General features: G+C 57.8%; 53 protein-coding genes (2 of these 53 cut by a window edge). 37 read left to right on the top strand and 16 right to left on the bottom strand.

Annotation, left to right across the window (positions count from 1 at the left end; translation table 11 throughout):
- The 4 genes from PKC29_02395 to PKC29_02380 form a co-directional block, all read right to left on the bottom strand.
- On the bottom strand, nucleotides 1-1,124 hold the 5' portion of the coding sequence (locus PKC29_02395; GenBank protein ID HML94260.1) for a glycosyltransferase family 39 protein. The gene continues 85 nt to the left of window position 1, outside the view; the window shows 1,124 of its 1,209 coding nt (coding positions 1-1,124); it begins with the start codon at nucleotides 1,122-1,124; the stop codon falls past the left edge of the window.
- 114 nt (nucleotides 1,125-1,238) lie between these two features.
- A complete protein-coding gene (locus PKC29_02390) occupies nucleotides 1,239-2,162 on the bottom strand; it encodes a hypothetical protein (GenBank protein ID HML94259.1) in 924 nt (307 codons plus the stop codon).
- 105 nt (nucleotides 2,163-2,267) lie between these two features.
- Nucleotides 2,268-2,981 carry an SDR family NAD(P)-dependent oxidoreductase gene (locus tag PKC29_02385; GenBank protein ID HML94258.1) on the bottom strand — a complete coding sequence of 238 codons (714 nt, stop codon included), beginning with the start codon at nucleotides 2,979-2,981 and terminating at the stop codon, nucleotides 2,268-2,270.
- A 78-nt stretch (nucleotides 2,982-3,059) separates the two neighbouring features.
- Nucleotides 3,060-4,043: a TerC family protein gene (locus tag PKC29_02380; GenBank protein ID HML94257.1), complete on the bottom strand. Its 984-nt coding sequence runs from the start codon at nucleotides 4,041-4,043 to the stop codon at nucleotides 3,060-3,062.
- Between the two features lie 257 nt (nucleotides 4,044-4,300).
- Between PKC29_02380 and PKC29_02375 the strand changes: the two genes are divergently transcribed.
- From PKC29_02375 to PKC29_02355, 5 genes are all read left to right on the top strand, one after another.
- Nucleotides 4,301-5,569 (top strand): DNA repair exonuclease, encoded by a 1,269-nt coding sequence (locus tag PKC29_02375; protein HML94256.1) that lies wholly within the window; start codon nucleotides 4,301-4,303, stop codon nucleotides 5,567-5,569.
- Nucleotides 5,570-5,572: 3 nt separating this feature from the next.
- On the top strand, nucleotides 5,573-9,097 hold the full coding sequence (locus tag PKC29_02370; protein ID HML94255.1) for an AAA family ATPase: 3,525 nt from the start codon (nucleotides 5,573-5,575) through the stop codon (nucleotides 9,095-9,097).
- A gap of 504 nt (nucleotides 9,098-9,601) precedes the next feature.
- Nucleotides 9,602-9,964: a zinc ribbon domain-containing protein gene (locus PKC29_02365; GenBank protein HML94254.1), complete on the top strand. Its 363-nt coding sequence runs from the start codon at nucleotides 9,602-9,604 to the stop codon at nucleotides 9,962-9,964.
- Nucleotides 9,965-10,052: 88 nt separating this feature from the next.
- Nucleotides 10,053-10,844 carry an SDR family oxidoreductase gene (locus PKC29_02360; GenBank protein ID HML94253.1) on the top strand — a complete coding sequence of 264 codons (792 nt, stop codon included), beginning with the start codon at nucleotides 10,053-10,055 and terminating at the stop codon, nucleotides 10,842-10,844.
- A gap of 17 nt (nucleotides 10,845-10,861) precedes the next feature.
- On the top strand, nucleotides 10,862-11,386 hold the full coding sequence (locus PKC29_02355; protein HML94252.1) for a helix-hairpin-helix domain-containing protein: 525 nt from the start codon (nucleotides 10,862-10,864) through the stop codon (nucleotides 11,384-11,386).
- On the opposite strand, the gene PKC29_02350 is transcribed toward PKC29_02355, so the two are convergent.
- Nucleotides 11,383-14,112, bottom strand: a complete 2,730-nt coding sequence (locus PKC29_02350; GenBank protein HML94251.1) for a PBP1A family penicillin-binding protein — start codon at nucleotides 14,110-14,112, stop codon at nucleotides 11,383-11,385. The two genes, PKC29_02355 and PKC29_02350, sit on opposite strands and share 4 nt — an antisense overlap.
- 130 nt (nucleotides 14,113-14,242) lie before the next feature.
- On the opposite strand from PKC29_02350, the gene PKC29_02345 reads away from it, so the two are divergent.
- The 8 genes from PKC29_02345 (at nucleotide 14,243) to PKC29_02310 (ending at nucleotide 22,515) form a co-directional block, all read left to right on the top strand.
- A complete protein-coding gene (locus PKC29_02345; protein HML94250.1) occupies nucleotides 14,243-14,431 on the top strand; it encodes a hypothetical protein in 189 nt (62 codons plus the stop codon).
- 13 nt (nucleotides 14,432-14,444) lie between these two features.
- Nucleotides 14,445-15,440 (top strand): cysteine synthase A, encoded by a 996-nt coding sequence (gene cysK / locus PKC29_02340; protein HML94249.1) that lies wholly within the window; start codon nucleotides 14,445-14,447, stop codon nucleotides 15,438-15,440.
- Between the two features lie 131 nt (nucleotides 15,441-15,571).
- Complete coding sequence (ftsH, locus tag PKC29_02335) at nucleotides 15,572-17,464, top strand: ATP-dependent zinc metalloprotease FtsH (GenBank protein ID HML94248.1); 1,893 nt, start codon at nucleotides 15,572-15,574, stop codon at nucleotides 17,462-17,464.
- 256 nt (nucleotides 17,465-17,720) lie between these two features.
- Entirely contained in the window at nucleotides 17,721-18,503 is a 783-nt protein-coding gene (gene folP, locus PKC29_02330) for a dihydropteroate synthase (GenBank protein ID HML94247.1), read from the top strand.
- Between the two features lie 61 nt (nucleotides 18,504-18,564).
- Nucleotides 18,565-19,395 carry a diadenylate cyclase CdaA gene (gene cdaA / locus PKC29_02325; GenBank protein ID HML94246.1) on the top strand — a complete coding sequence of 277 codons (831 nt, stop codon included), beginning with the start codon at nucleotides 18,565-18,567 and terminating at the stop codon, nucleotides 19,393-19,395.
- 7 nt (nucleotides 19,396-19,402) lie between these two features.
- Entirely contained in the window at nucleotides 19,403-20,380 is a 978-nt protein-coding gene (locus PKC29_02320) for a CdaR family protein (protein HML94245.1), read from the top strand.
- 42 nt (nucleotides 20,381-20,422) lie between these two features.
- Nucleotides 20,423-21,793 (top strand): phosphoglucosamine mutase, encoded by a 1,371-nt coding sequence (gene glmM, locus PKC29_02315; GenBank protein ID HML94244.1) that lies wholly within the window; start codon nucleotides 20,423-20,425, stop codon nucleotides 21,791-21,793.
- A complete protein-coding gene (locus tag PKC29_02310) occupies nucleotides 21,790-22,515 on the top strand; it encodes a pyridoxine 5'-phosphate synthase (GenBank protein ID HML94243.1) in 726 nt (241 codons plus the stop codon). The genes glmM and PKC29_02310 overlap by 4 nt, the downstream gene beginning before the upstream one ends.
- Before the next feature lie 57 nt (nucleotides 22,516-22,572).
- Here PKC29_02310 and PKC29_02305 read toward each other — a convergent pair whose 3' ends face one another.
- The gene (locus PKC29_02305) at nucleotides 22,573-23,019 is read right to left on the bottom strand and encodes a transcriptional repressor (GenBank protein ID HML94242.1); all 447 of its coding nucleotides are present in this window, start codon (nucleotides 23,017-23,019) and stop codon (nucleotides 22,573-22,575) included.
- 185 nt (nucleotides 23,020-23,204) lie between these two features.
- On the opposite strand from PKC29_02305, the gene PKC29_02300 reads away from it, so the two are divergent.
- Together PKC29_02300 and PKC29_02295 are read left to right on the top strand one after the other, a co-directional pair.
- Nucleotides 23,205-24,485 (top strand): folylpolyglutamate synthase/dihydrofolate synthase family protein, encoded by a 1,281-nt coding sequence (locus tag PKC29_02300; protein ID HML94241.1) that lies wholly within the window; start codon nucleotides 23,205-23,207, stop codon nucleotides 24,483-24,485.
- Between the two features lie 54 nt (nucleotides 24,486-24,539).
- Entirely contained in the window at nucleotides 24,540-25,574 is a 1,035-nt protein-coding gene (locus PKC29_02295) for a histone deacetylase (protein HML94240.1), read from the top strand.
- Between the two features lie 5 nt (nucleotides 25,575-25,579).
- Here PKC29_02295 and PKC29_02290 read toward each other — a convergent pair whose 3' ends face one another.
- The 3 genes from PKC29_02290 to rpe form a co-directional block, all read right to left on the bottom strand.
- A complete protein-coding gene (locus PKC29_02290) occupies nucleotides 25,580-26,410 on the bottom strand; it encodes an ATP-binding protein (GenBank protein HML94239.1) in 831 nt (276 codons plus the stop codon).
- A gap of 7 nt (nucleotides 26,411-26,417) precedes the next feature.
- Nucleotides 26,418-27,032 carry a hypothetical protein gene (locus PKC29_02285; GenBank protein ID HML94238.1) on the bottom strand — a complete coding sequence of 205 codons (615 nt, stop codon included), beginning with the start codon at nucleotides 27,030-27,032 and terminating at the stop codon, nucleotides 26,418-26,420.
- A gap of 98 nt (nucleotides 27,033-27,130) precedes the next feature.
- A complete protein-coding gene (gene rpe, locus PKC29_02280; GenBank protein HML94237.1) occupies nucleotides 27,131-27,802 on the bottom strand; it encodes a ribulose-phosphate 3-epimerase in 672 nt (223 codons plus the stop codon).
- A 225-nt stretch (nucleotides 27,803-28,027) separates the two neighbouring features.
- Between rpe and metK the strand changes: the two genes are divergently transcribed.
- The 8 genes from metK (at nucleotide 28,028) to der (ending at nucleotide 35,747) form a co-directional block, all read left to right on the top strand.
- Nucleotides 28,028-29,188 carry a methionine adenosyltransferase gene (gene metK, locus PKC29_02275; protein ID HML94236.1) on the top strand — a complete coding sequence of 387 codons (1,161 nt, stop codon included), beginning with the start codon at nucleotides 28,028-28,030 and terminating at the stop codon, nucleotides 29,186-29,188.
- A 43-nt stretch (nucleotides 29,189-29,231) separates the two neighbouring features.
- Complete coding sequence (gene ahcY / locus PKC29_02270; protein ID HML94235.1) at nucleotides 29,232-30,488, top strand: adenosylhomocysteinase; 1,257 nt, start codon at nucleotides 29,232-29,234, stop codon at nucleotides 30,486-30,488.
- Nucleotides 30,489-30,507: 19 nt separating this feature from the next.
- A complete protein-coding gene (xerD, locus tag PKC29_02265) occupies nucleotides 30,508-31,395 on the top strand; it encodes a site-specific tyrosine recombinase XerD (protein ID HML94234.1) in 888 nt (295 codons plus the stop codon).
- A gap of 52 nt (nucleotides 31,396-31,447) precedes the next feature.
- Nucleotides 31,448-32,134: a site-2 protease family protein gene (locus PKC29_02260; GenBank protein HML94233.1), complete on the top strand. Its 687-nt coding sequence runs from the start codon at nucleotides 31,448-31,450 to the stop codon at nucleotides 32,132-32,134.
- 29 nt (nucleotides 32,135-32,163) lie between these two features.
- Nucleotides 32,164-32,910: a segregation/condensation protein A gene (locus tag PKC29_02255; protein ID HML94232.1), complete on the top strand. Its 747-nt coding sequence runs from the start codon at nucleotides 32,164-32,166 to the stop codon at nucleotides 32,908-32,910.
- Nucleotides 32,897-33,472, top strand: coding sequence for an SMC-Scp complex subunit ScpB (gene scpB / locus PKC29_02250; GenBank protein HML94231.1), 576 nt, complete (start codon nucleotides 32,897-32,899; stop codon nucleotides 33,470-33,472). Before PKC29_02255 ends, scpB begins: the two co-directional genes overlap by 14 nt.
- Before the next feature lie 26 nt (nucleotides 33,473-33,498).
- Complete coding sequence (locus PKC29_02245) at nucleotides 33,499-34,281, top strand: hypothetical protein (GenBank protein ID HML94230.1); 783 nt, start codon at nucleotides 33,499-33,501, stop codon at nucleotides 34,279-34,281.
- 104 nt (nucleotides 34,282-34,385) lie between these two features.
- A complete protein-coding gene (gene der / locus PKC29_02240) occupies nucleotides 34,386-35,747 on the top strand; it encodes a ribosome biogenesis GTPase Der (protein ID HML94229.1) in 1,362 nt (453 codons plus the stop codon).
- A 21-nt stretch (nucleotides 35,748-35,768) separates the two neighbouring features.
- Here the strand turns inward: der and PKC29_02235 are convergent, their stop codons facing one another.
- Nucleotides 35,769-36,992 (bottom strand): glycosyltransferase family 4 protein, encoded by a 1,224-nt coding sequence (locus PKC29_02235; GenBank protein ID HML94228.1) that lies wholly within the window; start codon nucleotides 36,990-36,992, stop codon nucleotides 35,769-35,771.
- Between the two features lie 143 nt (nucleotides 36,993-37,135).
- Between PKC29_02235 and PKC29_02230 the strand changes: the two genes are divergently transcribed.
- The gene (locus tag PKC29_02230) at nucleotides 37,136-37,813 is read left to right on the top strand and encodes a hypothetical protein (GenBank protein HML94227.1); all 678 of its coding nucleotides are present in this window, start codon (nucleotides 37,136-37,138) and stop codon (nucleotides 37,811-37,813) included.
- A gap of 70 nt (nucleotides 37,814-37,883) precedes the next feature.
- On the opposite strand, the gene PKC29_02225 is transcribed toward PKC29_02230, so the two are convergent.
- Nucleotides 37,884-38,477, bottom strand: a complete 594-nt coding sequence (locus PKC29_02225) for a polyhydroxyalkanoate synthesis regulator DNA-binding domain-containing protein (GenBank protein ID HML94226.1) — start codon at nucleotides 38,475-38,477, stop codon at nucleotides 37,884-37,886.
- Nucleotides 38,478-38,611: 134 nt separating this feature from the next.
- On the opposite strand from PKC29_02225, the gene PKC29_02220 reads away from it, so the two are divergent.
- Both PKC29_02220 and PKC29_02215 read left to right on the top strand, forming a co-directional pair.
- Nucleotides 38,612-39,568: a branched-chain amino acid transaminase gene (locus PKC29_02220; GenBank protein ID HML94225.1), complete on the top strand. Its 957-nt coding sequence runs from the start codon at nucleotides 38,612-38,614 to the stop codon at nucleotides 39,566-39,568.
- Nucleotides 39,569-39,860: 292 nt separating this feature from the next.
- Nucleotides 39,861-40,940, top strand: coding sequence for an IPTL-CTERM sorting domain-containing protein (locus PKC29_02215; protein HML94224.1), 1,080 nt, complete (start codon nucleotides 39,861-39,863; stop codon nucleotides 40,938-40,940).
- Between the two features lie 106 nt (nucleotides 40,941-41,046).
- Here PKC29_02215 and sppA read toward each other — a convergent pair whose 3' ends face one another.
- Nucleotides 41,047-42,684, bottom strand: a complete 1,638-nt coding sequence (gene sppA / locus PKC29_02210) for a signal peptide peptidase SppA (GenBank protein ID HML94223.1) — start codon at nucleotides 42,682-42,684, stop codon at nucleotides 41,047-41,049.
- Between the two features lie 59 nt (nucleotides 42,685-42,743).
- Nucleotides 42,744-44,216 carry a leucyl aminopeptidase gene (locus tag PKC29_02205; GenBank protein ID HML94222.1) on the bottom strand — a complete coding sequence of 491 codons (1,473 nt, stop codon included), beginning with the start codon at nucleotides 44,214-44,216 and terminating at the stop codon, nucleotides 42,744-42,746.
- Nucleotides 44,217-44,490: 274 nt separating this feature from the next.
- On the opposite strand from PKC29_02205, the gene PKC29_02200 reads away from it, so the two are divergent.
- The 8 genes from PKC29_02200 to PKC29_02165 all read left to right on the top strand — a co-directional run bounded on the left by PKC29_02200 (nucleotide 44,491) and on the right by PKC29_02165 (nucleotide 50,811).
- Nucleotides 44,491-44,769, top strand: a complete 279-nt coding sequence (locus PKC29_02200) for a metalloregulator ArsR/SmtB family transcription factor (protein ID HML94221.1) — start codon at nucleotides 44,491-44,493, stop codon at nucleotides 44,767-44,769.
- 176 nt (nucleotides 44,770-44,945) lie between these two features.
- The gene (locus tag PKC29_02195) at nucleotides 44,946-46,010 is read left to right on the top strand and encodes a type III polyketide synthase (GenBank protein HML94220.1); all 1,065 of its coding nucleotides are present in this window, start codon (nucleotides 44,946-44,948) and stop codon (nucleotides 46,008-46,010) included.
- Nucleotides 46,007-46,522: an isoprenylcysteine carboxylmethyltransferase family protein gene (locus PKC29_02190; protein ID HML94219.1), complete on the top strand. Its 516-nt coding sequence runs from the start codon at nucleotides 46,007-46,009 to the stop codon at nucleotides 46,520-46,522. Before PKC29_02195 ends, PKC29_02190 begins: the two co-directional genes overlap by 4 nt.
- An 808-nt stretch (nucleotides 46,523-47,330) precedes the next feature.
- The gene (locus PKC29_02185) at nucleotides 47,331-47,771 is read left to right on the top strand and encodes a DoxX family protein (GenBank protein HML94218.1); all 441 of its coding nucleotides are present in this window, start codon (nucleotides 47,331-47,333) and stop codon (nucleotides 47,769-47,771) included.
- A gap of 206 nt (nucleotides 47,772-47,977) precedes the next feature.
- The gene (locus tag PKC29_02180; protein ID HML94217.1) at nucleotides 47,978-48,217 is read left to right on the top strand and encodes a metalloregulator ArsR/SmtB family transcription factor; all 240 of its coding nucleotides are present in this window, start codon (nucleotides 47,978-47,980) and stop codon (nucleotides 48,215-48,217) included.
- A gap of 209 nt (nucleotides 48,218-48,426) precedes the next feature.
- Complete coding sequence (locus tag PKC29_02175; protein ID HML94216.1) at nucleotides 48,427-49,596, top strand: M20/M25/M40 family metallo-hydrolase; 1,170 nt, start codon at nucleotides 48,427-48,429, stop codon at nucleotides 49,594-49,596.
- A 51-nt stretch (nucleotides 49,597-49,647) separates the two neighbouring features.
- Nucleotides 49,648-50,016, top strand: a complete 369-nt coding sequence (locus PKC29_02170; GenBank protein HML94215.1) for a CbiX/SirB N-terminal domain-containing protein — start codon at nucleotides 49,648-49,650, stop codon at nucleotides 50,014-50,016.
- A gap of 39 nt (nucleotides 50,017-50,055) precedes the next feature.
- A complete protein-coding gene (locus PKC29_02165; GenBank protein HML94214.1) occupies nucleotides 50,056-50,811 on the top strand; it encodes an HAD family hydrolase in 756 nt (251 codons plus the stop codon).
- A 325-nt stretch (nucleotides 50,812-51,136) separates the two neighbouring features.
- Here the strand turns inward: PKC29_02165 and PKC29_02160 are convergent, their stop codons facing one another.
- Nucleotides 51,137-52,585 carry a VWA domain-containing protein gene (locus PKC29_02160; GenBank protein HML94213.1) on the bottom strand — a complete coding sequence of 483 codons (1,449 nt, stop codon included), beginning with the start codon at nucleotides 52,583-52,585 and terminating at the stop codon, nucleotides 51,137-51,139.
- Between the two features lie 288 nt (nucleotides 52,586-52,873).
- On the opposite strand from PKC29_02160, the gene PKC29_02155 reads away from it, so the two are divergent.
- The 3 genes from PKC29_02155 (at nucleotide 52,874) to PKC29_02145 (ending at nucleotide 56,872) form a co-directional block, all read left to right on the top strand.
- Complete coding sequence (locus tag PKC29_02155) at nucleotides 52,874-53,200, top strand: DMT family protein (GenBank protein ID HML94212.1); 327 nt, start codon at nucleotides 52,874-52,876, stop codon at nucleotides 53,198-53,200.
- Between the two features lie 16 nt (nucleotides 53,201-53,216).
- On the top strand, nucleotides 53,217-54,902 hold the full coding sequence (locus tag PKC29_02150; GenBank protein HML94211.1) for an AMP-binding protein: 1,686 nt from the start codon (nucleotides 53,217-53,219) through the stop codon (nucleotides 54,900-54,902).
- A gap of 194 nt (nucleotides 54,903-55,096) precedes the next feature.
- Nucleotides 55,097-56,872 carry a L,D-transpeptidase family protein gene (locus PKC29_02145; protein ID HML94210.1) on the top strand — a complete coding sequence of 592 codons (1,776 nt, stop codon included), beginning with the start codon at nucleotides 55,097-55,099 and terminating at the stop codon, nucleotides 56,870-56,872.
- 27 nt (nucleotides 56,873-56,899) lie between these two features.
- Here the strand turns inward: PKC29_02145 and PKC29_02140 are convergent, their stop codons facing one another.
- Both PKC29_02140 and PKC29_02135 read right to left on the bottom strand, forming a co-directional pair.
- The gene (locus PKC29_02140) at nucleotides 56,900-57,103 is read right to left on the bottom strand and encodes a hypothetical protein (protein ID HML94209.1); all 204 of its coding nucleotides are present in this window, start codon (nucleotides 57,101-57,103) and stop codon (nucleotides 56,900-56,902) included.
- Nucleotides 57,104-57,235: 132 nt separating this feature from the next.
- Nucleotides 57,236-57,671, bottom strand: the final stretch of a protein-coding gene (locus PKC29_02135; GenBank protein HML94208.1) for a nitrite/sulfite reductase. 1,736 nt of this gene lie beyond the right edge of the window; only the last 436 of its 2,172 coding nucleotides appear in the window; its start codon lies off the right edge, out of view; it ends in the stop codon at nucleotides 57,236-57,238.

Raw genomic sequence — 57,671 nt, 5'->3', positions numbered from 1 at the left:
AACAAGGCCAGCGACGCCAGAGACGAGACGACTATCAAGGCGGCGAGGGCCGTGGGGTATGCGGGCCGCCCGGTCCTGCGGGCGAGCGTCGCGACGAGGCCGCCCGCACCCAGGCCGCCCAGGATGCACAAGAGCGGCGCGCCCGTGAGCGACCTCGTCGCGTGCGGAACGCCGTCGTTCGTCAGCGCCGCGGCCAGGGGAAACACCGCTATCCAGAAGAGGATAAAGGCGACGCTCTTTCTATCGAAGCCGGATTTGAAGAGATACACGAGCCCGGCGAGCATAAGCGGCAGCATGACCCGGTAAACAGTCCCCGTGCCCGCTCCGTGCCTCAAGTTGGAATCACCATGCTCAAAGAGGAAGGAGGGCTTATAATGGCTTACGTAGTTCTCGAAAAAAGTGCCGATCGATTCCGGCGTCACCCCTTCGGAAAAAGTGAAGATCCTTTCCGCCCGGGAATGCATCATATCTTCGTTCAAAACGGTCGAAATATGCGGGATTACGAGAATCCCCGCAAGAAAACAGCCCGCCGCGAACACCTTCCATTCGCGGAGAAAGTACCTCCGGTAAATGATCACGAGAGCCGCCAGAAATAAAAATGCGTACAGCGGCGCCGCCTGATACGTATAAACCGTGACCGAGAACATCCCGAAGGATAAAACCGTTATCCATTTCTTTCCGCGTCCAATACCGTACACCATCGTGTAAACCGCCAGGAGGAGCAGCGGGAGGAATGCTGCGGGCTCCCATCCGACGCGGGAGTAGTGGATCGACCACGGGATTACAGCCATGAAGAATGCGGCGAAGAGGGGGGCCCTCTCGCCCCCGAAGAGCTCGCGTGTGACCAGGTAGACGAGAACGATGCAGACGAGGCCGAAGAAGATTGCGGGGGCCCTTATGCAGATGGGACCGTCGCCGAATATCATGGATGAGACGTAAGCGGAATACCCGTAGACCGGCGGACGCGGCTCGGTCCTATCGGAAAAGTAGAGTGCGAGATTCCCGTGAAGGTCGCGCCCCTTTTCGGCGACGCTCCGTGCGGAGACGAAGTTTATGAGCTCGTCCGAAAAGAGCTCGGGCGGGTTTTCGGAGATATTTACGGCTCTGAGAAAAAACCCCAGCACAAGGATAAGCCCAAGGGCCAGGGCGGGGATAAACGATCTTTTATATACAGTCCGGTCCAGAATCGACGCCTCCTGTCATCCCGCCGGGAAGGGACGTCCCGCCGCCGCATCTCCTTACTCCACTATCGGCTCACAACTGACGTCGTAAAGATTCCCTTCAATATCGATCAAACCTTCAGGCGTATGCGCACCACCGACGGTGAGATCGATAAACGTTCCGGGAACGCTCACTATGCGGTTATCCTTTCTAACATCTATCCCCGAACATTCGATGGAAGTGCAGCTCAGCACGCTGCAGTCCTTACTTTCCGGGGATTTCCATCCAATGTCGAACTGGCAGGTATACGTCTCACAAACATTCTTGAGCGACTCGGCGAGACATCCAGAGCTCGACAGGTTGTAGAGCGAATTGCATATCGACTCGACCCGCACGACCTCCACGGGTTTTCCCGTTTTTTCGACCCGCACTATGTGCGACGGATATCCCGGCCCGGATGAGGGCACGTCGCTGACCGTATCGGCCGTTACGACCACGATAGACGAATCGAATTCCAGGACGGAAACTATTTTTGTCCCGAACCCCGAATAATCCTGGTAGGAAACGATAACGGTATTCTCGCTTAAATCCACGGAAGGGAAATTAACGAAGCTGTTGTTTTCGAAATAACAGTTATTTGTGAAACGGCTCCAGTCCTCGCGGGTATTTATGATTATCACGCTCTCATCCCACCGGCATGCAGGATCGAGATGGGGGAGAAAATAGGAATAGTTTAAGGTTATCAATATCTCCTTTACGTCCAGCTCGCGCAGGAACCCTGGGGAATTTTCGAGATTCGAGATGACTTCGTCCGGGGTCTCGCCGCTGACGCGCGACGTATCCACGACGGCGCTCTCTTCGAAGCAGGGATTCGCGGACTCGGCGGAGAAGCAGATATTAGGCGATTCCTCGATTATGACCTCGCCGTCGCCCCCTCCTCCGCCGCCGTCACAGGAACCAAAAATAAGCAGGAAAAAAGGCAGAAAAAGTACCCTTCTCATCACAGTCCACCCCCTGAAGCGTTTATAAATACTTTACCGGCATCTTAAACGGATACAAATATAATTAATCAGAGTGGAATTAGATAGAGCGGCAGCGCAGGAAACTTAACCGGCCTTTATCCAGTCCCGCGCGTTAAATTCCTTTCCGTTATCGCCCGCCGATTCGTCCGAGGCGAGGTAAACGAACACGGGCGAGATATCTTCGGGGGTAGGGATGGTTTCGGGGTCTTCGTCGGGATATGCGTCGGCCCTCATGTCCGTCCGCGTGCCGCCGGGATTGACCGAGTTTACGCGTATCCCAACTTCGGCAAGCTCGTCGGCGAGGACTTGCGTCAGCCCTTCGAGGCCGAATTTCGAGGCCGCGTACGCACCCCATTCGCGCTTTCCCTTCCTGCCGACGCTGGAGCTCACGTTTATTATCGAGCCCCCCGGCAAAAGGAGCGGGATCATGGCTTTCGTAACGTAGAACTGCGCGTTCAGGTTTATCTGCACAACCTCGTCCCAGACGTCTTCCGGGTACTCGGCGACGGGCGCTCTCACGCCGAGAACGCTGGCGTTGTTGACGAGGATGTCGAGGGCCCTCCACCTTTCCGCGACGGCGGCGGCCAGATGCCTGACTTCATCCCTGACCGCGATATCCGTGACGACGTAGTCGATGTCGCCCGCGCCCGAAAGCTCGTTACAGGCGGATTTCAGGTTTATCTCGTTACGCCCGCATATGAGTACGGACGCGCCTTCCTTCAAATACGCCCTGGTTATGCCGCGCCCTATCCCCCTGGCCCCGCCCGTAATCAGCGCCTTTTTACCCCTGAGCTTCATGGTACTCAATTCTACCTGTTATGCCACCGCGGTCGAATCATTTCTTTATACCGCGAGACGAAGGCCCGCGAGGGGACCCTACGGACCCGCTTCGACGGGCTTCGTCTTAAGGAGCGACACTACCACGCCTCCCGCGAGGAGGACGAGCGTCACGGTCAGCGACACGAGCGGATCGACCTTGCCGACGAAGTGGCTCCAGAAGATCTTCCCCCCGATGAAGATCAGCACCGCCGACAGGGCGTACTTCAGGTAAATAAACCTGCTCACCATAGCCGCGAGGGCGAAATAAAGCGCCCTGAGCCCGAGTATGGCGAATATATTGCTTGTATATACTATATATGTATCGGTCGTTATCGCGAAGATGGCCGGTATCGAATCGACGGCGAAGACTATGTCCGCCCCCTCCACCATTATCAGCGCCAGGAACAGCGGCGTCGCGAGCCTCGCCGTTTTGCCGGTGACAGGATTTTTTTCGGTCACGAAGAACTTCTCGCCGTGGAGCCTGTCGGTAACGGCTATGTGATTCCTGAGGAATTTGAGGAATGCGTTGTCCGTCATGTCCGGATCGTGGTCGGCCGAAAACAGCATCTTTATTCCGGTGAGCACGAGAAAGCCGCCGAATATGAAGAGTATCCACTCGAATCTCTCGACCAGTGTCGCACCGACGCCGATCATTATAGCGCGGAGTATAATCACCCCCAGAATACCCCAGAAAAGCACCCTGTGCTGGTAGAGGCGCGGTATCCCGAAGTACGAGAAAATAAGCGATATGACGAAGATATTATCCATCGAGAGGCTCTTCTCGACGAAATATCCCGTAAGGTAATTTATCCCCGACACCTTGCCCATGGACCACCAGACCCACGCGCCGAAAATGAGCGCTATCACAATATACCCCGCGCTCAGGATGAGGCTCTCCTTTATCGAAATCTCGCGCCTCTCCTTGTGAAGCACCCCCAGATCGAGCGCAAGAAGCGTCAGCACAAGGGCCAGGAAGAGCATCCACATCCAGAGGTCTTTGCCCATTACATCGACCCTTAAAGCTCCTGCCAGAAGTTCCATCCGTGTATCGTCTCCGTTTATCGATTATTGCCCGCGCCGGGCCTGCAACATGGCCGCTCGAACTCACGGGCTCGTTTTCGGGGGCACGCGCAAAGCGGCGCATGCCCGGGCAAGGGGTATGCGTCAAAAAACCGGTAAATATGATACATGTTTCCGGATACAAAGTAACCACAAATTTAAGCGTGAAGATGCACCCGGTCGCCGTGTCATGCTATAATCTTTTCACGAACTTCTGAACCTGCGGAGACGTAAGCCACTTGGCGTCATTCAGCTTTATACACACAGCCGACATTCACCTGGACAGCCCGCTGAGGGGGCTCGAAGGGATGGAAGGCGCGGCGGTCGAGCGCATACGCACGGCGACGCGGAAGGCTTTTGCCAACCTCGTCACCGAGGCCGTGGAAAGAGAGGTGGACTTCGTCGTCATAGCGGGCGACCTGTACGACGGCGACTGGAGGGATTACCGGACGGGCCTCTTCTTCGTGGCCCAGATGGGCCGCCTCGCCGGTGCGGGAATCCAGGCGTTCATTCTCTACGGCAACCACGACGCCGAAAGCCGGATTACGAGGCGGCTGACGCTTCCCGATAACGTGAAAGTATTTTCGGCGAAAAAGCCGGAGACGTTCAGGCTCGAAGATATAGGCGCGGCCCTCCACGGACAGGGTTACCACACGCGGGACGTCAGGGAGAACCTCGCAGCCCTTTACCCCGACCCCGTCCCCGGGGCGTTTAACATCGGCGTTCTGCATACGGGAATGGGGGGCATGGGCGGGCACGAAAACTACGCGCCGTGCGCCGTCGGCGAGCTCGTCGCCCGGGGGTACGACTACTGGGCGCTCGGCCACGTGCACCAGGGGAGCGTGGTCCACGAAAGGCCCCACATAGTGTTCCCCGGCAATATCCAGGGACGTCACATACGCGAGACGGGCCCCAAGGGCGGGCGTCTTATAACCGTCGAGGATAACGAAATCATATCCTTCGAGCCGCTCCGGACGGACGTCGTACGCTGGGAGATTTTGAGGGTGAACGTCGAGGGCTGCGAGCGGATGTCCGACGCCGTAGAGTGCGTGAGGAGCGCGATAGAGGAAGCGATAAACAGCCGGGCCGACGGCCGCATGCTCGCGTGCCGCATCGAGCTAGGCGGCGCGGCGGCGATACACGAGAGCCTCCTCGTATCCGGGGAGCACATCCTGGCCGAGGCGCGCGCCGTGGCGCACGGGTTCGGCGAGGAGGCGGCGTGGATAGAGCGCGTCGTCGTATCCACCGAGCCCCTTCGCGGCGAGGACGCGGACGCCGGGGAAATCCCCGGCGGCCTCCACGACATACTGGGCGCCGCCGCGGCGGACACCGACCTCCACAAGCTCCTCAGGACCGATCTCGGCGATATGATATCGAAGCTCCCGTCCGACCTCAGAAACAGCGTGGACGACACCGTTTTGAGCGCCGCCCTCGGGGCCGACTATTCCGCGCTCGCGGAGCACGCACGCGAATACCTGAGCGCACTACTCAAGGCGAGGAAAGACTGAGCCATGCGCATACGGCGACTCGACCTCATAGGTTTCGGCTGCTTCACCGGCAAGGCCATCGATCTCCCTCACGGAGATACGGACATCCACATACTGTTCGGCCCGAACGAGGCCGGGAAATCGACGGCGCTCCTCGCCATAGAAAACCTCCTTTTCGGAATCGACAAGAGCTCGCCCTACAACTTCATTCACGACTATAAAGACATGCGGATAGGGGCGGTGCTCGAAAACGGCTCCGAGCGGCTCGAAGTACGAAGACGGAAGGGCAACAAGGACACGCTGCTCACGCCGAAGGAGGTTCCCGTAAGGGGAGGGGAGGGGGCCCTCGCGCCTTACCTCGGCGGGGCGGACGAGGAATTTTTCAGGCGGATGTTCAGCCTCGATCACAGGCGGCTCCGCGAAGGCGGGAGAGAAATCCTGGACTCTCAAAACGAAGCGGGACAAGTGCTCTTCTCCGCCGGCACGGGACTTTCGGGGCTCAGGAAAAAGCTGGAGGAATTGAAGGCCGACGCCGATTCCCTCTGGGGCCCGAGAAGGGCGGCGCACAGGGAATACTACCGGGCCCAGGCGCGGCTCGAGGAAGCCGAGAGGGCCGTACGCGAGCATACGGTCACGGCGGCCAGGTGGGAGGAGCTGAGGCGGGCATACGACGAGGCCCGAAAGAGCTGCACCGGGCTCGACGAAGAGAGAAAAAAGATATCGCACGAGCTTACGAAGCTGAACAGAATCCGCCGTGTTTACGCCGACGCGGCGAAGCTCCTCGATACCGAAAGGGAGATTACAAACTTCCGCGGCGTCATAAAGCTCCCCGGGGACGCACTCGAACGTTTCGACAAAGCGGAACGCGAGCTCGAAAAGTCGTCACGACTGACGGAGGCTTTCGAGCTCCAGGTAAAGGAAGCCGGGGCCGAGCTCGAAGGGATGAAATTCGACGAGCAGCTCCTCCTCTGTGAGAACATAATTCTGTCGTTCCGCGACCGCCGGATAGAGGTGAGAAATGAGAAGGACGATCTCCCCAAACGCGAGGAAGAGTTAGCCATTGAAGAAGCCGATTTCAGGAGGCTAGCCGGCGAGGCAGGATGGGACGGTGGAAACGTCGAGGAGCTTATAAACCGTTTGCCTGCGAGATCTAAAATCAATGCCGCAAGAGACCTGCGACAACACCACGTAGAAACGCTCGCTACGGTCTCCGGCGCGAAAAAGGCTCTCGAAGAGGCCGAATCGCAGGCCGCCGGCATGGCCCGCGAAATAGCCGGCATTGGCGAGCCCCGGGACGCGTCGAGCCTCGAAGCCGTCGTAAAGGCAGCTCGGGCGGGCGGCGATACGGCCTCTCGGATCCAGGCGGCGGAGCTGGAGCTCAGCGCCGCGAGCGATGCCGTCGAGCGCCGTCTGAAGTCCCTCAATCCACCTGCCGGAGATACGGACGTTTCGACGATTCCCGCACCTCCGCGCGAAGCTGTATTAAAACACCAGAACGACAGGAACGCCCTCGACCGCAGGATCAAGGAGTGCGCCGATAATATAAGGAGTACGGAGCGGGATATCGGGCAGTACAAGAGCGTCCGCGACCGGCTCGCCGGGGAAGGAAACGCCGTCTCGCCCGGGGAGCTGGCAGAGGCCCGCGCGCGAAGGGACGCCGGGTGGGAGCTCGTGAAGCGGTACTACGTAGACGGCGGCCCGGTGCCGGAGGCCGAAATAACCGCCTTCACGGGCGAGCGGAGGGATATCCCCTCGGCGTACGAAGAGGCCGTCTCGGAGGCCGACAGAATAGCCGACCGCCGCTTCGATAACGCGCAGTCGACCGCCGAGATAGCCACGATATCGGGGCATATCGACGACAGGGAAAAGGAGCTCGAAAGACTCCGCGAAGAGGAGAGGGCGCTCACCGCCGAATCCGGGGCCCTCGATGAGGCGTGGAAGAAGATGTGGGAAGGAGCGCCTTTCGAGCCGTTGCCGCCGGAGTCGATGCTCGTGTGGCTCGACGACAGAAACGAAATGACGAGGCTCACGGAGGAGCGCGAGGCGGCCGAGCGCAGGCTCGAGGCGCTCCGGAAAAAAGAAGCGGAGACGAAGGCCCTCGTACTCGGCGAGCTTTCGCGGCTCGGCGTCGATACGGGAACGCTCGAAGGCAAGCCTCTTGGCGTCGTTATAGAAGCGGCGGCCGATGTCGTCGCGAACCTCCGGGAAGACGCGGTCAAGAGAAAGGGGCTCGAAAACAGGCTCAGGGAAATGAAGGCCGAGGCCGAGCGTAAGCAGCGCGACCTTAAATCGGCGGAGGAAGAAGCGACGCACTGGGAAGCGAAATGGAAGGAAGCGGTCACGGCGCTCGGTCTTACCGAAAGCGCCGGCGCGGCCGAGGCTGCGTCCAGGCTCGACGCCATAGAAGAGATGAGGGAAAAGGCAGTCAGGATAAACGAGCTCCGTCACCAGCGCATCGAAAAGATTAAACGCGACATCGAGAACCTGGCGCAGGACGTGAAAAAATTCGTGGATACCGCCGCGAAAGATCTCGCCGGTGAGAAAGATACAGAGAACGCCGTGATCGAGCTCGAGCGCCGTCTTACAGAAGCGAAACGCACGGACGAGCGGAGGAAGGAAAGGGAAAAAGACATAGCCCGGCTCGAACGAAAAATAAAAGAGGCGGGAGACTCTGCCGCGGCGGCGCATGAAACTATAAACTTCCTTCAGAAGTCGGCCCGGGTGGACGACACGGTCCGACTAAGAGAGGCTATACTGAAATCCGACAGGTTGAGGGAGCTCGAAAACGAAAAGCGGAGCCTCACGGACAGGCTCGTCCGGGACGGCGACGGGCTCACGCTCGAAGAGCTCGTAAAAGAATGCCGCGAGGCGGACATCGCCAGCGTCAGGAACCTTATCGAAGAGCTGGAGGAGCGCAGGAATTCACTTGACGAAAATATCAAGGAGGCCGCAGGGGAGCTGTCCCGCAGAAAAAACGAATTCGAAGCCGTCGGCGGCGACGACCGCGCCGCCGAAGCCGCGGCCCGGAAGGAATCCGCGATCGCCGAAATGGCGCACATCACGGAGCGTTACGTCAGAATACGCTCGGCCGCGACGATGCTCGAATGGGCCATAGAGCGGTACAGGAAGGAAAACCAGGACCCGATGATAAGCCGCGCGTCCGGGCATTTCGCAGCGCTTACGAACGGCTCGTTCGGCGGCCTCGACACCGAGATCGACGAGCGCGACAGGGTTCAGATCATCGGGCTCAGGCCGGGCGGAGAAAGGGTCGGGATCCCGGGAATGAGCGACGGCACGGCCGACCAGCTTTACCTGGCGCTTCGTATAGCCGCCATAGAAGATTACCTCGAAAGGTCGAACGCGCTCCCGTTCGTCGCAGACGATCTCTTCATCAACTTCGACGACATGCGCTCGGCGGCCGGGCTGAAGCTCCTCGGCGCGCTGTCGCGAAAGACGCAGGTGCTTTTCTTCACCCATCATGCGCATCTCGTCGAGCTTGCACGGCAAACGCTGGGCGAATCTTTAAACATCGTATCACTTAGGGAATGAAGGATACCCCGTCATAATGCCACGGATGAGGATTGAGAGTACCCGGCCTTCGGAACCGGGAATTTCCGCAGGCCGCCATAGCCACAGGCAGCCACAGGTTCAACGTCCGATAATGTATATTATGTAAACTTAACAAAGGCGGTCTCTACAGCCCCGTTGTGACACGGGTCTTGTCTATTTCCAGGAATGAAAAACGGTCCGGGCTATTCCTTACTCTATTTAGGAGAACCCATTGGCAAAGTTGCCTGCTCCGCTCGTCCTCTTAAATCCATGCCCATTACAAAGCTGAACAAGCGCTGTAGAACGAGCATTGGTGTTGGGTCGAAGCCGGATTTGCCGTTGCCGTCACAGACTGAAATACACCGCAGGCCATAAAATAATGCCGCCGCAAAATGCAACCGTATATACCGATATCAATATCCGGAAGCTACTCCTCACCTTGAAATATCGCACGAAATATTTATATTAAACCAAAAACCGAATAATCGTTAAGAGGTCACTGGTATGCCGATATATGAGTACGAGTGCAAGAAATGCGGTAAAATAACCGAGGCTCTTCAAGGGTTTAACGATCCGCCTTTAAAGAAATGCAAGCACTGCAAGGGGGGCAAGCTCGAAAAGCTGATTTCACTCTCGTCGTTCCAGCTTCAGGGCACCGGATGGTATTCCACCGACTACGCCAAGGGGCCCGGCATCCCGCCCCACGCGAATGACCTGGGCACGCCGTCAAAAGACGGAGCCGAGACCAAGGACACGAAACCGGCGACGGGCCTCCCGTCCGAAGCCGCGGCCGTATCCGGGGCGTCAACGGTAGACTCGATAAAGAAGGACACGGCAAAGGCCAAGACGAAGGCAAAGAGCGCCTGAAGGCCCAGTTGACTCGCCCTGCCCCTGTTTTTAAAAGTTAAAGTAAAATATTAAAGTCGCAAGCGGCCAATATTTATAATGTAATCTAATGGACTTACAATTAAAAGATAAAGTGGCTATTGTGGCGGCGTCCAGCAAGGGGCTGGGCCGGGCGATAGCATTCGGCCTCGCCCGCGAAGGCGCGAGGCTCACGATATGCGCCCGCCGCGAGGACGAGCTCGAAGAGACGGCCCGCGAAATCAGGGATGAGACATCGGCCGAGGTCCTCGCCATACCGGCCGACGTCTCCCAAACCGCCGACATACACAAGGTAGTCTCCGGCGCCCTCGATAAATACTCCACGGTTGACATACTCGTCAACAACGCCGGCGGCCCTCCCGTGGGGGGCTTCCTGGATTTCTCGCTCGACGACTGGCGGAAGGCCGTAGAGCTCAACCTCTTCAGCACGGTAACGTTCTCGCGCGAAGTGCTCCCCGTCATGAAAAACAACAACTGGGGCCGCATCATAAACATCACGTCCGTCGCCGTAAAGGAGCCCATAGACGGCCTCATCCTGTCGAACACCGTCCGCGCCGGGGTCACCGGGCTCGCCAAATCGCTGTCGAAGGAATTCGCCCGGTACAACATAACTGTCAACAACATCTGTCCGGGGAGAATACTCACGGACAGGATAATTCAGCTCGCGTCCATACGCGCCGGGAAGGAAGGCAAGACGGCCCGGGAGGCCCTCGAATCGATGGGGAGCGACATCCCCGTCGGAAGGATCGGCAGGCCCGAGGAGCTCGCGAACCTCGCCGTGTTCCTGGCATCCGAGCGTGCGAGCTACATCACCGGGACGAGCATCCAGGTAGACGGCGGGCTCGTCAAGGGGCTATTCTAACCGCCGCAGGAGACAGAATGCCGGGCAAAACGAATCGCCGCCGCGGCGGACGAAATTCCATCTTATATCTCGCACTCCTCAGCCTCGTTTATTACGTAGCCTCGGTTTACGGGGGAGACGCCCCCTACCCTGTCCGTGGAATTAAGTCGCCGGGCAATATTTACGTCGAGGTCGAAGACCAGGGCTCCGCAGTAGTTCACGTCCTCAAGGGCCCTTCCGAAATCAGCGAATTCCGCGCTGAATACGGCATTGAAAAAGAGATAAAAAGCGGCGTTAAAGTAGTGCTGGCGGACGGCTCGCCGGCAGGCTACGGAAGGATAAGCGGCGCGAGGAGCATATCCCTCGGCGTACCGATAGGCCTCAACTCCGCCGGGCCTTCCGACCTCGCGGCACTTCCGGGCATAGGCGAAGAGCTCGCCGGACGTATAATCTCCTACAGGGAAGAAAACGGCGGCTTCACGTCGGTTTCGGAGCTCATAGAAGTAAATGGGATCGGCGACAAAAAATTCGCCGGGATACTCGGACTCGTGAGCCTGGATTAGTTCCTCATGAGGAAGTCGATTTCGGTTTCGGACTCGCTCTTTCCTTTCTCGTAATCGGCCGGGTAGTAGATGCCCTCGGGGCTCTTTATCATCTCCTGCCCGTTTATCATGACGCTGTCGCGTATGGAATCTATGACGTTGTGCCTGAGAGAATCCAGGCTGTAGGGGATGCTGCCGTAAGGGGTGCTTACGACCTTTATTCCCGACGGCTGCTTGAAGGAGCCGCCCGGGTATTTGGCGAGCGCGTCCTCCATATAATCTATCCATATCGGGAGAGCCGCCAACGAGCCCGACTCTTTTTTACCGAGCGGCTTGTGGTCGTCCCTTCCTACCCACACCGCCGTCGTGATCCTCGGGCTGAACCCGACGAACCAGGCGTCGGTGAAGTCGTTCGTCGTGCCCGTCTTGCCCGCAAGTGGCGCGAGCGACGTGAGCTTGAGCGCCCTCCTGCCCGTCCCTTCGCTGACCACGGCCTGGAGAAGATCGGTCATTATAAAGGCCGTTTCGGGGCTGAGCGTCTGTTTGGCGTTTCCTGGTGAGGTGAAGTCCGCGGCCCCGCTTTTTATAAGCTCGAGGAATTCGTCCGGCGAGAGGAAAGCGTACTTGTCCGGCTCGGGCGCGGTCTTACGCGTGAGCTCCTCTTCCTTTATATACTCGGGCGTCTCGACGCTGCCGCGTCCCGCCTTCCGGGCGATTTCGTTGAGAACCTCGAGCCGCGCGTTCTCCCTCTCGACCTTGAGCGCCTCTTCCCTGGAGAGGAATTTCCCGCCGGTATTGTCCTCTATTATTATTCCGTTCCTGTCGTATATGCGGAGTATGAACTGGGGCTCGACGAGCTTCCCCCCGCTCGCGAACACGTTAAAGGCCCTGGCCATCTCGACGACCCTCACTTCCGACCCGCCAAGCGCGAGCGAGGGATAGGGATTCAGCTTCGAGACAAACCCGAAGTTCTTCGCGTACTTGGCGGCGTACTTCGGATCGATGTCCATTATCAGCCTGATAGTGGCGAGGTTACGGGACTTGGCCAGCGCCTTTCTGAGGAGCATCGGCCCGTCGAACGAGCCGTCGTAGTTCTGGGGAGCCCAGTCCTTAACGACGACCGGCATGTCGTATAGTATCGACGTTTCCGTGTATCCCTTGTCGAGCGCCGCCGAATATATCATGGGCTTAAACGACGAGCCCGGCTGCCTTAGAGCCTGCATGGTGCGGTTAAACTGCGACTGATCGAAATCGTATCCGCCGGCCATAGCCCTTATCTTCCCCGTCGATTCCATGGAGATAAGAGCGCCCTGCGTTATCGGCTCTATCGCGAGCGAATAATCGAACCCGCCGTCCGGCGTCTCTTTCGCGAGGACCTTCACGACGTCCCCGACCTTGAGCTCCACGGGCGAGAGGCTGACGCCGTCGTATCCGCCCGCCGGGGCGTACTTCTTCGAATAGGTCGTATCGAATCCGGGCACGGCCTTTCCGTAAGGCGAGCTCACGGCGAAGATAAGCCTGCCTTCGACGTCGCCTATGCCGAGGCGCGCGTTGTATACGGGCCTCGCCGTCTCTTCCTTCGCCGGCTTATCGTCTTTTTTGGATTTCCTGGCGGGCCCGGGGTCGTCGACGTTAACCACCCTCGTGACGACGGCCTCGTACACCTCGCCCGTCTGAACGCCCTTTATGCCCTGCTTGTCCCTGAACTTCCTTATCTCGCCCGCGCTTCCGAGGCTCCTCGACACCACCTTCCTCCCGTGCCGCGCTTCGACGTCGAGTATCCCCCTCCTCAAAGCCCACTGCGCTTCGAGGTTAAGGTCTATGTCGAGGGTCGTGAATACCGTGTACCCGCCGTTTATAAAGTCCTTTACGCCGACCTTGTCCTGGAGGTATCTCCTCACGTGCTCTACGAAATAAGGCGCTATGTCGTTATTGATCCTCTGTTTGGGGACTATCTTTATCCCCCGGTCGAGCGCGTCGAACCGCTCGTCCCTCGTGATGAACCCCGCCTCCTCCATCTTGCTGAGGACGAGCTTCTGCCTTTCTATTGCCCTGTCGAGGTGCTTTCGCGGCGAGAAATACTCGGGCTTTTTCGGGAGCCCCGCGAGGAGAGCGGCCTCGGCGAGCGTCATGTCGCGGGCGGGCTTGCCGAAATAAGACCTGCTCGCGGCCTCGATGCCGTAGTTCCCGTCGGCGAGGTATATGTGGTTAAGGTACAGGTAAAGTATTTCCTGCTTCGAAAGGTTGTTTTCTATCCTGTGGGCGAGTATCGCCTCCTTTATCTTTCGGGTCATCGTCCTTTCGGGCGTGAGGATGATGTTCTTTATGACCTGCTGGGTTATGGTGCTCGCGCCCCTCACCCAGTCGCCCTCCTGGATGTTCTCGAACACGGCGCCGAGGATGCTTTTTATATCGACGCCCTCGTGCTCGAAAAAGCGCCTGTCCTCGATAGCGATGAACGCCTCTATAACCTGGGGCGGGATGTCCTCGTAGGCGATGAGCTTCCTCCGCTCGGCGGCGAACTCGGCGATGAGCGTGCCGTCGGACGAATAGACCTCGGTTATGAGCTTGGGCTTGTAACCGGTCACCGCCCTGAAGTCCGGGAGGTCGCGCGTGTAGTAGAGGTAGCCCCCGTAGATAACGAGCGCCGCCGCCGTGAGCAGTATGAAAAAGCTCAGGAACAGGAAGGCAAGGAGCTTGCTTTTTGTGCGCTTTGTTTTAAATTTTACTTTCTTTTTTTTAGCCATTGGCCAGGCTCATCCCCCTGGAGGCGGCTTACAGATTGACTTTTTAATAATTGAGGATAATTATACCTGAGCCGTAAACATTAATTAAACATGATTTTCAAACTGGACTAATATTCGATAAGCTAATAAAATGGAAGAAGAAACGCTGGATTCGTACATAAGGAAAATGGAAGACCAGGAGCTCAAGGGCCTTTTGCTCAAGCTGAAGAACGAGATCAGGAAACCCGAAGCCGCCTGGGAGCCCATAAAGCAGATATTGACAACAATCCGCCAGAAAAACAGCGCTGCTTTCACCGAGATATCCGACCTGATTTTTTAGACGGTTAGATAATATGGAGCTTGACTACAAGGCAGCGCCGGAAACAGAACTTCCAGGCAAATACACATCCCGGGGAGATGGAAAAATAGGGAATCTGGTAGTAGATAACATACTATCCCTCATTGGGAGTACGCCCGTCGTAAGGCTGAGGAACGTCGTGCCCGAAGGCTCGGCCGACATATGGGCCAAGCTCGAGAGCCTGAACCCGGCCGGGAGCATGAAGGAGCGTATTTCGCTCGCCATGCTGAACAAGGCCGAGGAAGAGGGGCTCATCGAGCCCGGACGGAGCGTAATAGTAGAGGCCACGACGGGCAACACCGGCATAGGGCTCGCGCTCGTGTGCGCGGTGAAGGGATACAGGCTCGTACTCACGGCCCCCGACGACATGAGCCTCGAAAGGAGACAGACCCTCTCGGCATACGGGGCCGAGGTCGTCCTCGTTCCGGCGGGCCAGATGGAAGACTCGCTCGTAAGGGCCGAGGAGGTAGCGGCCGAAATCCCGGGCGCTTTCATACCCCACCACTTCGCGAACCGGGAAAACCCCGAGACCCACAGGCTCCACACGGGGCCCGAGATTATGGAGCAGGTGCCGGGCGTCATAGACGCGTTCGTTGCCGGCGTAGGCACGGGGGGCACGGTAACAGGCGTCGGAGAGGCATTAAAAAAAGAGAACCCGGACGTTATAATCGCCGCTGTCGAGCCCGAGGAGTCGCCCATACTTTCGGGGGGCGAGCCCGGAGCGCACGATATCGTGGGGATCGGCCACGGCTTCATCCCGGCGACGCTAGACAGGAGTATCTACGACGAAGTAATAAGAGTCAGCACCGAAGAGGCCCGGAGGCTCACGAGAGAGCTCGCGAAACGCGAGGGCCTCCTGGTCGGAATATCCTCCGGCGCGGCGTGCGCCGGGGCGCTCATGCTTGCCGGGAGGCTCGGCAAGGGAAAACAGGTAGTGACCATGTTCTGCGACACGGGGGAAAGATATCTCAGCACGGGGCTTTTCGGGTGACGTGAAAATCAACCCTTTATATAATGTAATCATGCTTCATAATTACGGAATCTTAGTTGAAAACACTGCCTTCATGTGCTAACATACTTTAGTATAATTCTGCAATCAATTTCAACTAAACTGAGGTACGAGTGAACAGCCAGCTATTCAAAAATTTGGTGCTATGGTTGGTCATATTTGTAGCGATTATAGCGCTTTACCAATTGGTGCATACCCCCAGGACTAACGTACAGGAAATCCCCTACAGCGATTTTCTCGCGAGCGTCGAAAAAGGAGAGGTAAAGAACCTCGAATTCAAGGGTGAGGAAATCAAGGGGAAATTCACGAACCCTGCGGGTGAGCAGACGGCCGACGGATTCAAAACCGTCGGGCCTGCGAGCGAAGACCTTATAAAGACACTCAACGAGAAAGGGATCACGTTCAAGTTCGACGCAAACAACGAGGGCTCGCTCACGCACATGCTTCTCAACTGGGCCCCTCTCGTGCTCCTCATCGTCATAATGGTCATCTTCATGCGCCAGCTCCAGGCGGGCGGGACGAAGGCGATGTCCTTCGGCAAGAACCGCGCACGCATGCTAACCGAAAACCAGAACAAGATAACGTTCAAGGACGTGGCCGGAATCGACGAGGCCAAGGAAGAAGTCCAGGAGATAGTCGAATTCCTCAAGAGCCCGAAAAAGTTCACCAAGCTCGGCGGCAGGATACCCAAGGGCATACTCCTCGTGGGCCCTCCGGGGACGGGTAAGACGCTTCTCGCCAAGGCCATAGCGGGCGAAGCGGGCGTTCCGTTCTTCATCATCAGCGGCAGCGACTTCGTCGAGATGTTCGTCGGCGTCGGCGCTTCCCGCGTAAGGGACCTCTTCGTCCAGGCCAAGCGCCACGCGCCCTGCATCATATTCGTCGACGAGCTCGACGCCGTGGGGCGTCACCGCGGTGCGGGGCTCGGCGGCGGACACGACGAAAGGGAGCAGACGCTGAACCAGCTCCTCGTCGAAATGGACGGGTTCGAATCGAACGAAGGCATCATAGTCATGGCGGCCACGAACCGCCCCGACGTTCTGGACCCCGCTCTCCTCCGCCCCGGAAGGTTCGACAGGCAGGTAGTAGTGCCGAGGCCCGACGTAAGGGGGAGGGAAGAGATCCTGAAGGTCCACGCGAAGAACACGCCTCTCGACGAATCGGTCAACCTTCCGGTCATCGCGCGCTCGACGCCGGGTTTTTCGGGGGCGGATCTCGAAAACCTCGTAAACGAGGCTGCGCTCCACGCGGCCCGGTTCGGAAGGCCCCGCATATCCATGGACGACTTCGAATACGCCAAGGACAAGGTAATAATGGGCGTCGAAAGGAAGAGCCTCATAATCAGCGACGCCGAAAAGAAAATAACGGCCTACCACGAGGCCGGGCACGCCCTCGTGGCCAAGCTCACCCCCAACACCGACCCGATACACAAGGTCACTATCATCCCGAGGGGGATGGCGCTCGGTGTAACGCAGCAGCTCCCGATAGAGGACAAGTACACGCTGTCCCGCACTAGCCTGAACGCCACGATAATGGTGCTTCTGGGCGGGCGCGCCGCCGAGGAGATAGTCTTCGGCGAAAGGACGAGCGGCGCCGGGAACGACCTCGAGCGTGTCACCGAGATCGCCCGCAGGATGGTCTGCGAATGGGGAATGAGCGAGAAGGTCGGACCGATAACGTTCGGAAAGGGTGAAGAGCAGATATTCCTCGGCAAGGAGATTTCGAGGCCCAAGGACTACAGCGAAGAGACGGCCATCGAAATAGACAGCGAGATAAAAACCATCATCAAGAACAACTATGCGAAGACGAAAGCCCTTCTCGAAGACTCGATAGAGCTCCTCCACAAGCTCGCGGAGCTTCTGCTCGAAAAGGAAGTTATCGACGGGAAGGAGCTCGACGAGCTCGTCAAGAGCTACAAGTCGAAGGATTTTTCGCCCTCCTGGGAAAAGCCGACAGGGTCCGAAGGCTCCGTCGCGCTCAGGAACAGCAACTCGAACGAATCTTGAATTTTGCCGGGCGGTAACCGTCCGTTTTATAATAGCGTATAATTTTTTGAATGAAGCGTTCCGGGCGCGGAGTTCCCCTGTATCTCGAACACGCGCCACATCGGCCGGAATCCGGACTCTTATGCTGAGAACACATTCAGGAACCAGCACTCCTATCGACACAGTTTCAAATAACGACGGAAGCTTACCCAAAAAATCTCATAATCTTCTTTCACTCCGCGGGAAAGCCCTGCCCCTTGGCGAACGGACACTTATAATGGGGGTCCTCAACGTAACCCCCGACTCCTTTCACGACGGCGGTAAATACAGTTCGACGGACGCCGCCCTCAGGCGCGCCGAGAGGATGGCCGAGGAAGGGGCCGACATCATAGACATCGGCGGGGAATCGACGAGGCCCGGCTCCGAAGGGGTCTCCGAGGAAGAAGAGCTGGCGCGGGTCGTGCCCGTGATACGCGGGATACGGAAGCGGCTCGACACCCCGCTCTCCATAGACACGACCAAGCCCGGGGTCGCCCGGGCGGCGCTCGCCGAAGGGGCCTCCATTGTAAACGACATAAGCGGGCTCAAGTTCGGCGCGGGCGTGGCCGGGGCCGCCGCCGAATACGGGGCGGCGATGGTCCTCATGCACACGTCCTCACGCCCGCGCGACATGCAGGAAAAAACGGGATACGTATCCCTCGTAGACGACATAATAAGATCCCTCGATGAATCGATCCGGAAGGCCACCGCCGCCGGCGTCCCGGAAGAGAATATCATCGTCGATCCCGGGTTCGGGTTCGGAAAGACAGCCGCACAGAACCTTACGCTCCTTAAGGAGCTGGCGAGGTTCCGCGAGCTCGGAAGGCCCATTCTCATCGGCACGTCGCACAAGTCCTTCATCGGGGCGGTCACGGAAGACCCTTCCGGAAACAGGCTCGAGGGCACGGCCGCCACGGTCGCCATAGGGATAATGAACGGGGCTTCCATAGTGAGGGTGCACGACGTAGGCTGCATGAAAAAGATTGTGCTGATGGCCGACGCAGTTAAGAATGTAAATTAAATCCGCAGAGGCGACCCGGGCGCGAGGCTCGAGGAGAGGAAGCCGCCGCCGGGAATAAAAGATGTTCGACGCTATATTAAATTACAGGTACGTGTGGGACACGCTCGACATACTGCTCGTGGCGTTCATCATCTACTACGTGCTCCGCATGCTCGAGGGGACGAGGGCGCTCCAGGTGCTCTTCGGCTTCGTTCTCCTCGTCGTCCTCTACTACGTCTCCCAGCGCGGGCTCTTTACGCTCAACTGGATACTCGGGCAGTTCCTGGGCTCGATAATCCTCATAGTCGTTATCATATTCCAGAACGACATTCGGAGGGGGCTCGCCGCCCTCGGACGTCGGCCGTTTCTGCTGAAGATGTCACCCGTGAAATCTAAAGAGCAATACCTCGAAGAAGTGGTCAAGGCCTCGAGCTACCTCGCCAACAGGTACATAGGCGCACTCATGGCCATAGAGCGCAACCAGACCCTTTCGGACTACATCGAAATAGGGATGAGGGTGGACGCGCTCGTTTCGAGAGAGCTCATAATCAGCATATTCAACCCCTCGTCGCCGCTTCACGACGGCGGGATCATAATAGTCGGGAACAGGATAATCTCGGCGGGCTCGTTCTTCCCGCTGACGACCGACCCCGACCTCGAAAGGGAGCTCGGCACGCGGCACAGGGCGGCGCTCGGGCTCTCGTCCGAGACTGACGCCGTCGTCATAGTAGTCTCCGAGGAAACGGGCAATATATCCCTCGCCATAGGCGGCGAAATAACCCGCGGCCTCGACGCGACTTCGCTCCACAACAGGCTTATGGACGCACTCGACATAAAGAGGCCTACGGCGAAAAAATCCGGGCTCGTAAACAGGCTCATTCACAAGGAGGAGGGCGAGGACAAGAACCTTTAAGCACTCCATGAAACGCTGGATAAAAAAAAGAGAGGCCTACGGCGCGGGCGACCGCGAAAGGGAACCCATATATAAAGACTGGGGCAAGAAGGTGCTCGCCCTTCTCATCGCCATATCGTTATGGCTCGTGGCCAATCTCCAGCACGACGTCGAAAAGAACGTTGCGATAGACATAAATTATACGAATCTCCCGCCGGGGCTCGTCGTCCTGAACAACCCTCCTGAAAAGCTCAACATCCGCGCGCGCGGGCCGAGGAGCCAGCTCTCGTCCGTTTCTCCGGACGACATGGTGTTTACGATAGATCTGTCCAACGTGAGCGAGGGGGCGTCCATCTTCGAAATAAGGACCGACATGATAATCCCCCCGAGGGACGTACAGGTAACGGGCGTCAGCCCGTCCGAGATCAGGATAGAGCTCGACAAGCTCGCGCAGAAGGAAGTCGCGGTCACTCCTAAAATCGGCCCCCCGGACACGGGGTACGAAATCGTGGGAGAGCCCGAGGTCTCCCCGGCCCGGGTCAGGATAAGCGGCCCCTCGTCCCTTCTTGAGAAGATCAAGGATATCGGCGGCGACCTCATATCCCTCGAAGGGGAAAAGTCGAGTTTTTCGGTCGAAATACCCCTCAGGACCCCCTACTCTCTCGTTAACATACTCGGGCGGAATACAGCGCGCGTCACGGTGGGCCTCAAGGAAACCATCCTCGAAAAGGAGTTTAACAACCTCGACATCAACTTCGTCAATTTCGGCAATCTAGATTATGAAACGGAGGGCAACGTAGAGACGGAGATCGCGTTCGAAGGCCCCTACAGCATAATTAACAAACTCAACAGTAAGGATATAGAATTATACGTGGACGGCTCCGGTATAACGGAGGACGGGGGCAAGAAGACCTACAAGCTCGACGTTAACGTCGAGTACCCGCACAAGGGGGTGCTCAAGATGACGAAGCAGTCGCCGAGGACAATCAACGTCAGGCTGAATTAGGGCGGAATTATGGAGGAACGAGGAATTTTGAGCGATAATAAGATGAAAAGACTTTTCGGAACGGACGGGATAAGAGGCGTAGCGAACCAGGAGCCCATGACGCCCGAGATGAGCCTCAGGCTCGGCAAGGCGCTCGCTTATCTTCTAAAGCAGCGGACAAAGGGCCCGCACCCGCTCAAGATAGTCATAGGCAAGGACACGAGGCTCTCGGGATACATCTTCGAGCAGGCCCTCTCCGCGGGCATAGCGGCCATGGGCGTGGACGTGCTCCTCGTGGGGCCGCTGCCGACCCCGGCGATAGCCTTCATCACGCAGAGCATGCGCGCCGACGCGGGCATAGTGATCTCGGCCTCGCACAACCCCTACGAAGACAACGGCATAAAGATATTCGACAGGTACGGGTACAAGCTCCCGGACGAGGAAGAAATCCGCATCGAGGAGCTCATGCAGAACGGCGAGAGCAACCGGCTCAGGGCCTCTCCCGGCGACATAGGCAAGGCGCACAGGATAGACGACGCCCCCGGCAGATACGTCGTATTCGCCAAGAACTCCTTCCCCCAGAACCTCACGCTGGAGGGGGTCAAAATAGTCCTCGACTGCGCGAACGGCGCTGGGTATAAGGTTTCACCCATCATCTTCCAGGAGCTCGGGGCCGACGTCGTAACCATAGGCGTAAACCCCGACGGGAAGAACATAAACACGGACTGCGGCTCGCTCAATCCCGAGCTTTTAAGAAAGCGAGTCCTCGAAACCGGGGCCGACCTCGGCATAGCCCTCGACGGCGACGCCGACAGGGTCATATTCTGCGACGAGGCGGGCGACATAGTAGACGGCGACAAGGTCATAGCCATTTGCGCCGACGAGATGATACGGAACGGGAGCCTCAGGGGCAACACCGTCGTCACGACGCTCATGAGCAACATGGCACTCGAGAATTTCGTAAAGGACAAGGGGGTCGATTTCGTGAGGACAGAGGTCGGCGACAGGTACGTTTCCGAGGCCATGCGCGCCCGGGGGTGTAACCTCGGCGGCGAGCAGTCGGGGCACATCATCTTCCTCGACCACACCACGACCGGCGATGGCACGCTCGCAGCGCTCCAGGTGCTGGCCATAATGAAAAGGGAGGAGAGGCCGCTTTCAGAGCTTGCGAGGATAATCGATCTTTACCCGCAGCTCCTCCTTAACGTGAGGATAAGGGAGCGTAAAGAGCTCAGCAAGATAAAAAATCTCGACGGCCTCATCCGCTCGAACGAAAACAGGCTTTCGGGCAGGGGGCGCATAAACATCAGGTACTCGGGCACGGAGCCCATATCGAGGGTCATGGTCGAGGGCGAGGACGTCACCCTTATAAAAGAGATAGCCGCCGAGCTTGCGGATGCGATACAAAAAGACATAGGAGCGGAAGCGTCATGACACGGCTCAACGTCAACGTCGACCACGTTGCGACGGTAAGGCAGGCGCGTGGAGGCATAGAGCCAGACCCGGTGCTGGCGGCGTATCTCGCCGAGCTCGCCGGGGCCGAGGGAATAGTCGTTCACCTACGCGAGGACAGGAGGCACATCCAGGAAAGGGACGTCTGGATGCTGAGGGAGACGGTCAAGACGAAGCTCAACCTCGAAATGGCCCCCACGGACGCCATGGTGAAAATAGCCGCTGACATAAAGCCCGACATGGCCACGCTCGTGCCCGAAAAGAGGCAGGAGCTCACGACCGAGGGCGGGCTCGATACGGCGGGGAACCCGAAGGAGATAAAGTCCGTCGTCAGGCGATTACAGAAGGAAGGCATATTCGTCAGCCTCTTCATAGACCCCGACCCGGCGCAGATAAAGGCGGCCGCCGCCACGGGTGCCGAGATGGTCGAATTACACACCGGGGCATACGCCGACGCGCCCGACGAGGCAGGAAGGGAGGACGAGCTGTCACGAATCCGGAGGGCCGTCAAAAAGGCGTACTCAGCCGGGCTAAGGGTATCCGCCGGGCACGGGCTCAATTATTTCAACGTCGTTAGCATTGCGGAAATAGAAGGGATAGAAGAGCTGAACATAGGTCACAGCATAATATCGAGGGCTATCACCGCTGGAATTGACCTTGCGGTCAGGGATATGATAGACCTCATACGGGCAGGAAGCCTCTAGGGCCGGGCGGCAGTCTACCCTGCCCTACACTGATCCATCCGCCGTACCGACAAGTTCTCAGGCCGTTTTAGCCGCCCTGCAATCGGAACAAAGGCCGTAAATCTCCAGCTTGTGGTTCGTGAGCTGGAATTCGTTCAGCTTCGCTATCTGGTTGAGACAGGACTCGACCTGGTTGTTCGCAAATTCGTATATCTTCCCGCACTGGTTGCAGATCATGTGGTGGTGGTGCTCTCTTTCGGAACGAATCGGCTCGTAACGGGCCTTTCCGTCGCCGAAATTCCTTTCGGAAGCAATACCGCACTCCATGAAGAGCTTGAGGGTTCTGTATACTGTCGCGAAGCCGATGAACGGGTGGCGCTTCTTTATATCTTCATAAAGTTCTTCAACTGTGACGTGTTTCCCCATGTAATTACCGAAGAACTCATCGAAGATTATATCCCTCTGCTTGGTGGACTTGAGGCGCTTCTTGGCTATATAATCGTTGAAGGTTTTTCTTCTTTCCATTTTCCTTATGGCCACAGGAGTCATATTTTTAGCTCCCCGCGAAATTGATTTACGTTTTCAAATTGTAAACTAGAATGAAGGAAATAGCAAGAGGTGATTTTTATTAAATGGAAATAATTACCATGTCAGGATTCCCCTGACACGGCCCCGGATTATGATAGAATTTCCCTTGTGGTAGCCCCTGTATGACGATAAAAGACGCCAATTCCTACCTGGACTCCCTCGGATTCCACAAGATAAAACCCGGACTCGAAAGGATCGGGGCCCTCCTTCGAAGGCTCGGAAACCCGCAGGATAAAGTCCCGGCCGTAATCGTCGGCGGCACGAACGGCAAGGGCTCTGTGACGGCGGCAATTTCGGCCGTCCTCGGGCGGGAGGGCTACCTCACGGGGGACTACACCTCACCCCACCTGGTAAGCATAACGGAAAGGATAAAGCTTGGCGGAGAAGAGATAAGCCCGGACGACCTCGCCCGGATCATATTCCGCGTCAAGGATGCGGCGGACGCCGAAGGCGAATCGCCGAGCTATTTCGAGGTCGTCACGGCGGCGGCCTTCGTCTATTTCGCCGGGCGCGGCGCGGATTTCATGGTGCTCGAAGTCGGCATGGGCGGAAGGTGGGACGCGACGAACGTCACCACCCCTCTCGTATCCGTCATAACGAACGTCTCCATGGACCACACCGAATACCTCGGCCGCACCCTTCCGGCGATAGCGCTCGAAAAGGCCTGCATAATAAAGCCCGGCGCTCCTGTCGTCACCGCCGCCCGTGGGGCCGCCCTCGGCGTTATCACGGACTACGCCCGCGAGGCCGGGTCCCATGCCTACATCCACGGCAGGGATTTCAGGTTCTCGGGCGGCGGGACGTCCGACTTCACTTATTCCGGCAGGGAGTGGAAGCTCCCCGGGCTCACGTCGAACCTCGCCGGCCTCTACCAGCTCGAAAACCTGTCCGTCGCGCTGGCCGCCCTCGAGGCCTTCAGCCTCGACTGCGGCATCGATATAAGCGAGGCGGCCGTAAGGGCTGGCCTCGCCGACATTAGATGGCCCGGGCGGCTCGAAACCCTTCGCGAATCCCCGCCGCTCATACTCGACAGCGCACACAACCCGGGCGGCGGCAGGGCGCTCGTAAAATCCCTCCGCGCGCTCTACCCCGGAACGAAATTCACCTTCCTCGTCGGCATGCTCGACGACAAGCGGCACGGCCCGTTTTTAAAGGAGATAGCCGGGGTCGCCGGAAGGCTCATAATCACCGAAGTCCCGTCGTCGAGGACGACACCCGCCGAAAAACTACTCGGAGCGGCGGCGAAGTATGTCGCCTGCGAGATAACGGTAATAAAAGACTACGCCGAGGCGTACGGCAAACTCCTGGACCTTAACGAGCCCTCCTGCATCGCGGGCTCGATCTACCTCGCGGGGGCTATAAGGAAGCTCGTACAGACCGGCGAGCGGGCCCGAGTCCTTTGAGCCCACCGCATAGTGTGCTACGATTTAGCTCATTCCCCTTCGGAGGCCGCGCACATGCCAAAAGTCGGAATAGTCATAGACAAGCTCTTCGTCGATCACGATAACGGGATGGGCCATCCCGAAACGAGCGAGCGCATACTCGCGATCGCCGACATGCTGCGGCACACCGGCATGAGGGACGAGGTCACCATACTAGAGCCGAGGGACGCTACGAAAGAGGAAATCACCCTCGTCCACACCCCCGAATACTTCGACAAAATAGCATCCACCAGGGGAAAGCCCCGCGTATTCCTCGACGCCGATACGACGACCAGCCCGGCCTCCTACGACGCCGCCGTGAGGGCGGCGGGCGGGATGCTCTCGTCTATAGACGCCATACTCGAAGGCAGGCTCGACCGCGCCTTCCCGTTCGTAAGGCCGCCCGGGCACCACGCCGAGGCAGACAGGGCCATGGGATTTTGCCTCTTTAACAACGTCGCCGTCGGCGCCGCGTACCTAACCCGGATGAAAGGCGTCGATCGCGTGCTGATAGTCGACTGGGACGTCCACCACGGGAACGGCACACAGCACATGTTCTACGGGAGGAGCGACGTCCTATACTTCTCTACGCACCAGTTCCCCTTCTACCCGGGCACCGGGGCGCTCGGCGAAACCGGCGCGGGAGAGGGCGAGGGATACACCGTGAACGTCCCGCTGAAGGAAGGCATGGGCGACGCCGAATACCTCAAAATATTCTCCGAGATCCTGGGCCCCGTTATAGAGCAGTACAGGCCCGGCTTCATTTTAGTCTCTGCCGGGTTCGACACCTTCTTCGAAGACCCCCTCGGCGGGATGCGCGTCACGCCCGAGGGCTTCGCCCGACAGGCGAGGTTCATGCTCGACGCCGCGGACAAACACTCCGGCGGCAATATAGCGTTCATCCTCGAAGGCGGGTACAACCTCGACGGCCTCTGGATTTCGACCAAGGAAGTGCTCGAAGAGCTCCTCGACAAGAAACGGAGCGAATACGACACGGTCGGCGGGGCGACCGCTGCGGACGACGTGATAGAGCAGGTGAAAAAGGAGCACTCCCGGTACCGGGAGTTCTAGGGACGTCAGGCCTTCCGGGCCTTCTTCCTGTAATCCTTGCCTTCCAGATAAAGGAACTCGCACATCTCGAAGAGCCGCGACGCTATCCTCTCCCCTACCCTCGCTTCGAGTATCTCCGTCGTGTCGCCCTTCTCGCGCGCTATCTCGCGCGTTACGTAGTTGGTCGTGGCGAGCGTCTGACGCGAGGCATTGTAGCGCTTGGAAATGAGCTGGTCCAGGATGTTGAGCTCCCACTCGCTGCTCCTCCCCTTGCCGAGCTCGTCTATGACGAGCACCTCGGCCTCGACGAGCGGCAGAATGACGTCGTTCTCGGGGGTGCCCTCGGAATAGGCCTGCTTCAGCTCCGAAAGGAGATAGAAGAAGTCTTTGAACATGCATTTCACGCCGTGCCCGAGCGTCAGCTCCGCAATGGTGCCGACGGCCAGGTGCGTCTTCCCGAGTCCGGAAGCCCCCATGAGCAGGAACCCCTTCCTGGTCGGGAATTTCTTTACGAACTCTTCCTTGGCGTATATGAGCGCCTTCTGGAGGGATTCGTTCATAGACCCGGGCGCGAGCCCGGCGTCCACCTGGTGGACGTGATAATACTTGGCGGGGATACCGGCGCCGTTATAGAGCTTTACGTTCTGCCTCACGACCCCGCACGCGGAGCACGACGATATCTTCTCGTACCCCTTGTCGTTCCGCCTCATGACGTTGCCGCTGCCCCCGCAAACCCCGCACTCCTTCACGCATTCGCAGAGGACGGCCCGGGCGTAGTTCCCGCTCGTCCTGACCGTATAGCCCGCGTGGTGACAATCGTCGCACCCGGCGGATATCTTCTTCTTTCCCTTAAGCATCCGGCCTCTACACAACGCTCTTTATCGAATATTTCTCGCTCAGTATCTCGTTCCTGAAAGACGCCACGCTCTCGGCGTAGGCTTTGTCCGTCATGCGCCTCGCCCTGTCCCCCAGCCTCCCCCGCGCCTCGGCCTCTATTTTCTCCCTCTCCTCTTCGGTGAGTGAGCCGAAGAGCTCGTCCATGGCCTCGCCCACGAGCTCCGAAAGTGATTTAAACGCGGCTCCTTCGCCGCCCTCCGCACGTAGGATGCGCGCCCTCAGGCCAGCATAATACTTCCTCGCGGGCCCGCGCTTCTCGGCGTCTATAAGCCGCCCGAGCTTCTCCGCCGCCGAGAGCCCGCTTTCGTAGACGGCACTCTCGTCACTGGCACCAACTCTTGCGGCCGGGGCCGGGTGGCCGTATTCCGCCGCGCACGTCTCGACGTACTCGGCACACTGCCTGAGGCCCCTTATCCGCCCGCCCGGTATGCGCTTCGGCCCCTTTTCGCCGAAGGCGCGGCTTATGCCCCTCATCACGATCTCTTCCGGGATATTGCCGTCCCTCCATCCTCGAATGAGGTCGTAGTCTATGGACGAGAGCATTATCCCCTCGCCCGCGAGCGAGAGAAAATACTCTTCCACATTTTTAATATAGCTTGCCCCCGGGTTCATACCTGGCATATCAATTTTAAACCAATAACGGCCCGACCGGAAGCGCAGAGCGCCGCGCCGTGAGAGAACTACTCTCCCGAGGCCGCCTTCTTCATGAGCGAGATCGTCTCGGCGTAGCTCTCCGTGTGGAAGATGCCCGAGCCCGAGACTATGGCGTCCGCACCGGCCTCGGCTATGACGCGTATGTTGTCGAGCTTTATGCCGCCGTCTACTTCTATAAGCGGCTTATGCTCCGAGCCGTCTATTATCTCCCGGAGCTTCCTCACCTTGGGAACCATCGACTGTATGAACTTCTGCCCGGCGAATCCCGGCTCGACGGTCATTATCAATATCATGTCCACGTACTCGAAGACCTCTTCGAGGGCCGAAAGCGGCGTCGCCGGGTTGAGCGCCACGCCCGCGTGCACGCCGCGCGATTTGATTGCCGATATCGTGCTGTAAAGGAGCCTGCAGGTCTCTATCTGGACGGTTATCCCGCGGACGGCGTCGCCGCCGGCGTCGATGAACTTCTCGGCGAACTCGTCCGGGTTGTCTATCATAAGGTGTATGTCCATCGGCGGCGGGGCGCACCTGGCCAGCGATTCGACGACAGGTATTCCGATGCTTATATTCGGCACGAAATGCCCGTCCATGACGTCCACGTGGATCCAGTCGGCCCCGGCGTCCTTGACCGCGCGCACCTCGTCTCCGAGCTTGGCGAAATCCGCAGAAAGTATCGACGGCACTATCAATTTTTTCATTTTATCCTTCCCATAACCTGTTTCCCGGGCCTGCCCGTCCCGGATTCAAGGGTACGGATTATACCATGCCCCGCACTCATGTGAAAAAATCGCGCCTCCGCCGGTCGAATCCGGGGGGTGACGGTCCCTCCCCGCCACGCCCGGCTTTCTTGACAGAGCTTTTAAAACTATTTACGATATCCGCTTTTGTTGTCAAATACTCATTCCATGCAAAGGACTTAATACATGTCTCACGGGAATTTCATCTTTACTTCAGAATCCGTAACGGAAGGCCATCCGGACAAGATGGCGGACCAGATTTCAGACGCCGTGCTCGACGCCATGCTCTCGGGCGACCCGCACAGCAGGGTGGCCTGCGAAACCCTCCTCACGACGGGGCTCGTCGTGGTCGCGGGGGAGATAACGGCCAACACCATAGTAGACCTTTCGGAAACGGTAAGAAAAACCATCGCCGACATCGGGTACACCGACAGCGCAATGGGCTTTGACGCCAACACCTGCGGCCTCATAATCGCCGTAGACAAGCAGTCGCCCGATATCGCAATGGGCGTCGATTCCGGCAAGGACAAGGAGCAGGGGGCGGGCGACCAGGGGCTAATGTTCGGATACGCGAGCGACGAGACGCCCGAGTTCATGCCGACGCCCATAGTCCTCGCGCACAAGCTGGCAAAGAGGCTCACCGACACGCGCAAAGAGGGCATCCTGCCGTTCCTGCGCCCGGACGGCAAGACCCAGGTCACCGTCCGCTACGAGAACAAGGTCCCGGTGGGCATAGACGCCGTCGTCGTATCCTCGCAGCATTCGGCCGAGGTCGACACGAAGACAATCTACGAAGGTATATACGAAGAGGTGATAAAGCACACCATCGACGGGGGCCTGCTTTCCAACAAGACGAAGATCTACATAAACCCGACGGGCAGGTTCGTAACGGGCGGCCCGATGGGCGATTCCGGCCTCACCGGCAGGAAGATAATCATCGACACCTACGGCGGATGGGCCAGGCACGGAGGTGGCGCTTTTTCGGGCAAAGACCCGTCCAAGGTGGACCGCAGCGCCGCCTACATGGCGCGCTACGTAGCGAAGAACGTCGTCGCGGCCGGGCTCGCCAAGGAGTGCGAGGTACAGCTCGCCTACGCGATAGGCATACACGAGCCGGTTTCGATAATGGTCGAGACGTTCGGCACGGCCGCCGTACCCGAAGAGAAGATTTCGACGGCCATCAGGGAGGTATTCAACCTGAGCCCTTCAGGGATCATCTCTTCTCTCAATCTTCTGAGGCCCATCTACAGGGAAACCGCATCGTACGGGCACTTCGGGAGAAGCAACCCCGAATTCACATGGGAAAAAACGGACAAGACGAAGGATCTGGCCAGGGCCACTGCCTGACGTCTATCATAACCACCCTACAGACACACCAACGGAGGCAATAATGACCTACGACGTAAAAGACCTTGCACTGGCGAAGGAAGGGAAGCTCAGGGTCGAATGGGCTGCCGAGGAAATGCCGGTACTCGCGCTTATACAGGAAAGATTCAAGAAAGAGAAGCCGCTCAAGGGCGTAACCATCGCGGCGTGTCTTCACGTAACGACCGAAACGGCCAACCTCGCCATAACGCTCAAGGACGGGGGAGCCAACGTCGCGCTTTGCGCCTCGAACCCTCTCAGCACACAGGACGACGCCGCGGCCTATCTCGTGAAGGACCACAAGATTTCGGTCTTCGCTATAAAGGGCGAGGACACGAAGACCTATTACAAGCACATTAACAGCGTCCTCGACATGTCGCCCAACATCACGATGGATGACGGGGCCGACCTCGTATCGACGCTCCACAAGGACAGAAGGGACAAGCTCACGGACCTCTACGGCGGCACGGAAGAAACGACGACCGGCGTCATACGCCTCCGCAGCATGGCCGAAAGCGGGGTCCTCGAATACCCGATAATCGCGGTTAACGACGCCAAGACGAAGCACTTCTTCGACAACCGCTACGGCACCGGGCAGAGCACTCTCGACGGCATCATCAGGGCCACCAACAGGCTCATATCCGGAACGACTTTCGTCGTCTGCGGGTACGGGTGGTGCGGCAAGGGCCTCGCAATGAGGGCCAGGGGGCTCGGCGCGAACGTCATCGTGACAGAAGTCGACGAGCTCGCGGCGCTAGAGGCCGTCATGGACGGGTTCAGGGTCATGCCGATCGCACAGGCCGCGAAGCTGGGCGACTTCTTCTGCACCGTCACCGGCAACCTCCACGTAATCAGGAAAGAGCACTTCAAGGTCATGAAGGACGGGGCTATTATCTCCAACTCCGGCCACTTCAACGTCGAGCTCGACCTCGACGGGCTCGCCGAGATAGCCAGGGGAAAGAGGAAGATTAGGGAGTACGTCGAGGAATACACGCTCGCCGACGGAAAGCGCGTGAACGTCCTCGGCGACGGAAGGCTCATAAACCTCGCCGCAGCCGAAGGGCACCCGTCGAGCGTCATGGACATGAGCTTCGCCAACCAGGCCCTCTGCGCCGAGTACGTGGTGAAACATGCGAAGTCGCTCGAGAATCGCGTCTACGACGTGCCGACCGAGGTCGACACCGGCGTCGCCCGCATAAAGCTCAAGGCCAAGGGCATAAATATAGACAAGCTCACCCCCGAGCAGAAGAAGTATCTCAGCTCCTGGGAAATGGGCACCTGATATAGTAAAATGATTTCACATGGACGACCTTCTCGACTCGTTTCTTTCGTACCTCGTGGTTGAAAAAGGTCTTTCCGAAAATACGCTCGAATCATACGGGAGGGACCTTAAAAAGTTCCTCCTTTTTATTAACTCCAGGGGCATAACCTCGGCCCGCGAAATCAAATACGGCGACATACTAGACTTTATGACCCGTTCCCGCGAGGAAGGGCTTAACGCGACGACCATAGTCAGGAGCATGGTCTCGGTGAAGCAGTTCTTCAAGTACCTTCTGTCCGAGAAAGTCCTCTCCGAGGACCCGACCGCTCACATCAAAACCCCGAAGATGAAAAAGGCCATCCCGGGCGTCATATCGCTCGACGACGTCGAGAGCATTTTGGGCGCACCCGACGAATCCACCCCCGAGGGGCTCCGCGACGCCGCCATGCTCGAGATGCTCTACGCGACAGGTATAAGGGTGTCCGAGCTCATAGGGCTCAAGCTGAACGACGTCAACTTCGAGCTCGGGTTCGTCGTCGTCTACGGCAAGGGGTCCAAGGAGCGCGTCGTCCCCATAGGCGACAAGGCCAGGGAGAAGCTCCTCCTGTACCTCCGCGATTCGAGGACGGCGCTCCTCAAAGGACGGGAATCGAAGGCCCTCTTCGTTACGCGGCGAGGCGCGGGAATGACGCGCCAGGGGTTCTGGAAGATAATAAAGGCCCAGGCGCTCAAGGCCGGCGTCACGAAGAAAATAAGCCCCCATACGCTCAGGCACTCCTTCGCGACGCACCTTCTCGAGCGCGGCGCCGACCTCAGGACGATACAGGTCATGCTCGGACACTCGGACATCTCGACGACGCAGATATACACTCACGTCGAGAGCGAGCGGCTCAAGGAGATACACAAAAAATATCACCCGAGATCGTAATCTCCCCGGAATCGAGTATATTATTCTCCATTCGTAACGGCTCAAACAACCTATGAATTTCGACTTTTTAAAGAACATTGACCTCCTTTTGATACAGGCCCCGGTGATACTGCTGTCGCTCACCGTGCACGAGTACTTTCACGGCTGGACGGCCAACAAGCTCGGGGATCCGACGGCAAAGATGCGGGGGCGGCTCACGCTCAACCCCATAGCGCACCTCGACATACTCGGGACCATACTCATGTTCGTCGTCGGCTTCGGGTGGGCGAAGCCCGTCCCGATAGACCCCCGGAACTTCAAGGACCCGAAGAAGGACACGATACTCGTCGCGATAGCGGGCCCGCTGTCCAACCTCGCCATGGCGCTCGCGGCAGGGCTCGCGCTAAGGTACATGATTCCGAAGATGGTGAGCGGCGAGATAAGCTCAGACGGGGTTTACGGCGTAATCGCCATAATACTCATCCTCACACTCTTCTACGGGATAGCGCTGGCCGTCTTCAACATGATCCCCATACCGCCGCTCGACGGCTCGCGCGTTCTTTACGGGCTGCTCCCCAACCGCTACGCCTACGCCTACAGCAGGTTCGAGCCCTACGGCGTATTCTTCCTCTTCGCCCTCTTCATATTCGGCGGGGGAGTATTCAAATATCTCCTTCTGCCCGTCTCCTACATCTCGGCCCTCCTTTCGGGATACAATTCCGGCACGCTTTGGGGTATTATAAGTGCGTTGCTGAAATGAACCGAAACGCCGGACACGAAGCGGAATCGATGCAGACCCGTGAGCCGTGCCTCGTAAAGGTACAGCTCTTCGAGGGCCCGCTCGACCTCCTGCTCCACCTCATAAAGAAGAACGAAGTAGACATATACGACATCCCGATCGCCGTAATCACGGAGCAGTACATCGAGTACCTCGAATTCATGAAGGACCTCGACCTCCAGGTCGTGGGCGAATATCTCGTCATCGCGGCCGAGCTCAGCCTGATAAAGTCGCGGATGCTGCTGCCGAAGCCGGTTATAGAGGAAGACGAGACCGACCCCCGCGCCGAGCTCGTGAAGAGGCTCATCGAGTACCAGAAATACAAGGACGCGGCTTCGGACCTCATCGAAAGGCCCATACTCGGGCGCGACGTGTTCAAGAGAGACTTCGACGGCTCCGAGGCCGTCGTCGAGGAAGAGATAGAGCTCGTCCCCGTAAGCCTCTGGGCGCTCATAGAGACGTTCCGCGAGTTTTATAACCGGAGGAGCCACCTTTGGACGGAAGAGATAGTCTACGAGGTCGAGAGCATAACCATCGAGGAAAAGATACACGAGATAACCTCGAGGCTCCTCGAAAGGCGCACCATGAAGTTCACCGAATTCCTAGACGACTGCTCGTCGAAGTTCGACCTCGTCCTGACGTTCCTGGCGATACTCGAGCTCGCGAGGATGGAGAACATCAGGGTCTCGCAGGAAGGCCACGAAGGCGACATCATCATATCCCACCACACCGGAGAGAACGAGCTTGGAGCCTACTGACATCAAGAAGGCCGTAGAGGCCGTGATATTCATATCCGACCAGCCCGTCACCGTGGACAAGCTCATGCAGGTCTTCACGGAGCTGGAGCGCGCGGACATCAAGAAGCACTTAAAAGAGCTCATAGAAGAATGGTCCGGATTCGGCCGGGGATTCAGGCTCGAGGAAGTGGCCGGAGGCTACCAGTTCAGGACCAACCCGGCTCACTCCGAGTTCATAGCCAGCTTTAATAAAAAGGTCCGTAAATTCAGGCTCAGCCGCGCGGCGCTCGAAGTGATAGCCATAATCGCATACAAGCAGCCCGTCACGAAAGTCGAGGTCGAGAGCATAAGGGGCGTCGATTCCTCGGGCGTCATCAACGCCCTTCTCGAAAGGCGGATACTCGAAATCAAGGGACGGAAAGAGGTCATCGGAAAGCCCTTCCTCTACGGGACGACGGAAGAGTTCCTCGAAGTTTTCGGGCTCAAGAGCCTCAGCGACCTCCCGACCCTCAAGGAAATAGACGACATAAGCAAGAACCTCGACCCCGGCATATCCCAAAACCCCGAGGCCGCCGCCGAATGACGCGGCGCGGCACGGAGGGATAGACCGTGACCCCCGAAGAAGCCTTCGGCGAGACGAGACGCTTCCTTTCCGAATCCGGATTCAACATATTCCTCAAAATAAAAGCGGCCGATTACGACGGCTCGGTTACGCCGGAAAGAAGGTCTGGCGCGATCATGAGCGGGGCGAAGTCGATAATACTCGCCGGCTTCGGCGGAAACTCCTTCTGGAAAATTCTGAGCGCATACCTCGACAATAATCCGGACTTCCGGGAAAAGCACACGGACCTCATAGACAGCTACACTGTCCTCAACATGAGCCGCGCGGGCGAAGCGCTCGGCGCGGCAGGCGTAGGGTACGCGCTCGCCTACCCCTTCGGCGAAAATGCCCTCGCCCTCGATTTCGCCGCGCTCGGCAGGCTCGGAGGCGCGGGTGTCGGGAGCCTCCTGGGAATACTGATCCACCCCGTCTTCGGCACGTGGATTTCCCTCCGGGCGGCCATAATCACCGGCGCCGAATTCGCCGAATACGACAGGCCTCTCGAAGGGTTCGACCCCTGCCCTTCCTGCGACAAGCCCTGCATCGCGGCCTGCCCCGCGCACACGGTGTCCGAAAGCGGCTGGGACTGGCAGGCGTGCATGGAGTGGCGGCTCGATACGGACGCCTGCTCCGAGAGGTGCGCCTCGCGGGTCGCCTGCCCGTGGGGGTCCGGGGAGAGATACAGCCCGGCGCAGATGGCCTACCATCATTCCTTCGTCCTGAAGAGCGTCCGGGCCTGGTTCGCGAAGCACCCCGGGCAGAGACGTCCCCGAAAAAAGACAACGCCCTAAAATACCGGTAAAATTAAGCCGGTTGAATAACCCGAATCCATAAACAATATAAGCGGATAACGGGCCCCGGGCCTGTAACGGACACGCGGGCCCTCGATACTCATATGAAAAAGAATAAAGCCGCGGCCGAGCGCAAGAACCTGCCGCTCGTCGCAATAATCGGAAGACCGAACGTCGGAAAATCCACACTCTTCAACCGCCTCATCGGCGAGAGAAAATCCATCGTCGAAGACATACCCGGGGTCACGAGGGACAGGATATACGCCGACGCCGAATGGGACGGGAGGGAATTCAGTCTCGTCGACACGGGCGGGTTCGACCCCGAGGACGAAGAGCTCTATCCGTCTCTCATAAAGAACCAGATAACTATAGCGCTCGACGAAGCCGAGGTCATAATCTTCGTCCTCGACGGCAAGGAAGGCGTCATGCCGCACGACTCGGACGTCGTAGGGCTGCTGAGAAGATCAGGGAAACCGGTCATCTACGCGGTCAACAAAATCGACCACGAAAAGCACGAGCAGGCGGCCCTCGAATTCCACTCGCTCGGCATCGAAGACTACATCGAGATATCCGCGCTCCAGGGCCGGAGGATAAACGACCTCCTGGACAGGATAGTCGAGCTCCTCCCGGAGAGCGAAGAGCGGGAAGGCGAAGAGGAAGACACCGGCGCTATAAAAATAGCGGTCCTCGGAAAGCCGAACGTCGGGAAATCGACACTCGTCAACAAAATCATCGGCAAGGAAAGGTCCATAACCAGCCCGATCCCGGGGACGACGAGGGACACTATAGACACCCGCATCGAGCGCGGCGGCCGGCCCTATCTCATAATCGACACGGCGGGCATAAGGCGGAGATCGAAGATAAGCTTCTCCGTCGAGAGGCATAGCGTGTTCCGGGCGATAAGGGCTATGGAGAAGGCAGACGTAGCGCTTCTGATGATAGACGCCGGGGAAGGCCCCACGCACCAGGACGCGCGCCTCGCCGAGCTCATAGCCGACAAGGGACGCGCGTGCATAGTGCTCCTGAACAAGTGGGATCTCGTCCCGAAGGAAGTCGCCGAGACGCCCGACATAGAGGGCATTTTAAAGGAGCGTCTTTTGGCCGTCTCGTACGCCCCCGTGATGATAATATCTGCGCTCACGGGCCGCGGCGTCGAGAAGATATTCCAGAAGGTGAACGAGGTCTACGCGAATTTTTCGTGCCGCATTCCGACCAAGACCCTCAATATATTCCTTAAGCGAATAACCGGCTCGAACCCGCCGCCGATATACAAGGGAAAGGAAATAAAGTTCTACTACATATCACAGCCGCTCACGCAGCAGCCGACGTTCGTCATTTTCACGAACGATATAAAGGGCGTCCCCGAAAACTACAAGCGCTTTCTCGAATCACGCATGAGGGAAGAGTTCACCCTCGAAGGCACGCCGGTTAAAATCCTGTTCCGCTCGGCGCGCAATAAAGATTAGCGGCATCAGAATCCGGCTACGCTACCCTTCAGGCGGCCTGCCCAGGGCGAGGAATATATTCTTTTCCACCTCGCGGGCTACGGCCTCCGCCGAGAATTTCGAAATCACGCGCTCGCGACCGGCCTCGCCCATCCTCTTCCTGAGGCCCGTGTCGAGGGCGAGCTTCGCTATGGCCTTCCCCATCTCCTCCGTATCCCCAGGCGCGCACAGTATCCCCGTAACGCCGTCGTCCACGGCCTCGACTATGCCGCCCGCCGCCTTGAACGCGACGACAGGCAGCGCGAACGACATCCCCTCTATGACGGAGCGCGGGAACGGGTCGGGGTAGTTCGACGGGATGACGAACACGTCGAAATCCTTAAGGCACGGCCTCACGTCATCCCTGTATCCGGTGAAAATGAAATTCTCCTCGAGCCCCTTTTCGGCGACGAGCTTTTTCAGGTAAGCGAGGTGATCGCCCTCGAAAAAGTAAGGGGTATCGCCGACGATTACGAACTTGAGCCCCCCTTCCCTCCCGCCGTATTCCCTTATGGCCGCGGCGGCGGCCTCGATGAAAAGGTCGTACCCCTTACGCGGAACTATCCTCCCCGTGCTGCCTACGACGACCGTTCCCGCCGGAATATCGTACGCCTCCCTCAGCTCCCCGGCCGTTTTTGCGGGATCGTAATCGCCGACGTCCGTCCCGTTGTAGACGACCGTTATCTTGTCCCTTCCGTACGGGAACTGCGCAGCGGCCGCTCCCGAAACGCATATTATCCGTTTTACCGACGGCAGCGCCGCGAGCGAGTTGATAATCGTCCCGAGGAGCCGCGTCTGCTGTATGTTCCTCACGTGCCACACGACGGGCTTTACGTTTATGAGCCCCATTATCGCCCCGACTACCTTGGCCTGCGTCCCGTTGCAATATATGACGTCGATTTTGTGCCGTCTCAGCCACACGGGCGAGGTGATTACGAGCGAGGCGAGGTCGAGTATGTTCAGAACGAGCGACGCGATGCGCGCGGGCACCCCTCCGCCGGAGAACCAGGGGCGCTTCAGGTTTTCGGGGAACCTCCCGTCGATTATTATGTTCTCGTAGAGCCCCGCGGCCTTGAGCCGCTCCGAGAACACGTCGTCCTTCGGTATGAGAACGCACGGCGTCAGCTTCTCCCTGCCTAAGAACTTCAGGATATAAAAAAGGCTCTTTCCCGGGCCGCCGTCCCTTATAGAATGGTTGATGAAAAGTACTCTCGGGGATGAATCCATGAACGCACCTTCTTACAAGCTATGCTATCGTACCATGAGATGCGCGGCGCCGCTAATGATCCCGTATGAAATCCCCGGACGTGTGGGTATAATATAAAATCAAGGAATTTGAGGATTTACCGGCCGGAAATAAAGGAGGATTAATGTTTAAAGGCTGCGGAAGAATTCTACCCAAAGGGGTGATTGCCATCCTCGCGATTGCGCTCTTCGCCATAGGGGGCTGCGACGTGGAATTCGGGGGCGGAGGGGGCGACAACGGCGGAGGCGGAGGCGGCGGGGGGAGCGAAGTTGAAACCATCCAGGGCTCCGTAGTAGAGGTAATACCCGACGAGCCCCTCGAAGGCATAATCGTCGACGTCTCCGTGGACGGCGTCGCGCTCGAATCGGGCGTCACGGACGACGACGGATTCTTTTCGATAGAAGGCCCGATTGCCGGAACGGCGCTCCTCGAATTCACGAGCGAGGCAGGAATGCTCCTCGGGTCGTACGGCGTAGAGATATTCCCCACGGCCTTGGTCGAGCTCGGTGGCGTCACGCTCGAAAGCGGAGTGGTAAAGCTCGATAATACTTATCCCGAAGTCACGTTCGACGCCGAGGTAACCCAGAACAACTGCACCGGAAACACGGGCTCCATGCAGGTCGAGGCCAGGAACGACCAGGGCACCAGGGTCGCCGTAATCCAGATATCGAACTCGACCGACCTTATAATAGACGGGGACGAAGTCGACTGCGAGGACATACTCGTGGGACGAAACGTCGAAATACAGGGCGACCTCATATCCAGCAGCACTGTAGACGCTTCCCGCATCGAAATCGACTAGGCCCGTTTTATATATATAAGTCCGGCACCGGAAGATAAGGCGCCGATCGGCCGACCGGCGGGATTGGCTACTACTTCTCGTCGAGAGATTTGACCTTCTTTTCGAGCTCCTTGATTTTCTCCATAAGAAGATCGACTTCGCTGGCTTTCTCGGCGTAGGGCGTGGCCGCCTTGCGCTCCGCCGCGGAATCGCCGTCGGGTTTCTCAGAGCCGGCGACCGGCATGAAATCGCCCGGCTTGAAGTTCTCCATGTCCGGCGGCATCGGCATCCCGGGCGGGAACCATCCCATCTCCTGCCAGAGCTTCACGTTCTTCTTGAAGTTCTCCTGCACGGAGAAGTAAGGCTGGAACATCATCAGGAAATAGTTCTCGAAAAAGTCCTTGGCGACCTTGTTGCCGTACTTTATAAGCATGTGCAGAAACGAAACGGGGAGTATGTCTTCCTTGTTCTTTTCGCTTTCGAGCACGACCTGTATCAGTATCACCTTGGATATGTCGGCCCCGGTCTGGGAATCGATGACTTTTACCTCGTTCCCATCGCGAATGAGCGCAGCTATGTCTTCGAGCGTAACGTAGCGCTTATTGGTCGAATCGTAGAGCCTTCGGTTGCTGTATTTTTTTATAGTAACCTGGCCGGGCGCTTCGCTTTCCTGTTTACCGGGCATAAGTATTATAATTATTCGAAGAAACGGCGCGCAGTCAAGAAATATGAAAATTAGACACTTGACAATTTCCTTGAAAAAAAGGAATATTTTATACAATATACAAATACCAGGCAGGTGTGACAGGAGCATTCGGCATGACCGGCAAGCCTTATCAGATATGGTTCGATGGTGAGTTCGTCTCGTGGGAAGACGCGCAGGTACACGTACTGACTCACACACTACACTACGGCGTTGCGGCCTTCGAGGGGATCCGCGCATACAGGTGCACAGGCGAGCGCTCGGCGGTGTTCAGGCTTCCGGAGCACGTGGACAGGCTCTACGCATCGGCGCACATCGCCCATATCGACATCCCCTTTTCGAAGGAAGAAACACACAACGCCATCATCGAGCTCCTGAACGTCAACTATCTCGAAGAGGCGTACATACGTCCGATAGCCTACATCGGCGGGGGCAAGATAGGCCTTCATCCGGGCGACAATCCCATACACCTCGCGATCGCGGCATACCCGTGGGGGACGTATCTAGGCGAAGGCGCGCTTTCGAAGGGCATAAGCGCCAAGGTCTCCTCCTACACCAGAATGGGCGTAAATTCGTTCATGACCAAGGCCAAGCTTAGCGGCAACTACATCAACTCCGTCCTCGCAAAGCTCGAGGCCACATCCTACGGCTCAGACGAAGCCATACTCCTCGACAGCGAGGGCTACGTCGCCGAGGGCTCCGGCGAGAATATATTCATAGTCAGGAACGGCAAGCTCAAGACCCCTCCCCTCACATCCATACTCGAGGGCATAACCAGGGATTCCGTCATCAAGATAGCCCGGGACGAGGGCATCGAGGTCGAGGCCGAGCGCTTCACGCGCGACGAGCTCTACATAGCGGACGAGGCTTTTTTCACCGGAACGGCCGCCGAGATCACCCCCATAAGGGAAGTAGACAAACGCACCATAGGCAAGGGAAAGCCCGGGCCGATAACCAAGCGGCTCCAGTCGAGGTTCTTCGACATCGTGGAAGGAAAGGACCCGAAATTCATCGACTGGCTCGAATTCTTTTCGGCGGCCCCCCCGCTCAACATAAAGAGCGAGTCCAAGTAGCGGAGCCCGATTCATTACGCCCGGCCGCGGCCTCGATCTCAAACGGTGACAGCCGGTTAAGTCTGCTCACGGCTTAACTAATTTTAATATTTCCCCATAATTCAATTTTCTCTTGACATGCAAAATCAGATATTGTAGCTTAGAGCGGTGCGCATAGATATCCGGATAAGTGTGTACGGAGCCTAGGCGTCCGGGCCTTCGTTTTACATGTGATGAAATCGCCCTTTCATGCCGAACGTCGTGAGAGGGAAGACAGAAAGATTTAAAATCACATCTCACAGGGGACGCGGCAATGCCGGTCAGATACTTGCTCTTGCTACTCGCGTCTATATTCGCTATCTCGGCGGAAGCCGGCGCACAACCGTTCGCATACATAACGAATGGAGTTGACGACACCGTTTCGGTTATAGATACGGGGACCAACACCGTGGTTGCCACGCTGCTGGTGGGAGACCTTCCCCAGGGCGTCGCGATTACCCCCGACGCCGCCCGCGTCTATGTGACCAATCTCTTTTCGGATAACGTATCCGTCATAAGCGCCGCCTCGAATACGGTCGTCGACACCGTGCCGGTGGGAGACGCTCCCGGGGGCGTCGCGGTTACGCCCGACGGCGCCCGCGTCTACGTGGCCAACGCGGATTCAGACGACGTATCCGTCATAAGCACCGCCTCGAATACCGTCGTCGCCACGGTGCCGGTGGGAAGCTTCCCCATTGGCGTCGCGGTCACGCCCGACGGCGCACGCGTCTACGTGGCTAACCAGGGTTCTAATAACGTATCCGTTATAAGCACCGCCTCGAATACAGTGGTTGCCGCCGTGCCGGTGGGAAGCCTCCCCATTGGCGTCGCGGTCACGCCCGACGGCGCACGCGTCTATGTGACCAATCTCTTTTCGGATAACGTATCCGTCATAAGCACCGCATCGAATACGGTCATCGACACGCTGCCGGTGGGGAACTTTCCCATTGGCGTCGCTGTCACCCCCGACGGCGCCCGCGTCTACGTGGCTAATGCGGATACAGATGCAGTATCCGTCATAAGCACAGCCTCGAATACAGTCGTTGCCACGGTGCCGATGGAGGAACTGCCCGATGGCGTCGCTGTTACGCCCGACGGCACCCGCGTCTACGTGGCTAATCAGGGCTCGAATAACGTATCCGTCATAAACACGGCCTCGAATACAGTCATCGACACCGTGCCGGTGGGGAACGGTCCCATAGCATTCGGCATTTTCATAGGCCCCGTGCCTCCGGTGCCGCCACTACCGGTCGCCAACATACCTACCCTGAACCAGTGGGGGGCAATTATACTCGCGGCCCTTTTCGGCGTCTCGGCCGCAGTCGCGATGAGGAGAAGGCGGGCGGCGGCCTGACAGCTTCACGCCGGCGCGCCCGGCAACGAAACCGGACATGGCGGACAGCACCTGCTTTGACCCCTGAAAAACCCGCCGGAGAGAGAAGCCGCGCGGATTCGGTCGCTCACCTTATATCGATTCTATACGGCATGACCGCAATGAAGCTTTCCCGCGTAAGTGTTTCAGCGAGATCCATAAGAAACGCAGCCCGTCCCGAGAGTGCCTCGGCCCCGTAAAGCGACGTCGGACTGAACCCCCTGTCGACGGAATAATACTTTACGTGAGGGAGCTTCCCGTCCGGAATACCCGCCTCTTTCGAGGCGAGCGAGATCGCGTCGTGGAGGCCGCCGAGCTCGTCGACGAGGCCGAGCTCCTTTGCCTGCGCCCCGGTCCACACCCTCCCCCCGGCCGCCGATTCGGCCCGGGCCCTGTCCATATTCCTGCCCTCGGAAACGGAGCCGACGAAGCTGTCGTAGTAAATCCTCATCATCTCGTCGAGCCTCTCTTCCTCGTCCTCCGTAAACCCCCTGGCCGAAGAGTACATGAGGGAGTGTTTCGAGGACGGCATCAGCTCCGTATTGATTCCGAGCTTCTTCTTGAGACCGCTCACGTCGAACTTGCCGTAGACGATACCGATTGAGCCGGTGAGCGTCATGGGGTCGGCGACTATCGAGCGCGCCCCGAGCGAAACGAGGTACCCGCCCGACGCCGCGACGTCCGACATGGATACGACGACGGGCATCTTCTCGGACACGCGCTTCAGCTTTTCCCTTATGACGTCCGAGGCTATGCCGGACCCGCCCGGTGAGGATATCCTCAACACGAGCGCCCTCACGCTTTTATCCTTCGATATCTGCCCGAGGAGCTTTAAGACAGGGCCGGAACGGATGGTTTTCGCGCCCGAGCCCCTTCCGGGGCCGCTCATTATCGCGCCGGTACAGGCGAGGACGGCAACCACCTGCTGAGAGCCCGTGAAGGCTCTCCCAAAACCTGAAAGTTTTTCTTTAAGTCTTAGATATCTATTGTATTTGCGGGCAGATATTGCGCATACCTTAAGTCCTGCCTCATCCCCAGCCCTATCCCTGATGTCGCCTTCATAGGCTATTCCATCGACAAGATTCTCCGCAGTAGCCTCTTTTGCGGTGTATGGCGCGCTGTCTATCTTCTTCTTCACCTCGCCGGGGCTCATGCCCCGCCCCTCGGCCACGGCGCTTTCGAGCTCGGCCGAAAGGCTCCCGAGTATGGACTCCACCATCTCCTTGTGGGCGGGCGACATGGAATCCCTCGTGAACGTGTCCCTGGCGCTCTTGTACTCGCCGAGCCCCTTTATCCGGGCGTCTATGCCGAGCTTGGAGAGGGTGTCCTTAAAGAAAGATACTTCGGCGGCGAGGCCGACCAGATTGAGCGTCGCCCACGGGGAGACATAAATCCTGTCCCCGGCCGAGGCCACAAGATACTCGGCGTTCCCGCAGTCTTCGAGATATACGATTATCCTTTTGCCGGCGGCTTTAATCCCCGCAAGACGCCTTCTCAAGGAATTCGCCCGTCCGACGCCTATTGCGAGGGTCTTTATGCGGAGTATCACGCCGCGTATGCCCTCCGTGCGTTCGGCCCCGGTGAGCACGCGCTCTATGTCGCCCGAAAAAAGTGGAAGCTCCCCGCCTATAAAACCGAGCATCTTTTTCCCCGGCTCGTCGGGGATGTCGCCCGAGAGCTCGAGGTCCAAAAAGTTATAGCGTCCCAAAGGACTCAAAGGATTCATACCTGTACCGTCCGTAACGAAAGACTTGCGGGTATCTATATTATTATGCCGGACGAATCCTAAAGACCGAGGATATAATCCAGTATTGTCCTCACGCCGAACCCCGTCCCGCCTTTCGGGTAGAATTCCCCTTCCCTCTCCGCATAGGCAGGCCCGGCAAGGTCTATGTGGGCCCACGGGGTTTCGCCGACGAAGTTTTCGAGGAACATCGCCGCCGTTATCGCCCCGCCCCACCTGCTGCCGGCGTTCTTTATGTCGGCGACGTCGCTCTTTATCTCGGGCCTTAGCTCATCGTCCAAGGGAAGCTCCCATATCTTCTCGCCGGCTTCCCTCGAAGCCTCGAGAATCTTCCCGGCGAGCCCGGCGTCGTTGCTCATGAGGCCGGCCGTATAAAGTCCGAGGCCCACGATGCAGGCCCCCGTCAGGGTCGCCATGTCTACGATTTCGGCCGCCTTCAGCTCGACTGCATACGAGAGCGCGTCGGATAAGACTATACGCCCCTCGGCGTCGGTATTTATGACCTCTATCGTCTTACCGTTATACGCCTTGATGACGTCGTCCGGCTTGTATGCCCCGGGGCCGGTCATGTTCTCGCACGATGCTACGAGCCCGTGAACCCGGACGCGCGGCTTAAGCGCCGGCAGCGCCTTCATAACCCCGAGCACAGCCGCTGCGCCCGCCATGTCCATCTTCATCGTGCGCATGCTGTCGGCGGGCTTTATGCAGAGGCCGCCCGAATCGAACGTGATGCCCTTCCCGACTATGGCTACGGTCTTCGCCGGTTTTTTAGAGGGCTCGTACGTGAGGTGAATGAACCTCGGCTCCCGGTCACTCCCGCTCGTGACGGCCTGGATGCCCCGCATGCCGCGCCTGTCTATCTCCTCCGGGCCGAAAATCTCGCACTTGAGGCCGCCCTCCTCGGCTATGCCCTGGGCAGTCTCGGCGAGCTTCGCAGGCGTCATGTAAACGGGGGGCTCGTTCACGAGGTCGCGGACGAGATTCGTCGACTCCCCCACGGCCCTTGCAAGGGCGGTCTCCGCGGTGAGCCGCTTTTCGGTGAGACCGTCCGAGGAGAGGATTATATCCGACAGCCTGCTCCCGCCCTCGCCGTTCGTCTTGTACTTGTTGAATTCGTACGCGCCCAGGTAAAGGCCTTCCGAAAGCGCCCTCGCGTATCCCGGTTTGTTCGAGAACCTCGGGCTGAAGGCAATCGACGCGGACGACTTCCTGAGCCTCTTGGCCGATACAATGCCCGCTTTTCTTAAAGTGACCGCGCCCAAACCGCGCTTCCCGCCGAGTCCGACGACGAGAACGCGCTTCACGGCTATGCGCCCGAAGGTCGAGCCCAGAAGGACCGCCTTCCCCGCCTCTCCGTCGAATTTCTCGGACTCGATCAGCGTTTCGAGCTCGCCGCCCAGGACCTTATCTATTTCCTTCAAATCGCCGGATATCCCCTCGCCCTTCAGCATCCCCAGGACGAGAGCATCTGCTTTAACTTTCTTTATGTTTTCCTTTCCGATTACAAATTTCAATTGTTATATGCTCCTTCGCTCTATATATTATTTAATAGCACAACGGATTATCTAATCTTAGCATACAAGCACGTAATTGTAAGCACGTGGAGCCGCACCCGATTTACCGAAAAACCCTTTACTTTTCGAACCGGCGAGCCGGGATTGGATATGACTATATACAATAAAAGTTATTTAATATACCGAAATGAAAATTTTGCTGGCTCCGGCCGTCAATATTAGGTAAATTAATACTGAACATAAAATCTTTCAATTTAGTAAGGAGGTAATTGTAATGGGTTGCCCGTACAAAGCCATTGCCGATGATACGAGAAGGAAGATCCTCGAGTTTTTAAGCGAGGGCGAGAGTGCAGCGGGAGATATCGCAAGCAAGTTCGATATATCCAAGCCCGCCATTTCGAATCATCTCAAAATTTTGAAGGAAGCCGATATTGTCAACGAGCGCAAGGTCAGACAAAACCGGCTATATTCCTTAAACAGCGAGAAGATAAATAACATGAAGTTCTTTCTCACCTCGCTGACGGGGAAAAACAGCCAGAACGTGCGAGCTTGACGGCCGGATAGATGAGCGCATCGCGAAGGATGCGTTTAGTTACACGGCTCTCGATCTGAATTCAATCGACCACAGGCCGTTTCCGGTACGAGCTCCCGGAAGCGGCCTTCTATCTTTAACCCCGAGACGCTCAGCCGGCGAGCGGAACCGGCTCGGCTGGCTCCCGGAGAAGCGTTATGCCCGGAATAGTATCTGCAGGGACCAGCGACGCTCCTCATGCGTACTCGCAGACGGAGCTCAAGGAGCTTGCGCGCGCCCTCTTCCTCAAAAAGGGCCGGGACTTCGGGAGGCTTCTCGACGTTTTCGACAATTCCCTTATAGATTCCCGCCATTTCATACATTCGGCCGAATGGTTCGAAACGCCCAAGAGCTTTAAGGAAAGGTCGGTATCCTACGCCGCGAACGTAGCCGCGCTGTCGATTCCCGCGATAAAGGCCTGCATCGAAAGCGCCGGGGCCGGTTACGGCGACTTCGATCACATTATATTCGTGACAAGCACCGGGATTTCGGCTCCGTCGGCCGACGCGCTCATACTGAACGAGCTCGGCCTCGACAGGCATGTCAAACGAACCCCGATATGGGGGCTCGGGTGCGCCGGCGGGGCGGCGGGCATGAGCAGGGCGTTCGAGTACGCCAGGGCTTTTCCCGAAAGCGCCGTCCTTCTCGTAGCGGCCGAGATGTGCAGCCTCGCCTTTCACGACGACGATTACTCGAAGAGTAACGTCGTCTCGCTCGCCCTCTTTTCCGACGGGGCGGCGGCCGTGCTCGTCGCGGGCGAGGGGCACAGGCTCTACGGCAAGGCCAGGGTGCGCATGACCCGCACCCTTTCGACCACATGGCCCGACACGCTCGGCATTATGGGCTGGGAGGTAGTGGACGACGGCCTCCGCGCCATATTCAGTAAAGAGATACCGAACATCGTCAGAGAGAGGATCAGCGAAAATATAGACGAGCTCCTGGGTCCGCGCGGGCTTTCCGCTTCCGGCCTCGGGCACTTTGCCGTCCATCCGGGCGGGCCCAAGGTGCTTAGCGAATACGAGGCGGCGCTCGGGCTCGAAGAAGGCGCGTTCGGATACTCGAGGAAGGTCCTCCGCGAGCACGGCAACATGTCGTCCCCCACGGTGCTGTACGTATTAAAAGAGGTCATCGAAGGCAACGACTTCGGAGAAAAGGAGCACGGCATTATCTCGGCCCTCGGGCCGGGATTCAGCTCGGAGCTCGTACTGTTCGAATCCGCATGAAGATATTCCTTCTCTTTCTCATACTCATAGTCCTCCAGCGGCTCGGCGAGCTCATGCTCGCGAAGAGGAACGAGAAGGCCCTAAGAAGCGAAGGGGCAGTCGAATACGACGCCCGGGGCTACAGGGTCATCGTCCTCATGCACACGGCCTTTCTCGTATCCTTTGCCGCCGAGTACTTCCTCCTTGGAAGGCCGCTCTCTCCCTACTGGCTCCCGCTCGTATGCGTTTTCGTAGCGGCGCAGCTCCTCCGGTACTGGGCCATACGGAGCCTCGGGAAATTCTGGAACACGAGGATACTGATCGTCCCGGGCGAGAAGCTCGTGACAAAGGGCCCCTACAGGCATCTCAGGCATCCGAATTATATATCGGTCGTCATAGAAATCGCCGTCATACCGCTCATCTTCTCGTGCTACATCACCGCCGCGGTATTCACGGTGCTCAACCTCCTCGCCCTCCGGAGAAGGATAAGGATAGAAGAGAGAGCGCTTTCCAGCCTCGAAAAACCCCTTTAGCCGTCTTGACGAATATAGCCTCAAGTTGTACTCGAAGTATCTAAAAACAAACCGGTTATCTATGAAAAATACCCGTTATATATACGCCTTAACAGATAAAGTATATATACTTCATAGCCCCCATATCGGGTTGATCGAGGATGTATTTATAGCCCTGATATACGTTCTATGCTTTTTCCCGCGTTTCAGGCCGATTTTTCCTTTAAGTTTTCCGCAAAACCTATACTTTACATTAGGGGGCACTTATTCTTTGATTACAGAGGGTTATTCGGAGGACCTGTTTTCCGTCTTTAAAATCAAAACCGGGAAATATTCAAACATAAAGAAGCGCAAAAACAGTTAATTACGATACTGAAGTTATTTTTTGGTGTTGTTACAGAATATTAGAACACTTATCTAATCTGTTTTATGATATTATGCTTACCTCTAAAGTTCCACATTAGCTACCCTAAAGCCTCCTTCGAGGGAAAATTCAAGGATTGGATGAGATGACTTGCGGCAGCCGGCCGAGTAGGCAATAGAAGATATATTACATATATAAAATATGTAATATGCTCTATACATATACCGGAAAAGATGCACCGGTACCGGCCCATAAAGCGAACCCCACACCGCCCTGCTCCCCTTCCACGGCTTCTTTTTCTTTCGGACTCGTGGACCGGGGGATCGGAGAAAATGGCGGTCCGGTACACCTGCAAACAAAAAACCCGGCTGTTCACCCGTAAGGCATTCCGGAAAATCCGGCACTTGGATATAAACACGGAAATAATATAGACTTTATTCAAGAACAGCTTTCGGGGAGGCACCTATGCTGAGGTCGATATTCCGGACGGAGGACGACGCAAGCGCTCTCGTCGCGAGGCTTGCGCTGGGTATAGTGATTCTTCCTCACGGGCTTCAAAAACTGCTCGGAATGTTCGGCGGGGCCGGATTTACGGCGACAGTCGATTATTTCGTCGGCAGCGGGCTGCCGGCATTTCTCGCAGTCCTCATTATCATAGGCGAGGCCTTCGGCGCCCTCGGGCTCATACTCGGCTTCCTCAGCCGCCTGGCCGCGCTCGGGATCACCATTATCATGCTCGGGGCCATCTTAACCGTGCACGTAAAATTCGGTTTCTTCATGAACTGGACGGGGACACAGGCGGGGGAAGGGTTCGAGTTCCACATCCTGGCCATAGGGCTGGCCCTCGTCGTGCTCATCAGGGGCGGGGGGCTGTGGTCCGTAGACGCCGCCATAACGAAGGCCTAGCGTCGGGAGCGGTCTTCCCTCTCCGTGCCAATATGGAAGGGAAACGCTTTTCGCGCTTTATTGACGGGGGCATGAGGTTGTGGTATCTACACGCAAGCCTCTGATCGACGACTTGCTTTCCTTCGAACTATAATTTAGAATAATTTCTAATTTAGCCAATCCGGAATTATGAGGGGGATGTATATATGGGATGCCGCTTTAAAGCATTGAGTGACGAGCGCAGACGTACGATTCTCGCCATTCTCGGCGAGAATGACGCGTCCGCCGGAGATATAGCACGCAGATTCTCTATATCGCAGCCTACAGTTTCTAATCATTTGAAGATACTTAAGGAAGCAGGACTCATCACAGAGCAGAAGATCAGACAGAACAGGATTTATTCCCTCCACAAGCCCGGCATCTATAGCGTGATTGAGACCCTTAAAAGCATAGTCAAAGAAGCCTGAAGCGTTTTAGACTGCCTGCCGACATGTCATCAGCGTTAGACGGCAAAATCGCGTGAGCGGTTTTACCAGCGGGATATTTGCGCCCGGTCAGGCCCGCAATTCCCGGGGCGTAGACCCATACCCCGCGGCCACGCCCGATTCCGGGGTGCGTTTCTAAAGTCACGGCACTTGGGTTATACTGACTACAGCCAGAACAACCGGGACAAACCATGATAGATAAAAACAGGATGACAGAGCACGCGATGGAGCTCATCAGGATCGACAGCCTTTCCAGGATGGAAAGGGAGGTCGCGCTCAGGCTCGAAAAGGAGATGAAAGAGCTCGGCGCGGAATGCTTCTACGACGCCGCCGGGGAAAAGGTCGGCGGCAATGTCGGAAACCTTATAGTCAGCCTCGAGGGCAACAAGAGCGGGGCCCCTCCCCTCCTTCTTTCCGCACACATGGACACCGTCGGGCCGGGCGAGGGAATAAAACCCCGCGTCGAGAACGGCGTAATGAAGAGCGACGGCACGACGATTCTGGGAAGCGACGACAAGAGCGGGATCGCCGTCATCGTCGAGGTTCTGAGGACGCTCAGGGAAAAAAACATCCCCCACGGCGATATAGAGATTGCATTTACCATATGCGAGGAAATCGGCCTTCTCGGGGCGAAACACATTGACATAAGCAAATTCAGATCGAAGCACGGCATAGTCCTCGACAGCAGCACTCCGGCGAGGCTCGTGCTCAAGTGCCCCTCGGCCGCGAAGATGGAATTCCTCGTGCACGGGCTCGAAGCGCACGCCGGGCTTTGCCCCGAAAACGGCATAAGTGCAATAGAGATCGCGAGCCGAGCCATAGCGCAGATGAGGCTCGGGAGGATAGACGACATTACGACCGCCAACATCGGCATAATCGAGGGCGGCCGGGCTACCAACATAGTCCCCAACCTAGTACACGTCGTCGGAGAGGCCAGGAGCCACAACGAAGAGAAGCTCGATTCCCAGGTCAGCCACATGAGAGGGTGTTTTCACGATACGGTTTCGAAATACGAGGTCACGCTGCACGACGACCTTTCGGCCGACGGCGTCACGTACACCGCGCGGCTAGACGAGAAGATAGAGAGAACGTACGACAGGATGGACGTCCCCCTTACGTCGATACCGGCCAGGCTCGTGACCGGCGCCGTAAACAACCTCGGGTACTCGATAGCCCCCCACACCAGCGGCGGCGGATGCGACGCGAATTTCTTTAACAAAATGGGCGTCGAGTGCGTAAACCTCGGAACTGGCATGTACGAGCTCCACACCGTAAACGAGCACCTCGTGCTCGAAGAATTCTACAGGGCCGCCGAGATAGTGCTCGAAGCCGTCAGGCTCAACACCGTAAACGGCGGGTAGTTTCTGCACCGCATGTCCGCCCGGCAACATATCTGACGCCCGAAGAAAAAAATGAACAGGAAAGCGCTCATAATCGTGGATCACGGGAGCACCGTCGGCGAAGCCAACGACATGCTCGCCGAGGTGGCACGTCTCCTGGAGTCCAGGGAAAGCGGCTTTGATATAGTGAAATACTGCCACATGGAGCTGGCCGAGCCCACGATAGAGCAGGCCTTCGACGCATGCGTAAGCGAAGGCGCGGGGAGCGTCGTAGTCCATCCGTACTTCCTCTCGCCGGGGAGGCATTCCACGAGGGACATCCCCGCCATGGTAGAAGCGGCGGCGGAGAAACATCCGGGCGTCGCCTACCGCGTCACCGATCCCCTCGGTGTGCACGGCAAGATCATAGAGGTAATCCTCGAAAGGGCCCGCGAGGGTTGAGGCCGGGCCGATCCCCCGGGGCCACCCCACGGAGATTTCATGAAAAAATACGACGTACTTTTCTTCGACCTTTTCGATACGGTAATAAACTTCAGCTTCACTAACCTGCCCCTCGTCGAGCTAAGCGGCGTCCGGGCGCGGACGACGAGTAAAGAGGTCTACGAGGTATTCCGAAGGCGCTGCCCCGATGTGCCCTTCCCCGAGTTCTACGACCACTTCATAACGAGCTACAGGGAGTTTCAGGATTTAAAGCTCGCCGAGAACAGGGAATATCCCAACCGCGACAGGTTCCTCATGATGCTCTCCAAAATGGACCTGGCCGGGGGCGGCGAAGGCGCGGCGCTCGCCGACGATATGGTCAGAGCCCACATGAGCGGGCTGGCTTCGGCCGTCTCGTTCCCGCCCGAAAACGAATCGGCGCTCTCCGCCCTCAGGGACGCAAATTACAGGATGGCGATAGTGTCCAACTTCGACTACGCCCCGACGGCTTATTCCCTCATTGAGAAGTTCGGGCTTATGAGATTCTTCGAAAGGGTGATAATATCGGAGGAGGTCGGCTGGAGGAAGCCGAGCCCCGTTATATTCGAGGACGCTCTTAAAGCCATGGGCGCCGACCCCGACGTGTCGCTCTTTACCGGCGATAATTTTCACGCCGACGTCGCCGGGTCGAAGAACGCCGGCATGGATTCCGTCTGGCTCAACAGCCGGAACGAAAACACGGAGGGACTCGACCCCGAGCCCGATTATATCATCCCCGTCTTTCCCGACGTGCTCGACGTGCTCCGGCTATCCTGATTCACCGAACCTCCGTTATAACTCATCCTACCCGGCAGACGCGCGAAGGGCGCTTCGAATCTCCAGCCCGCTACGTCGCCAATCCTGAACGCGCGCCGGACACGTAGTGTCTTTCTCGACGTAGCATGATAGTTGCCATAATCATCTGGAGCGCGGCAAGCGATAATAGCAATGACGTTGCAACTTCGATTGCCAGCGGCTGCGAGCCGCCGGACACGCAGTGCCGTTTTTTCGACATAGCACCGTAGTCGCTAAAGCCGCCGTCAGCGCGCCAGGCGATAACGGCCATGCATCGCTACTTCGATATCCTGCGCATGTGGTGCGCCTATTCGACCTTGAGGTCGAAGTCGTACTTGTTGGCCGAAGTCCTGCCGGGAGCGGCGCCGGGCTCGATCAGGATATATACGACTTCCTGGTCCTCGGGCGCGGTCCAGTCGAGCCTCACGATCGCGCCCGCGTTGGCCGAGCCCTTCTGCACCTTCCTCACCCTGTCCTGATCGTAAATCGTTATCTCGAACCCGGTTTCGGTCTCGGGGGTAAGCTTGATGCCGAGCTTCTGCTCCGCGGTCATCGGTATCGTGTAATAGTCCTTCTCGTCGCTTCCCCACGGGCCCGAGAGATAACCCGCATGCTTCCCCGGCTCTATACCGAGCGTGTCGTCGAACGTAGCGCCGGCGTCCTTACCGCTTTCGATGTCGAAGTAATCGTCGATTTTTATCGAATAGGAAGTGCCCTCGGCGATAGTATCGTATTCGTTCCCGGCGCTGAAGTAATAGGTGTACTCATCCTCTCCCGAGGCCGCCATCCAGCTTATCTCCTTCTGAACGCCCTTCCCTCCTATGACGGTGTCCTTAACGAGCTGGTTTCCCCCCTGGTCGTATATCGCCGCTCCGGCGTAACCGTTACCATCGTCCGCGGTCCTGAACGTGACGCTTAGCGTCTGACCGGGCTTCACCGTTACGGCGAAGTATTCGTGGGCGGCCTTTTCTATTTCGTGCCCGGTCACGTAATCCCCGGGCTCGAGAGCGACGGCGCTGCCCGTCTTGTCACCGCCCGTGGGAAGGATATTCTGCGCCGGCTCGGGGGCCTTCTTTACGGCCACTTCCTGCTCCACCTCGGCGAGCGCCTCTTCGAGCTGGGCGGCGCTGTCGGCGGCGAAATACTTCCCTCCGCCCGCCTCGGCTATGCAGCTAAGCTGCTCCTTCTCCTTGTCGCCGACGTCGAACCCCACGACGTGCACCCTCACGTTAATACCCTTTTCCCTAAGGCTCTTTACGAGCGCGCACGGGTCGCCCTCGCATGTCTCCTCGCCGTCGCTGACGAGTACTATAGTAGTCTCGTCCTCCGTCGCGGCGAGCTTCTCGCCCGCTATCTCGAACGACTTGGTGATGGGGGTCTTGCCCATCGGCTTTATCGAATTTATTTTCTCTATGAGCGCCGCTTTATCGGTCGGGCCGACTTCGGCCAGCATCTCTATGTCGTCGCAGTCGCCCTTGCTCCTGTGCCCGTAAACCTCGAGCCCTATGTTCACGTCGTCCGGCAGCCCCTTTATCGCGTTAATCATGACTTCCTTGGCGACGTCCATCTTGGGCTTGCCGTCTATCTGCGCGGCCATGCTGCCCGAGCCGTCCAGTATGAAGAGAACCCCCCCGCCTCCCGTGGAGGCCTCCTCGGACTGCGCCTGCGTCTTATCGCCCACGGCCGGGCCCAGTAAAAAAATCGCCGCGACGACCAACCATGCGGCGAGCCTTGTGCATCCCTCGTATCCAATCATTTGACCATTCCTCCATTTCGTTTAATAACAGTACCTTATACACGAGGTATAAGTATTTTTCACGGCGATGTCAAGCAATATCCCTCTATTTATCGTATGATACGAGGCCCTTGCCCCGGTTATTTTAATCTTGCGGCCCCGTCTCACGGCCGCCGGCCGGGCCTCTGCCCGCGCGAAGGAGGCGATTTTTTTTCCGGTCCTTGGATTCGGTTCGCGGCACTTTATAATTCATTTGCTCCGCCCCGCCGGGAAACAAGGAGGGGTTCCGGGGCAAGGAGCCGAGAGAGCATGATAACGGTATTTCTACTTGTGCTTTCCAATATCTTTATGACCATTGCCTGGTACGGACACCTCAAATACACGAGCTTCCCGCTTTGGACCGTGATAATCGCGAGCTGGCTCATAGCGCTCCCGGAATACTGCTTTCAGGTCCCTGCCAACAGGCTCGGTTACGGTCAGTTTTCGGGCGTCGAGCTCAAAACAATACAGGAGATAATCTCGCTCACCGTCTTTTCAGTCTTCAGCGTCATCTACCTGAACGAGCAGTTCAGATGGAATTATCTCGTCGGCTTTGCGTTCCTCGCCGCCGGGGCGTTTTTCATTTTCAGGAAATGACGATATCCTGACAACCATGACTGAACATACGAGGCCCTCGCGAAAGGTCCCCGTCCTGAGAGACAGCCTCGGGATCGGCACCCTTCCGGAGCTGGTCGGCAGGAGCGCCGACATGTACCCGGGGCGGACGGCATACGCCGTGCCCGTAGGAGGCGGGGTTTCGGAGATCACGTACGCCGGGGTCTTCGAGCTCGTCACGAAGCTCGCGAGGCATCTCAGGGAGCTCGGCATAGAAAAGGGAGACCACGTCGCATTGCTCGGCGAGAACAGGCCCGAGTGGGGGATGTCCCTCTTCGCCCTGGCGTGGATCGGCGCCGTCGCCGTGCCGCTCGACGCAAGGGCCCCCGCCGAAAGCCACAAATTCATAATGTCGTTCTCGTCGTGTAAGGCGCTCATAGCCTCGAGAGGGTTCGCGGCAGGCATAGAAGCCGTACGCCGCGAGCTGCCCGGGCTAAGGCACGTTATCCCCATGGAATCCACGGAAGGCCTGCCCGGGAAGTACGCGCACGGGGCGGCGATGGAGAACGTCACCCGCGGCGACCTCCTCGAGATACTCTTCACCTCCGGGACAATGGGCGACCCGAAGGGCGTCATGCTCACGCACGGGAACGTCATTTCGAACGTCGACGACATACACAGGACGATAGAGTACTTCCCGACAGACAGGGCCTTTTCGATACTCCCGATCCATCATTCGTACGAATGCACGGGCGGGCTGATCACGACCTTCGGGAGCGGCATGAGCGTATTCTACGCCCGCGGACTGAAGCCGAGGGAGCTACTCGAAGACATGCTCTCCGCACGTCCCACGATATGGCTGACAGCGCCCCTGATCCTCGAAAAGCTCTGCCTCAGAATCCGGCGCGAGATTGCGCAGCAGACCGGGCTCAAACGCATAGCGGCCGGGCTCATGCCGAGGGGCATTCTTCAAGCGAAGATACGAAAGAGCCTCGGCCTCGACCGGATAAGGATGATAGTCTCCGGAGGGGCCGCGCTCCCGGAATGGGTTTCGTCCGGGCTTTCGGAATACGGCATCGACGTCATACAGGGCTACGGGCTCTCCGAGGCGTCGCCCCTCATAACGGTGAATCCCCTCTCCCACCCGAAGCCCGGGAGCATCGGAATGGTCATACCCAGCGACGAGGTGGAGATAAGGGACGTGAATGACGAGGGCGTGGGGGAAATCGCGGCACGCGGCCCGAACATCATGCAGGGTTATTACAAAAACCCGGGCGCGACCGGTGAAACACTCACCTCCGACGGGTGGCTCCTCACGGGCGACCTCGGATACTGCGACGAGGACGGTTACCTCTACATTACCGGCCGGAAGAAGGCGGTCATCGTAACCCCGGGCGGAAAGAACGTCCACCCCGAGGAGATAGAGGAAAAGCTCACGAAGTCGCCCCTCATAGAAGAAGCGCTCGTATTCAGCCCGGACGACTCGGACATACACGCCGTCATATACCCCTCGTTCGAAGAGGCCGGGCTCAGGCTCCGATCGAAAGGCCTCGCCGGGACGCACGAGAACGTCTGGGAGCTTCTCCGGGATGAAGTCCGTGCGGCGAACGCCGGGCTCGAGCCCTACAAGAGGGTAAGGCATTTCGCCATAAGGACAGAGGAGTTCCCGAAGACCACCACCCGAAAGATAAGACGCTATCTTTTCAGGGACTTAAGGCTCACTCCGGGCACCAGGGTTCTTTAACCGCCGCACCAAAAAATTAATATACCGGATAGCCGAAATATAAGTTTGACATTATAATAATGCCGGGCTGATTCGACGCAAATTTTATTCACAGCGGCGTAAATATCAGCTAATATTAATTTTACGGGGTTATAAAATCACTTTATACAAGTGGTGTGATTTTTTACAGGCAGTCATTTTTAAAGGATAAAAAGATGGGGAAATTTCGGAATATAACCGGAAAAGGGATCTTTGTACTGGTATTCGCGCTCTCGATAAACGGGGTGTTTCTGGCGTGCGCTCCTTCCGGCCAGAAAACCGCTACCGAAGACCTCCAGGACGCGGCTGTCGCCACACCCGCACCGCACGACAGGAATTATCTCACCAACGCGATAAATCAGAAGGTCACGAGCTCTGCGGCCGCCCGCAGCATAACCGTAAGCGGCAGGAACATGAGACTGAGCCCCGCCCTCCCCGCTTTTTACCAGAAACGCGCATACGAAGCGATATGGATAGACGAGAACGGCAACCCCCGCCAGGCCGAAGAGCTGATAGAAGCGGTAAAGGCCGGCTACTACGAAGGGCTCGACCCCGAAGACTACGGCCTCACGCAACTGGAAGCCGTCCTCGAAAAGGTTAAATCGTCGGACGGCAAGGCCGACACCGCGGACCTCGCCGAGCTCGACGTCCAGTTTTCGAACTCCTTCCTTACCTACGCGAACGATCTTTATTACGGCCAGGTCACGCCCGAGCAGATCGACCTCGAGCTCATATTCGGCGAAAGGCGGATCGACCTCGGGGACGTAATGGTCAAAGCCGCTACGGAAGGCACCGTGGAGGAATCGCTGAACGGTCTCCTGCCTGAATATCCCGTTTACGGACAGCTTAAAACCGCGCTCGAAAAATACAGGCAGCTCGAAGCCGCGGGCGGGTGGCGCCCTATACCACCGGGGCCGAAATTCCAGAAAGGCGCCCGCGGGCCTAGGGTCACGGCTCTCAAGCAAAGGCTCGCCGTCACCGGCGAGCTCGACCAGGCCGACCTGTCGAACGACGTCTTCGACCAGGCCCTCGACCAGGCCGTAAGGAAATACCAGGAAAGGAACGGCCTGTACGTAGACGGCGTCGTCGGCGACTCGACGTTCGAGGCGCTAAACGTGCCGGCCGGCGTAAGGGTGAAGCAGATAGAGCTAACCATGGAGAGATGGCGTCTCCTTCCCCAGAGCCTCGGGACGAAATTCGTGCTCGTCAACATAGCCAATTTCCATCTCTACGGCGTCGAGAACAACCGCGACACCCTCGACATGAGGATAGTCGTCGGGAAGCCCGACTGGAACACGCCCATATTCAGCGAGCAGATGACCCACATCGAGCTCAACCCCTACTGGAATATACCTACGAGCATATTCAGGGACGACATAGCGCCCAACATCAAGGCCGACCCCGATTACATGAAGAGGAAGAACATCCAGGCCGTGGGACTCAAGTACCACGAGCCGGAAGAGGGGGCCGACGAGACGGAAGTCGCATCGGCCAGGGAAGAGTACATATCGAAGGTGCTCTCCGGGAACTACAGGCTCAGGCAGAACCCCGGCCCGGCAAACCCGCTCGGCAGGATAAAATTCCTCTTCCCGAACAAGCACTCCGTTTATCTGCATGACACGCCGAACAGGGGCTACTTCAAGCGCGCCCAGAGGAATTTCAGTCACGGCTGCATCAGGGTGGAAAGGCCCTACGAGCTCGCCGAGTTCGTGATGGCGCCCGATCCCGAATGGAGCCACGACGCCATAGAAAAAGCGATAAATTCCGGAAGGACGAGGACCCTCCACCTCGCGGCCCCTCTTCCCGTCTACATACTTTACTTCACGGCGTGGGCCGACGACGACGGAACCGTGAACTTCCACAAGGACATTTACGGGCTTGACCAGGTGCTTCAGAACGCGCTCCTTCAGTCGAAGGGAAGAAGCGCCGGCGTCGCGAGCAGCGTCAACTGACGGCCGCGGCGCTCCATGCGCGTTGGATTATTCCTTTATAATTTCAGTCTGGTTATTGATGATTACCATGTGAATTTCGGCCCTCCGGCCGTCTTCGAACTTCACGAGGTAGGCCGCGCCGACCATCTTCGTTACGCTCCCCTCGATCTCCCCCATCAGGCCCGGGGCATATTCCTCTCCTCCGAGCTTTATCGGTAACACGACTTTGAATTTCGTTCCGGGAACGTACATACGGTTTCTCCTCCGCGGGCAGCCTGTCCCTGTATGATGGCTCGATGATAAATAGAGTATAAATAAAAAATGCCCGGACCGGCATTTTCGAGGAAAGGCCGTGGGCCGGGCAGCTTAAAAATTCTATTCCGGTTAGTTTTTGGTCGTATTCGTGAGGTTAGCCTGAACCCTTTCGCACTCGGCGTATATTTCCTTCGCGATGCCGAGCATTTTATTTGCCAGCTCCTCCGTCGGCTCCTGCCCGGCGAGGTCCTTAAGGCTGCTCGCTACATCGAGCCATTTTTGGTCGGCTTCGCCTGTCCTGACCAGTATATTCTCGAACTCCCACATCGTCTGCTCCGTCGTAAACGGATCGACGAGCTTCGTATACAGCGGAACGTGCGCGCTGTCGGAGCAAGAGTGATAAGATTCCCTTATCGAAGCGGCGTATTCGCCGTGCGCCAGGAAGGCCTCCGCCTGCTGCAAGCGCTTCTGCGCCGCGGCGAATTCGGGGACCCTCTCCTCGACCGTCGCGCCGGCGCACTCGCCCTTTATACCCTTTAAGAGCTCGAACTTCTTGTTCTCGTGC

The sequence above is a fragment of the Thermodesulfobacteriota bacterium genome (genome assembly GCA_035325995.1).
Classification (GTDB): Bacteria; Desulfobacterota_D; UBA1144; order Nemesobacterales; family UBA2774; genus JADLGH01.
Note: the sequence above shows the minus strand (reverse complement) of the source record. Positions and strands in the feature narration are given on the sequence as shown.

What these genes read in the sequence shown, in the direction of transcription:
- PKC29_02295 (HML94240.1), top strand. Translation starts at nt 24,540, where the DNA reads ATGCCAAAAGTCGGAATAGTCATAGACAAGCTCTTCGTCGATCACGAT.
- PKC29_02310 (HML94243.1), top strand. Translation starts at nt 21,790, where the DNA reads ATGACACGGCTCAACGTCAACGTCGACCACGTTGCGACGGTAAGGCAG.
- PKC29_02345 (HML94250.1), top strand. Translation starts at nt 14,243, where the DNA reads ATGGAAGAAGAAACGCTGGATTCGTACATAAGGAAAATGGAAGACCAG.
- metK (HML94236.1), top strand. Translation starts at nt 28,028, where the DNA reads ATGTCTCACGGGAATTTCATCTTTACTTCAGAATCCGTAACGGAAGGC.
- PKC29_02390 (HML94259.1), bottom strand. Translation starts at nt 2,162, where the DNA reads ATGAGAAGGGTACTTTTTCTGCCTTTTTTCCTGCTTATTTTTGGTTCC.
- xerD (HML94234.1), top strand. Translation starts at nt 30,508, where the DNA reads ATGGACGACCTTCTCGACTCGTTTCTTTCGTACCTCGTGGTTGAAAAA.
- cdaA (HML94246.1), top strand. Translation starts at nt 18,565, where the DNA reads ATGTTCGACGCTATATTAAATTACAGGTACGTGTGGGACACGCTCGAC.
- PKC29_02150 (HML94211.1), top strand. Translation starts at nt 53,217, where the DNA reads ATGACTGAACATACGAGGCCCTCGCGAAAGGTCCCCGTCCTGAGAGAC.
- PKC29_02230 (HML94227.1), top strand. Translation starts at nt 37,136, where the DNA reads ATGTTTAAAGGCTGCGGAAGAATTCTACCCAAAGGGGTGATTGCCATC.
- PKC29_02290 (HML94239.1), bottom strand. Translation starts at nt 26,410, where the DNA reads ATGCTTAAGGGAAAGAAGAAGATATCCGCCGGGTGCGACGATTGTCAC.
- PKC29_02385 (HML94258.1), bottom strand. Translation starts at nt 2,981, where the DNA reads ATGAAGCTCAGGGGTAAAAAGGCGCTGATTACGGGCGGGGCCAGGGGG.
- PKC29_02160 (HML94213.1), bottom strand. Translation starts at nt 52,585, where the DNA reads ATGATTGGATACGAGGGATGCACAAGGCTCGCCGCATGGTTGGTCGTC.
- PKC29_02185 (HML94218.1), top strand. Translation starts at nt 47,331, where the DNA reads ATGCTGAGGTCGATATTCCGGACGGAGGACGACGCAAGCGCTCTCGTC.
- glmM (HML94244.1), top strand. Translation starts at nt 20,423, where the DNA reads ATGAAAAGACTTTTCGGAACGGACGGGATAAGAGGCGTAGCGAACCAG.
- PKC29_02215 (HML94224.1), top strand. Translation starts at nt 39,861, where the DNA reads ATGCCGGTCAGATACTTGCTCTTGCTACTCGCGTCTATATTCGCTATC.
- PKC29_02200 (HML94221.1), top strand. Translation starts at nt 44,491, where the DNA reads ATGGGTTGCCCGTACAAAGCCATTGCCGATGATACGAGAAGGAAGATC.
- PKC29_02320 (HML94245.1), top strand. Translation starts at nt 19,403, where the DNA reads ATGAAACGCTGGATAAAAAAAAGAGAGGCCTACGGCGCGGGCGACCGC.
- PKC29_02220 (HML94225.1), top strand. Translation starts at nt 38,612, where the DNA reads ATGACCGGCAAGCCTTATCAGATATGGTTCGATGGTGAGTTCGTCTCG.
- PKC29_02380 (HML94257.1), bottom strand. Translation starts at nt 4,043, where the DNA reads ATGGAACTTCTGGCAGGAGCTTTAAGGGTCGATGTAATGGGCAAAGAC.
- folP (HML94247.1), top strand. Translation starts at nt 17,721, where the DNA reads ATGGGGGTCCTCAACGTAACCCCCGACTCCTTTCACGACGGCGGTAAA.
- PKC29_02140 (HML94209.1), bottom strand. Translation starts at nt 57,103, where the DNA reads ATGTACGTTCCCGGAACGAAATTCAAAGTCGTGTTACCGATAAAGCTC.
- PKC29_02155 (HML94212.1), top strand. Translation starts at nt 52,874, where the DNA reads ATGATAACGGTATTTCTACTTGTGCTTTCCAATATCTTTATGACCATT.
- PKC29_02305 (HML94242.1), bottom strand. Translation starts at nt 23,019, where the DNA reads ATGGAAAGAAGAAAAACCTTCAACGATTATATAGCCAAGAAGCGCCTC.
- PKC29_02235 (HML94228.1), bottom strand. Translation starts at nt 36,992, where the DNA reads ATGGATTCATCCCCGAGAGTACTTTTCATCAACCATTCTATAAGGGAC.
- PKC29_02145 (HML94210.1), top strand. Translation starts at nt 55,097, where the DNA reads ATGGGGAAATTTCGGAATATAACCGGAAAAGGGATCTTTGTACTGGTA.
- PKC29_02225 (HML94226.1), bottom strand. Translation starts at nt 38,477, where the DNA reads ATGCCCGGTAAACAGGAAAGCGAAGCGCCCGGCCAGGTTACTATAAAA.
- PKC29_02300 (HML94241.1), top strand. Translation starts at nt 23,205, where the DNA reads ATGACGATAAAAGACGCCAATTCCTACCTGGACTCCCTCGGATTCCAC.
- der (HML94229.1), top strand. Translation starts at nt 34,386, where the DNA reads ATGAAAAAGAATAAAGCCGCGGCCGAGCGCAAGAACCTGCCGCTCGTC.
- PKC29_02195 (HML94220.1), top strand. Translation starts at nt 44,946, where the DNA reads ATGCCCGGAATAGTATCTGCAGGGACCAGCGACGCTCCTCATGCGTAC.
- PKC29_02255 (HML94232.1), top strand. Translation starts at nt 32,164, where the DNA reads ATGCAGACCCGTGAGCCGTGCCTCGTAAAGGTACAGCTCTTCGAGGGC.
- PKC29_02365 (HML94254.1), top strand. Translation starts at nt 9,602, where the DNA reads ATGCCGATATATGAGTACGAGTGCAAGAAATGCGGTAAAATAACCGAG.
- PKC29_02175 (HML94216.1), top strand. Translation starts at nt 48,427, where the DNA reads ATGATAGATAAAAACAGGATGACAGAGCACGCGATGGAGCTCATCAGG.
- PKC29_02360 (HML94253.1), top strand. Translation starts at nt 10,053, where the DNA reads ATGGACTTACAATTAAAAGATAAAGTGGCTATTGTGGCGGCGTCCAGC.
- ahcY (HML94235.1), top strand. Translation starts at nt 29,232, where the DNA reads ATGACCTACGACGTAAAAGACCTTGCACTGGCGAAGGAAGGGAAGCTC.
- PKC29_02190 (HML94219.1), top strand. Translation starts at nt 46,007, where the DNA reads ATGAAGATATTCCTTCTCTTTCTCATACTCATAGTCCTCCAGCGGCTC.
- PKC29_02350 (HML94251.1), bottom strand. Translation starts at nt 14,112, where the DNA reads ATGGCTAAAAAAAAGAAAGTAAAATTTAAAACAAAGCGCACAAAAAGC.
- PKC29_02165 (HML94214.1), top strand. Translation starts at nt 50,056, where the DNA reads ATGAAAAAATACGACGTACTTTTCTTCGACCTTTTCGATACGGTAATA.
- cysK (HML94249.1), top strand. Translation starts at nt 14,445, where the DNA reads ATGGAGCTTGACTACAAGGCAGCGCCGGAAACAGAACTTCCAGGCAAA.
- sppA (HML94223.1), bottom strand. Translation starts at nt 42,684, where the DNA reads ATGAATCCTTTGAGTCCTTTGGGACGCTATAACTTTTTGGACCTCGAG.
- PKC29_02370 (HML94255.1), top strand. Translation starts at nt 5,573, where the DNA reads ATGCGCATACGGCGACTCGACCTCATAGGTTTCGGCTGCTTCACCGGC.
- rpe (HML94237.1), bottom strand. Translation starts at nt 27,802, where the DNA reads ATGAAAAAATTGATAGTGCCGTCGATACTTTCTGCGGATTTCGCCAAG.
- PKC29_02355 (HML94252.1), top strand. Translation starts at nt 10,862, where the DNA reads ATGCCGGGCAAAACGAATCGCCGCCGCGGCGGACGAAATTCCATCTTA.
- PKC29_02260 (HML94233.1), top strand. Translation starts at nt 31,448, where the DNA reads ATGAATTTCGACTTTTTAAAGAACATTGACCTCCTTTTGATACAGGCC.
- PKC29_02170 (HML94215.1), top strand. Translation starts at nt 49,648, where the DNA reads ATGAACAGGAAAGCGCTCATAATCGTGGATCACGGGAGCACCGTCGGC.